At 63.4% G+C, this 57,671-nt stretch carries 38 protein-coding genes, 2 tRNA genes and 1 pseudogene (2 of these 41 cut by a window edge); 21 read left to right on the top strand and 20 right to left on the bottom strand.

Features of this window, described 5'->3' with window-relative positions; all coding sequences use genetic code 11:
• The 4 genes from A5753_RS07615 to A5753_RS07600 form a co-directional block, all read left to right on the top strand.
• On the top strand, nt 1–234 hold the end of the coding sequence (locus A5753_RS07615) for a carboxymuconolactone decarboxylase family protein (protein WP_067125236.1). It extends 624 nt beyond the left edge of the window; the window shows 234 of its 858 coding nt (coding positions 625–858); its start codon lies off the left edge, out of view; it ends in the stop codon at nt 232–234.
• Nucleotides 235–626: 392 nt separating this feature from the next.
• Nucleotides 627–1,052 (top strand): hypothetical protein, encoded by a 426-nt coding sequence (locus A5753_RS07610; RefSeq protein ID WP_067125233.1) that lies wholly within the window; start codon nt 627–629, stop codon nt 1,050–1,052.
• Nucleotides 1,053–1,394: 342 nt separating this feature from the next.
• Complete coding sequence (locus tag A5753_RS07605) at nt 1,395–1,808, top strand: hypothetical protein (RefSeq protein ID WP_067125231.1); 414 nt, start codon at nt 1,395–1,397, stop codon at nt 1,806–1,808.
• Between the two features lie 146 nt (nt 1,809–1,954).
• Nucleotides 1,955–2,028: transfer RNA gene (locus tag A5753_RS07600), tRNA-Ile, on the top strand.
• A 225-nt stretch (nt 2,029–2,253) separates the two neighbouring features.
• Here the strand turns inward: A5753_RS07600 and A5753_RS07595 are convergent.
• Both A5753_RS07595 and A5753_RS07590 read right to left on the bottom strand, forming a co-directional pair.
• Nucleotides 2,254–2,763, bottom strand: a complete 510-nt coding sequence (locus A5753_RS07595; protein ID WP_067125227.1) for a DUF302 domain-containing protein — start codon at nt 2,761–2,763, stop codon at nt 2,254–2,256.
• Nucleotides 2,750–3,727 (bottom strand): nitrilase-related carbon-nitrogen hydrolase, encoded by a 978-nt coding sequence (locus tag A5753_RS07590; RefSeq protein WP_067125224.1) that lies wholly within the window; start codon nt 3,725–3,727, stop codon nt 2,750–2,752. The genes A5753_RS07595 and A5753_RS07590 overlap by 14 nt, the downstream gene beginning before the upstream one ends.
• 170 nt (nt 3,728–3,897) lie before the next feature.
• Between A5753_RS07590 and A5753_RS25040 the strand changes: the two genes are divergently transcribed.
• The 3 genes from A5753_RS25040 to A5753_RS07580 are packed head-to-tail and all read left to right on the top strand — an operon-like array spanning nt 3,898 to nt 5,166.
• Complete coding sequence (locus A5753_RS25040) at nt 3,898–4,020, top strand: hypothetical protein (RefSeq protein WP_255361353.1); 123 nt, start codon at nt 3,898–3,900, stop codon at nt 4,018–4,020.
• Nucleotides 4,020–4,619: an NAD(P)-dependent oxidoreductase gene (locus A5753_RS07585; RefSeq protein WP_067125222.1), complete on the top strand. Its 600-nt coding sequence runs from the start codon at nt 4,020–4,022 to the stop codon at nt 4,617–4,619. Before A5753_RS25040 ends, A5753_RS07585 begins: the two co-directional genes overlap by 1 nt.
• A gap of 4 nt (nt 4,620–4,623) precedes the next feature.
• Nucleotides 4,624–5,166 carry a TIGR00730 family Rossman fold protein gene (locus A5753_RS07580; protein ID WP_067125219.1) on the top strand — a complete coding sequence of 181 codons (543 nt, stop codon included), beginning with the start codon at nt 4,624–4,626 and terminating at the stop codon, nt 5,164–5,166.
• Nucleotides 5,167–5,232: 66 nt separating this feature from the next.
• On the opposite strand, the gene A5753_RS25165 is transcribed toward A5753_RS07580, so the two are convergent.
• The 5 genes from A5753_RS25165 to cax form a co-directional block, all read right to left on the bottom strand.
• Nucleotides 5,233–5,946: an HNH endonuclease signature motif containing protein gene (locus tag A5753_RS25165; RefSeq protein ID WP_082971209.1), complete on the bottom strand. Its 714-nt coding sequence runs from the start codon at nt 5,944–5,946 to the stop codon at nt 5,233–5,235.
• The gene (locus A5753_RS25160) at nt 5,906–6,511 is read right to left on the bottom strand and encodes an NUMOD4 domain-containing protein (protein ID WP_082971208.1); all 606 of its coding nucleotides are present in this window, start codon (nt 6,509–6,511) and stop codon (nt 5,906–5,908) included. The genes A5753_RS25165 and A5753_RS25160 overlap by 41 nt, the downstream gene beginning before the upstream one ends.
• A 107-nt stretch (nt 6,512–6,618) precedes the next feature.
• Complete coding sequence (locus A5753_RS24535) at nt 6,619–7,260, bottom strand: hypothetical protein (protein ID WP_197694617.1); 642 nt, start codon at nt 7,258–7,260, stop codon at nt 6,619–6,621.
• Nucleotides 7,257–7,502 carry a DUF4258 domain-containing protein gene (locus tag A5753_RS07570; RefSeq protein ID WP_067125216.1) on the bottom strand — a complete coding sequence of 82 codons (246 nt, stop codon included), beginning with the start codon at nt 7,500–7,502 and terminating at the stop codon, nt 7,257–7,259. Before A5753_RS07570 ends, A5753_RS24535 begins: the two co-directional genes overlap by 4 nt.
• Before the next feature lie 383 nt (nt 7,503–7,885).
• On the bottom strand, nt 7,886–9,043 hold the full coding sequence (cax, locus tag A5753_RS07565; RefSeq protein WP_082971207.1) for a calcium/proton exchanger: 1,158 nt from the start codon (nt 9,041–9,043) through the stop codon (nt 7,886–7,888).
• Nucleotides 9,044–9,412: 369 nt separating this feature from the next.
• On the opposite strand from cax, the gene A5753_RS07560 reads away from it, so the two are divergent.
• Nucleotides 9,413–9,661 carry an FHA domain-containing protein gene (locus A5753_RS07560; protein WP_067125213.1) on the top strand — a complete coding sequence of 83 codons (249 nt, stop codon included), beginning with the start codon at nt 9,413–9,415 and terminating at the stop codon, nt 9,659–9,661.
• A gap of 90 nt (nt 9,662–9,751) precedes the next feature.
• Here A5753_RS07560 and A5753_RS07555 read toward each other — a convergent pair whose 3' ends face one another.
• Entirely contained in the window at nt 9,752–10,528 is a 777-nt protein-coding gene (locus A5753_RS07555; RefSeq protein ID WP_231990026.1) for a phthiotriol/phenolphthiotriol dimycocerosates methyltransferase, read from the bottom strand.
• Between the two features lie 350 nt (nt 10,529–10,878).
• Here A5753_RS07555 and A5753_RS07550 point away from each other — a divergent pair, with 350 nt between their 5' ends.
• Nucleotides 10,879–11,721 carry a sterol desaturase family protein gene (locus tag A5753_RS07550; protein WP_197694616.1) on the top strand — a complete coding sequence of 281 codons (843 nt, stop codon included), beginning with the start codon at nt 10,879–10,881 and terminating at the stop codon, nt 11,719–11,721.
• A 184-nt stretch (nt 11,722–11,905) separates the two neighbouring features.
• On the opposite strand, the pseudogene A5753_RS07545 reads toward A5753_RS07550, so the two are convergent.
• A pseudogene (locus A5753_RS07545) lies at nt 11,906–12,661 on the bottom strand (alpha/beta fold hydrolase); the annotation flags it as partial.
• Between the two features lie 98 nt (nt 12,662–12,759).
• Between A5753_RS07545 and A5753_RS07540 the strand changes: the two are divergent.
• Complete coding sequence (locus A5753_RS07540; RefSeq protein WP_067125205.1) at nt 12,760–15,297, top strand: excinuclease ABC subunit UvrA; 2,538 nt, start codon at nt 12,760–12,762, stop codon at nt 15,295–15,297.
• A gap of 54 nt (nt 15,298–15,351) precedes the next feature.
• On the opposite strand, the gene A5753_RS07535 is transcribed toward A5753_RS07540, so the two are convergent.
• The 7 genes from A5753_RS07535 to A5753_RS07505 all read right to left on the bottom strand — a co-directional run bounded on the left by A5753_RS07535 (nt 15,352) and on the right by A5753_RS07505 (nt 33,155).
• Nucleotides 15,352–16,143, bottom strand: coding sequence for a DUF1206 domain-containing protein (locus A5753_RS07535; RefSeq protein ID WP_067125348.1), 792 nt, complete (start codon nt 16,141–16,143; stop codon nt 15,352–15,354).
• A 243-nt stretch (nt 16,144–16,386) separates the two neighbouring features.
• Nucleotides 16,387–17,019 (bottom strand): TetR/AcrR family transcriptional regulator, encoded by a 633-nt coding sequence (locus tag A5753_RS07530; RefSeq protein ID WP_082971205.1) that lies wholly within the window; start codon nt 17,017–17,019, stop codon nt 16,387–16,389.
• Between the two features lie 110 nt (nt 17,020–17,129).
• Nucleotides 17,130–17,795, bottom strand: a complete 666-nt coding sequence (locus A5753_RS07525; protein ID WP_067125199.1) for a carboxymuconolactone decarboxylase family protein — start codon at nt 17,793–17,795, stop codon at nt 17,130–17,132.
• Entirely contained in the window at nt 17,792–18,730 is a 939-nt protein-coding gene (locus tag A5753_RS07520) for an SDR family oxidoreductase (RefSeq protein WP_067125337.1), read from the bottom strand. Before A5753_RS07520 ends, A5753_RS07525 begins: the two co-directional genes overlap by 4 nt.
• A 92-nt stretch (nt 18,731–18,822) precedes the next feature.
• Nucleotides 18,823–19,947, bottom strand: a complete 1,125-nt coding sequence (locus A5753_RS07515; protein ID WP_067125196.1) for a 1,4-beta-xylanase — start codon at nt 19,945–19,947, stop codon at nt 18,823–18,825.
• Nucleotides 19,948–19,992: 45 nt separating this feature from the next.
• Nucleotides 19,993–32,361, bottom strand: a complete 12,369-nt coding sequence (locus A5753_RS07510; protein ID WP_082971204.1) for a BTAD domain-containing putative transcriptional regulator — start codon at nt 32,359–32,361, stop codon at nt 19,993–19,995.
• Nucleotides 32,362–32,525: 164 nt separating this feature from the next.
• Nucleotides 32,526–33,155: a TylF/MycF/NovP-related O-methyltransferase gene (locus A5753_RS07505; protein ID WP_197694615.1), complete on the bottom strand. Its 630-nt coding sequence runs from the start codon at nt 33,153–33,155 to the stop codon at nt 32,526–32,528.
• A gap of 661 nt (nt 33,156–33,816) precedes the next feature.
• Here A5753_RS07505 and A5753_RS07500 point away from each other — a divergent pair.
• The 8 genes from A5753_RS07500 to A5753_RS07465 are packed head-to-tail and all read left to right on the top strand — an operon-like array spanning nt 33,817 to nt 40,700.
• A complete protein-coding gene (locus A5753_RS07500; protein ID WP_067125186.1) occupies nt 33,817–35,259 on the top strand; it encodes a hypothetical protein in 1,443 nt (480 codons plus the stop codon).
• Nucleotides 35,260–35,309: 50 nt separating this feature from the next.
• Entirely contained in the window at nt 35,310–36,311 is a 1,002-nt protein-coding gene (locus tag A5753_RS07495) for a MoxR family ATPase (protein WP_067125183.1), read from the top strand.
• An 18-nt stretch (nt 36,312–36,329) separates the two neighbouring features.
• Nucleotides 36,330–37,196 (top strand): DUF58 domain-containing protein, encoded by an 867-nt coding sequence (locus tag A5753_RS07490; protein ID WP_067125180.1) that lies wholly within the window; start codon nt 36,330–36,332, stop codon nt 37,194–37,196.
• Nucleotides 37,186–37,659: a hypothetical protein gene (locus A5753_RS07485; protein WP_067125177.1), complete on the top strand. Its 474-nt coding sequence runs from the start codon at nt 37,186–37,188 to the stop codon at nt 37,657–37,659. The genes A5753_RS07490 and A5753_RS07485 overlap by 11 nt, the downstream gene beginning before the upstream one ends.
• Nucleotides 37,650–38,627: a hypothetical protein gene (locus A5753_RS07480; protein WP_067125174.1), complete on the top strand. Its 978-nt coding sequence runs from the start codon at nt 37,650–37,652 to the stop codon at nt 38,625–38,627. Before A5753_RS07485 ends, A5753_RS07480 begins: the two co-directional genes overlap by 10 nt.
• Nucleotides 38,624–39,544, top strand: coding sequence for a VWA domain-containing protein (locus tag A5753_RS07475; protein WP_067125171.1), 921 nt, complete (start codon nt 38,624–38,626; stop codon nt 39,542–39,544). The genes A5753_RS07480 and A5753_RS07475 overlap by 4 nt, the downstream gene beginning before the upstream one ends.
• Nucleotides 39,541–40,281, top strand: a complete 741-nt coding sequence (locus tag A5753_RS07470) for a hypothetical protein (RefSeq protein WP_067125169.1) — start codon at nt 39,541–39,543, stop codon at nt 40,279–40,281. Before A5753_RS07475 ends, A5753_RS07470 begins: the two co-directional genes overlap by 4 nt.
• Nucleotides 40,282–40,313: 32 nt before the next feature.
• Nucleotides 40,314–40,700, top strand: coding sequence for a YchJ family protein (locus A5753_RS07465; RefSeq protein ID WP_067125335.1), 387 nt, complete (start codon nt 40,314–40,316; stop codon nt 40,698–40,700).
• A 123-nt stretch (nt 40,701–40,823) separates the two neighbouring features.
• Here A5753_RS07465 and A5753_RS07460 read toward each other — a convergent pair.
• Nucleotides 40,824–40,897: transfer RNA gene (locus tag A5753_RS07460), tRNA-Cys, on the bottom strand.
• Nucleotides 40,898–41,232: 335 nt separating this feature from the next.
• Here A5753_RS07460 and A5753_RS07455 point away from each other — a divergent pair.
• Nucleotides 41,233–42,510 carry a fatty acid desaturase gene (locus A5753_RS07455; protein WP_067125167.1) on the top strand — a complete coding sequence of 426 codons (1,278 nt, stop codon included), beginning with the start codon at nt 41,233–41,235 and terminating at the stop codon, nt 42,508–42,510.
• Between the two features lie 157 nt (nt 42,511–42,667).
• Here the strand turns inward: A5753_RS07455 and A5753_RS07450 are convergent, their stop codons facing one another.
• On the bottom strand, nt 42,668–44,074 hold the full coding sequence (locus A5753_RS07450; protein ID WP_067125162.1) for an aldehyde dehydrogenase family protein: 1,407 nt from the start codon (nt 44,072–44,074) through the stop codon (nt 42,668–42,670).
• A gap of 215 nt (nt 44,075–44,289) precedes the next feature.
• Between A5753_RS07450 and A5753_RS07445 the strand changes: the two genes are divergently transcribed.
• Nucleotides 44,290–45,210: a YgcG family protein gene (locus A5753_RS07445; protein WP_067125146.1), complete on the top strand. Its 921-nt coding sequence runs from the start codon at nt 44,290–44,292 to the stop codon at nt 45,208–45,210.
• On the opposite strand, the gene A5753_RS07440 is transcribed toward A5753_RS07445, so the two are convergent.
• Both A5753_RS07440 and A5753_RS07435 read right to left on the bottom strand, forming a co-directional pair.
• The gene (locus A5753_RS07440; RefSeq protein WP_067125133.1) at nt 45,200–45,901 is read right to left on the bottom strand and encodes a Type 1 glutamine amidotransferase-like domain-containing protein; all 702 of its coding nucleotides are present in this window, start codon (nt 45,899–45,901) and stop codon (nt 45,200–45,202) included. The two genes, A5753_RS07445 and A5753_RS07440, sit on opposite strands and share 11 nt — an antisense overlap.
• A complete protein-coding gene (locus tag A5753_RS07435) occupies nt 45,898–56,526 on the bottom strand; it encodes a BTAD domain-containing putative transcriptional regulator (RefSeq protein WP_231990028.1) in 10,629 nt (3,542 codons plus the stop codon). The genes A5753_RS07440 and A5753_RS07435 overlap by 4 nt, the downstream gene beginning before the upstream one ends.
• Before the next feature lie 328 nt (nt 56,527–56,854).
• Here A5753_RS07435 and A5753_RS07430 point away from each other — a divergent pair, with 328 nt between their 5' ends.
• Nucleotides 56,855–57,671, top strand: the beginning of a protein-coding gene (locus tag A5753_RS07430; RefSeq protein WP_067125121.1) for a SpoIIE family protein phosphatase. Its footprint extends 1,754 nt past the window's final position; 817 of the gene's 2,571 nt are visible here — the first part of the coding sequence; the start codon lies at nt 56,855–56,857; its stop codon lies off the right edge, out of view.

Here is a 57,671-nt window from a genome sequence, read left to right as displayed (position 1 = left end):
GCAGCGCTGCGCTATGCCGATGCGTTAATTTGGACCCCTGCGCACCTCGTCGCCGACGATGTCGCCGAGGTGCGCTCCCGGTTCTCCGAGGCCGAGGCCGTGGAGCTCACCTTCGACATCATGCGGAATGCCAGCAACAAAGTAGCGGTGTCGTTGGGTGCTGACGCGCCGCGCGTCGAGAACGGCACAGAGCGGTACTTGCTCGACGCCGACGGCCAGACGGTGTTCAGCTGACGTTTTCGGACGCGAGTTCGGCGGAGCCGAGCCCTGAGGCTCTTAGCTGTCGGCGCCGTGATCCCGAGCAGCACCCGTCTGTGGCGCTTCCTGCGCGGCTTGGCGGCCAGGCCCGCCGGTCGGCCCTGCCGGGCCGAGGGCACGAAATGTTAACCATCCATACACTGACGCGCAAGTGTCCGTTTCCGCTGTGTGCGGGGGCCATTCGCTACTTTTAGCCCGGTCGCCGACACTGAAACGACACCGAAAAGTGACGGTAACCAGATGGCAGCGTGGCCCGAGCAGGATGGCCACGGATCGTGCGTCATTGGCCGGCGGTCCGGAGGGCTTTCTTTTTCAGCTTGGCGTTGCGTTGGAAGCGACTGCGTTCTCGCGCAGAGGGAGGTTCGGATATGACAGACAGCCGTACACGTTCTCGTCTTCGAGTGTCATCGGTGTGGGCTGCCGGCGTCGCGCTGGGCGCCTCGATGCTCGGCGGCGCCGTGCTGTCGGCTCCGTTAGCGTCGGCCACCTGCAATTTGAGTCCGGCCGACGATCAGTACATCAAACTGCTCGCGCAGAACAAGATGGTCCACAACGCCGACTACAGCGATTGCCATGAGGCCGCCGAGGGTCGCTGGTTCGCCGATCAGGTACGAGCCAACCCCAATCCGTTCGGCGAGGGCCAGGAGCTGATCAACATGATCACCAGCACCACCCCTATGAGTCAGGCGCAGGCGGAGTGGGAGGTCGAGTCGGCCATCTATGTCTACGCGCCCGAAATAATCCCCAAGATCAAAGACCAAGCCGCAAAAGCAAACTGGCCGACCGAGTCTTAGGCAGCTAGCGCCTCTGTGGCGCAACGGGGTTCGTACTCCCGTACGTAAGCGGTCGTGAGGGCTTTGCCCTCCGGCCGCTTTCGCTTGTCTGGCATCAGCTAACTCAAAACTGCCGTGATGCGCCCTTGATCGACGGCATCAGCAAGCCGTGTCGCACTGCTGCTGTTGGGCGGCCCTGTTACCGAATCAGGCCCGGATTGTTTGTTGCACAGTAATTTTAGTTAACTGCCGTTCACGCGTTGTTCGTAAGAATGCTCGTTTGCCGCGCTCATCGCTGGTGGTACTCGATCATTATCACGAGCGCTAGTAGCAAATTCCACGATATGGGGGTCCGCAGAAGTGATGACGACACGATCACGCGTGCAGGTGCTGACGGTGGGTGCCGCCGGTCTTGCGGTGGGGGCCGCGATGTTCGGCGGTGCTGTCATGTCAGCGCCGCAGGCTTCGGCGGCTTGTAATTTGAGTCCGGCCGACGATCAGTACATCAAACTGTTGGCGCAGAACAAGATGGTGCACAACGCCGACTACAGCGATTGCCATGAGGCCGCCGAGGGTCGTTGGTTCGCCGATCAGGTACGAGCAAACCCCAATCCGTTCGGCGAGGGCCAGGAGCTGATCAACATGATCACCAGCACCACCCCGATGAGTCAGGCGCAGGCGGAGTGGGAGGTCGAGTCGGCGATCTACGTCTACGCGCCTGAGCTGATTCCCAAGATCAAGGCTCAAGCCGGGCAGGGAGGGCCGGCTCCCTCATAGCCGCGCGGGCATCGGGGTGTTGTCGGCGGGCGGCTTTGGAAATGGGTCGCTCCGCCGAGCGCATCAATACTCGTCGACACGGCTACGCCGCCCGACGGACACTGGTTTCAGTCTTCCGCTACGGTTTCGTACGGAAGTACTCCGTCGGGGCGGTAGCTCAGTTGGTTAGAGCCGCGGACTCATAATCCGTTGGTCGCGGGTTCGAGCCCCGCCCGCCCCACCGTATTCCCCTGGTCAGCGCCTCGTAGAGGCATCCCCGTGCAATCGAGAGCCCGTTTTTCGCGGCGTCGTCGCGGCGTGGGGCGCAGAGCGTGTGCCGCTAGCAAACTGGGCACCGCCGCCGCCGGGGTACACGCCGGGGCGCGGCGACCGTGTGACTGGATAAATGCTCTCTGTTCGGCGGCCGCTGCACAATCTTCGTCAACCGCAGCCGAGGTTAGCTGCGTTACGAGGTCGCCGTGACCTTGGTGGCCAACGCCGCCAACTTGGCGTCGAGTTCAAGGGCGGCTTCGCGAAGCGGCTCATTCGGTTCGACGACCATCAGCGACGACGGCACCACATAGGTCAGGCCGCTTCGGCCGTCGGGTTCCTCGGTAATCAGAAGTTCAACGGGCGCAAAGAGTCCCGCTGTGACATCGTGTCGCAGCATCGTGATCGCAATCAGGGGGTTGCCCAACACGACGCGCAACGCCTTCCTGTCAATCCCGGCTTTCTTGATCCACCCACCATGGTTCAGCGTGGCAAATAGCATGAAACCGCTTGCTCCGGTGCGAGATTCCACCTCCCGCTCATAGGATTCCCAGGTGTCGAACCGCACGGCGATGTCGTCGATAGGAACGGGCTCCTCGCCGATGTCGGCGAGCACTGCGGCAACGAGGTCGTCGTAACTCTTCGCGCTGTCGAACCGCAGGCGCACGCCGCCGAACGGGATCGCAAGTGGATCAGACGTGGACATGGTCGGCCTCGGTTTTCGTATCGGCGTTGTGGGGCTCGACTCGCTCGTGGACGTTAGCAGCCGGTGTGCGGTCGATCAACAGACTGAGCAGTTCGGGCCTGCTGTAGTGGCCGATGGCATCCATCTTCGACTTACGCTGGTCGATCAACGAGAAGTCGAGATCGGCGATCACAACGCCCTCGCCGGAACGCAAGGGCGTGGCTAGCAATTCGCCAAGAGGTGACACGATCGCGGTGAAGCTGCCCCCCGATATCGGGCCGATCGGCGCCCCAGTGTCGGCCATGATCTGCGCCTGCTGATCGGCATCCAGCCAGCCGGTGGAGTTGACAACGAAACTGCCCGATTCGAGTGCGTGATTGCGGACGCTCAACTCGGTCTGCTCCGCGAAAAGCGGACCGCCGAACGAGCCCGGCCACATCGCTGCGTGAATCTGCTCACCGTCAGCGATGACGGCATACCGTGCCAGCGGGTAGTAATGCTCCCAGCACGCCAACTGGCCGATCCGCCCAACGGCGCTGTCGACGGCCGCAAGGCCGGAGGCATCCCCCCGTCCCCACACCATCCGTTCGTGGAAGGTGGGCAGTATCTTTCGACGGCGCTGGATGAGGGTGCCATCGGCATCGAAGAGGAGTTGCGTGTTGTAGAGCGTGCCGCCATCGCGTTCATTCACACCGATGGACACCACGATTCCCGCTTGCCTGGCCGCATCGGCGATGACGTCGACTGTGGGCGAGGGTATGGTCACGGCCTGATCGATCAGCCTCAGTTGCTCAGGGGCCAGCTCGAAAGGTCTTTGGACAAAGGAGAAGTAGGGATAGTACGGCACGATCGTCTCGGGGAAGACAGCGAATCCTACGTCCTGGCGCCCGAGTTCGGCGATCTTGTCGACAACCTTCTGAGTGGTGCCATCACGGCTGTATAGCACCGGGCTCATCTGTACTGCAGCCGCTCTTACCGTAGTCATTTCATTCACCCTTCATGCGCAGGTACTCGACTAGAACAAGGTGACGGGAAGGCAATCGATTCCTGAGTATCGTAGACTGTACTCAGCATCACAAAAGCGTCGTTGGCACCGCTGTGGGGCCGCACAAAAGGAGAACCACTATGCAAATCGAGGAGACTACTGTCAGCCCCATGGCATTCACCGCTGCGGCGGTCGCCGTAGCACGGTCGGCGGCGCCCGCGCCCATTCCGCCATCGATGATCTGCGAGGTCTATCCGCACGGATTTGTGCCGTATCTGCTCGAAGAGCGCTGATGTCGACCTCACGCCGCATCTTTTTCGCCGGCGCCTCCGGGGTCATCGGCCAGCGACTGGTGCCGTTGCTGCGGGACGCCGGTCACACCGTCGGTGCGATGACGCGCTCGCCGGAGAAGGCCGGCCGGTTGGCCGCCACCGGTGCGCAACCGATCGTATGTGATGTATTCGACCGCCAGGCGCTCACAGCCGCCGTTCAGGCGTTCGCGCCCGACCTCATACTTCACGAGCTGACAGATCTTCCCGACGATCTGAAAGACTTACCCGAGGATTCGAAAGTCAATGCGCGAATACGCGTCGAAGGCACCCGTAATCTGATCGAGGCATCAAAAGGCTTGGACTACATCAAGATCGTGGCCCAGAGCGTTGCATGGACCATGCAATCCGGCGCGGAAGCCGCCGCTGTCGCAGCACTCGAAGAAGCGGTGCTCGCCGTGGACGGTGTCGTCATCCGGTACGGCTTCCTCTACGGTCCTGGCACCTACTTCGAACAGTCGCGTCCCAACGCACCACGCGTGCACATCGATACGGCCGCCTCTCGGACTCTCGAAGCGATCGACGCACCTCCGGGCATCGTGACCGTCGTTGACAGCGAATGACCGGATGAACATCTGCGTCTTCCTGTCCGCCGCCGACCTCGCCGAGCGCTACACGCGGCCCGCCCGAGAATTCGCCGAGCTCATCGGCAACGGCGGACACGGTTTGGTGTGGGGTGGATCCGACACCGGTCTGATGAAGGTCGTCGCCGACGGCGTTCGTGAGACCGGCGGGCATCTCGTCGGCATCTCGGTCGAGTTGCTGCGGGAGTTCGCGAGGAAGGACGCCGACGAGATGGTGTTCGCGAAGGACCTCGCCGAGCGCAAAGCGTTGCTGCTCGAGCGCGCGGACGCGATCGTCGTGATGGCAGGCGGCCTCGGCACACTCGACGAGGCGACGGACGTCCTGGAGCGGAGGAAGCACAAGCTGCACGACAAGCCGGTCGTGCTGCTGAACACGGCCGGGTTTTACGACGGCTTGACGATTCAGCTTCAGCGAATGGACGAGGAACGTTTCCTTCCGGTGCCCATCATCGATCTGGTCTTCATCGCCGACGACGGCGCCGAAGCCCTCGCCTACTTGGAAGGTCTGATCCGCGAAGCTAATTGAACGATCTCGGGCGCCGCGCTGAGTCTTTTTCTTGCCCATAAGTTAACCCATCAGGTCGAGTCGCACTCAAACTGCTTGGTTTTGTGCTGGCGATGCTGTAACCGGTATTGCTCGCGGCAAGTCTTGCATCGACGGACACGATCGCGGCCCTCGAATATCGTATTTTCGGGCGTGAGCGGGTGCCCCCTTGTAGCAATGAGTTCTCACACCGCCCGGAAAATAGCGCTGCCCCTGCGCTTCTCGTTTCTGGCGGTAACGTGCAAGGTTCTGCTCCGTACGACAAATTGCACACCGCCGTTGGCGCCCTTCATAGATGGTGTTTTCTGGCGTGCGCTCGTGACCGTTTGCGCAGTGCGTTCTCGTTCCTCGCTTAACCGGACCCTTGGGCTTGTATACCCGCCCTGCAGCTTCCACTCGGCGTTGCCACAATGCCCGCTTTTGGGCTCGTATCCGATCACCATGGACGGCGCGTCGCTTGGCATGCAAAGCCCTGTCGCACCGAATACACCTGCGGTGCCCTTTGGCGGTCAATCTGGTGTTCTCAGGCGTGAATTCGTGACCGTGTACGCAGTGTGTTCGATTTGAGGAATGGTGACGACCATGGCTCACAACATCGCGCAGGTTGTTGGCCTGAGTATCCCAACGCAAATTGTTCAGCCGGTTATTTGCTGGATCACCGTCGAGGTGGCAGCCGAACGTGCCCGAGGGGGCTGGTCCGACAAACGCCTCCAGCACCAGCCTATGGACGCGTCGAGTCTCCTTGCGCCCGTTGACATTCAACGTTACGACGAGATAGCCGCCGGTAGTGCTTTACTCTTGCGCTCAGCACGCGGCCAGCGGGGGAGCGCACGCGGCCCTGGTCGGATACTTCGAATCGTCCAAAACCCACAACAGGCTTCCAGCGTTCACCTTCCAGCAGCACCACTTCGCGAGGTTGGCACCGGTCGCGATGGACCAGGAAGCGAGAGTGCGTCCCGTGCCTAATGGCGTCCAAAAGGTTGTTCGATTGGGTGTCCCAGCGAAGGTTTGTCAGCCGGTTGTTCGACGGATCACCGTCGTTGTGGCAACCCACGTGTCCAGCCGGGCGGGGGCCAACGAAGGCCTCAAGCATAACCGTGTGAACGGTTTTCGTGGTGGCCCGACCATCTTTGACTAGGTGGACGACGGGGTAGCCCTGTTTAAGTTTCGGCAGGCTCTTAATGCGTCCCGTCATGAACTGCCGCCGCCCGCTGCGACCGGCTACCCATCGGTCGAGTGACCGCACGCGTCCTTGGTCGGAGACTTCGTAAAGCCCTTCAAAGCCGCGAACGGGTCGCCATTGTTCGCGCTCACTTCCTTCATCCATTCCGGAACCACCATATGGCTAGCCGCTGACAACTGGGGGCGTCATCGGCGGCAGGTTGGCGGCCGAGTTCGCTCAGCGTGTAACAGCTCAAGACGTCACCGCCAGGCTTAACCTCCCCCGGCTGTTAGTCGGCGGCCCTCGGACTCACTGAATCGCTGCTGTGCGGCCTGGCGACTAACGCCGAGCACCATGCCGATCAGTCCCCATGTTTCGTTGTGCTCGCGTGCTTCGGCGACAGCTGCGCGTAGGCGAGCCTCTGCGCCGTCCAGCTCGTCGGCGGCCTCGCGGATCCGGCGCAGATATTGGGCGTCGTCGAGCGTGACGTCGGCGGGGTCGAGCTGGTCGAGCCAGCGTTCGGCCGCCTCGGTTTCCTCGGCCTCGGCGGCAGCGTCGGGTTCCGCGCGTAGGCGCGCCTCCTTAGCCACTACTTCGATGCTGTCGGGCTCGCTGGGGTGCTCACGCGAGTTGAAAGCGACGACGCTGGGGTGCTCACGCGAGCGGAAAGTGGCGACCACCTTTTCGACTAGATCGGAAATCTCTGCCGCGGTGCTGTGGGCGGCAGCGGTCTGCGCGCGAACTAGAGCGTCGACCGATTGAGGCGGCAGCTCGAAATCGAGACGCGGCCAGGACGAGTTTTGTATGACGTCGAGCAGGTGGGCGATGGACGCTTGCACTTGCTCGCGCGCTTCACGTTCCGCCTGTTCTAGGCTGTCGAATTCTTTGGTTTTGCGGAATTGTCGTTTGCTCATAGCAGGTTCCATAGTTTCGGCTGTAGCAGGTTGACGTGAATTATTCGGTCAGGGTCGGCGATCGGGACGACGACAATTTCGAGTAGCCGCCCGGTCGTGTCGGGGCCGATCAGCAGGAGCCGGCCGTCATACTGGCCGGTTTGCGGCCAGCGGCGAATGAAGTTGCGCAGGACGTGCCAGACATCATCGTCGGTGAGGTTGTGCTCGGCGTAGTGCTTGCGCGCCGAGTCGGTGATCCTCACGCTGTCAAGTTTACATTGACAAGCCGGGGTTGGCGATGAATCGTCGTCGCAGCACAGCCACATCTGTGGGTCGGCGACGCGGGCGGGCCGCCCAAGCACCGGACACCCGCGTAGCGAACGTGCTGCGGTCGGCGTTTATTCGGCGGGTATGGCCGGTTTAGCTACCTCTCAACGGTTATCGCTAGCTATCTCTAGATAGCCAACGTTGTGTAGGACAACGGTTTTAGCAATTAACGAGACTTTGCGATAACGACCGTACGCAAATCCGTTGATCGCGGGTTCGAGCCCCGCTCGCCCCACCGGCCAAATGTATTACTTCGGGTGATGGTTGTCGTTTCGCCTTCGGGTGATTGGAGGGCACACCATCAGACCGTTGGGGCCGCTCATCCCCACCAGAACGACGTGGCGATCGCCACATAGAGCGCGATGAGCACTGCTCCCTCGAACCAGGTCGACTCGCCGTCGAAGGTCACCAGCACCGCGACCAGCGCCGACATAATCATCGACGCCAACAGCAGTGGCGAGAACACCAGATCGAAACCGGGCTGGCCAAGCCATACCGCCGCCAGGCAGACGATCGGGGCGATGGTGAGTGCGATCTGGACGGGCGACTGGAGGACCACCTGCACCGCGTAGTCCATCTGGTTCTTGGCCGCCAGCTGAATGCCGACGAAATTCTCCACCGCGTTGCCGGCGACGGCCACGATCACCAGACCGGCGAAAACCTCGTTGATGCCCGCTGCATGCATCGCTGGCTCTAGGGCGGCGACGAACCATTCCGACACGAATGCCGCACCAATACCGGCGACGGCCAGCATGCCGATGGCCATCGCCAACGGCCACTCGCCGTGTGCTGTTGCGGCACTGGCGGCTTCGGCCGAATCGGGGCTGGCCACAATGGGAGAGGTCGCTCTGGAGGGTTTATGACCAGCTTGCAGCGCTGAGTCGGGGGCCCGGTTCCCGAGTGTGACGGGCAGCGAGAGTGCGAACAGCGCGAGCATGACGATGGAGACGACGACCGACAGCGCCCGTTCGTGCTGTTGCGCCGGGGTGTGTATTGCAGCGGTCAGCGATGGGACGGCCAGGATGAACACCGCGAGGGTGAACATCAGTCCGAGGGTGCGTCCGTCGTCGGCGGCGAAGCGCTGGCGGCCATGCTTGATCCCGCCGGCCACGAATGCCAGCCCGAGCACCAGCAGGGCGTTGGAGAGAATCGAGCCGACGATGGTGGCCTTCACCACGCCGTAAAGGCCCGCCTTGAGTGCGAACAGGATGACGAACAACTCGGGCAGGTTTCCCAGCGCCGTCTGCAGTATCCCAGTCGCGTTGGGCCCGAGCCGGTCTCCGACCGCCTCCACAGAACGGCCGACCAGAGATGCCAGTGTGCCCAACGCGAGTGCGGAGATCGTGAACGCCAGCAGTGCAGTTGCGTGGGCGAAGTTGAGAACCCCGGCTGCCGAGGACCCGATCACGGTGATGGTGATCATGATGCGGTCGCGCCGGGTCAGCAGCGGGAGCCGTTCGGTATGAGTGTTCGTCACGCGCCTCTCCTGCTCTGATCGCGCTGAAGTTTTCCACAACCGAATGGTTCGCGCCCAAAACACGCTGGTGTCGCTGCGGCGATCTCGACTTACTGACGAACACGGGGGCCAATGGCGGGACGCAGCCGTAATCCTGATCGCGCCGTCACGCTCATGCTGGTAGGCGCTATCCACCTCTGGGTTATGGGCTAGCCGGCTGACATTGGGTTGTGCTCGCACAGTCCTATAAGCGCACGCCAGCGTCCATCGATCGTCTCGACGGTTGCGTCTAAGTGCAGCCATTCGCAGCGTGCTTCATCAGCGGATGTTTCGCCAAGAGCCACTGGACGTCGAACAAGCTGTTGATGCTTGACATTTCGCCTTCGGGTGATGGCTGACAGTGTTTCGGCTGATGGTTTGCATACCTGCGCGACGTCAAAGCAAGGCGTTATCCGCTGCGAGGAACTGCCACCAGGATCGGCCGCCCTCGCTGAGAATGACATCGTTCTCGACGATGACACCCTCAGTCGCTACCACGCGGTGATCGTGGACACCGAAAACACTTCTGTGATCACCGATCTCCGGTCAGCCAGTGGCGTCGATGTCGGCAGCAGCGGATTCGCGGCAGCGCGACGCTGACCGAGGGCGACCGCATTTGCATCTGGGCCACGAATTCAGGTTCGAAATCGCGCGATAGTCGACCGGTGGTCTGCCGCGGGTGCGGCCTGCCTAGGTGCCGAAGTCGTACATTCGGTAAGACAAGTCTCCATTTTTCAGTCCCTTGTGGCAGGCCCTCGCCCATACCGTGTCGACGAGGAATGCCGGACTGTAACCATTCAGCTCCTTCAGGCGCGGCAAACTTCTCTCAAGTCCCAGGGCAACCTGTTCACTGATGACCTTTTGCGAAATGGGCCGCATGGGGCAGTCATCGAGCTCCTGCTCCCATTGGGCGATGCGGTCGCTGCGGCGAATATCGGCGTACAGAAAATGTCCCGCTGGGCGTAGCACGCGCGCCACTTCCGCGAGGAATCGCGCGAACGATGGGTAGCAAAACCCGGCTTCGATATTCACGACTGCGTCGAAGGACTGGTCGGGAAATGGTAGGTCTCCAGCGTCGCCTTGCACGAAATCCAGGCCGGGGACGACGTGGCGTTTGCGGCAGAAGTCGACGCCGGCCGGGTTCAAGTCCAGCCCTGTGTAGGAGGCCGGACCGAGGGTGCGCATGACGTAGGAGGCGCCGCCACCGTGTCCGCAACTGACTTCCAGCACGCGTTTGCCAGTGAGATCGACTTGGGTCGCCGCACGATGATAGAGCTGAATGAAGAACCGGTTGGGTTCGTCGGACGCCTGCAACGGCAGGGCCATCGGCGGATCCTCCTCGTAACCTGAACCGAGGAAGAACAGATCGTCATTGCTGAAGTGACTAAGCCAGCGAAACCAGTAGTTCGCTAGAAAGCCAAAAGAGTTTCGGGATCGGGCTGGCCCCGGTCGTTCTTTGAGGCGCACGGGCAAAGTATGCCACTGTGCGCTGGGTAATTCGGCAAGTCGGCGGACCAGGTTCCAACCGCCTCAAGCAACCGCCAAGCAGCCCGATCCAGGGCCACCAGATGACGATTTGGAGCCCTATGCTCTGCGTAATCACCGCGCCAAAGCCGAACTGCTCCCGCGCCCTCATCACCTCGTTGAGAAAAACGGCGTGGAAAGTGCCAGCAAACCCGTAAACTCCGCGCATGCGGACCGCCGCATCGTGGATTCTTTGGCCGTTGCTCGTTGCCGCCAGCTGCGCGATCACGGCGGCGGGGCTGCGCCACGGTGTCAACGGGTCCCTTATCCTCGCAGGCGTCTACTTCGCTTTGATGCTGGCGTTGGGCGGCCTCGAGCGGGTGCTGCCGTTCGAGCGAAAATGGGCCCGCTCCGATGGTCAAGTCACTCACGACGTGGTCTTCACGCTGATCGGCACCAGTTTGCCCGGCACGCTTGCCGACAGCCTCGTGCTGGCTTGCAGCGTCGGAGTGGCGCAGTGGCTCGCTCGCCACGTCGGAGGCTCGTTGTGGCCGCAGGACTGGCCTGCGGTGGCGCAGATCGCATTGGTGGTGCTGGTCGGCGACTTCGGCGCGTACTGGGGCCACCGCTCATTCCACAATGTCACCTGGCTGTGGCCGTATCACGCCGTCCACCACAGCGTGCCGCGTTTGTGGTATCTCAACACCGGGCGCATTCATCCCGTCGACTCGGCGGTGATGATGGTGTTCTCCATGCTGCCGTTGTACTTGCTCGGCGCTCCCGAGCACATGGTGGTGTGGCTGTTCTCGTTCACCACCTTCGTCGGCCTGCTGTCACATTGCAACGTCAACCTGTGCTGCGGCCCTCTCGACTGGTTGTTTTGCACGCCCGGGGTTCACCGCTGGCATCACTCGCGTGTGCTCTCCGAGAGCAACAACAACTACGGCGAGATCACCATGGTTTGGGATGTGCTGTTTCGCACGCACTATCGTCAGCAAAGGCGGCCGCCGTGTGACATCGGAACCAGCACACCGATACCGGCGGACATCCTCGGTCAGTTCACGGCGCCCCTGCGGCTGAGCTGGCTGGCAGCGACGGACCGCCCAGCACCATCCGTACGCACACGAAAAGCACTGCGTTACAGCACTTTTCATGATAGCCCGCTCGCACCGGCAAGGCTATCGGGGCGGCAATAGCAGCTCAGCGCCGGTTTCGATCAGCGTTTCGGTACCGGATCCCCCGTGGCTCTTCGCATTTCGACGTCCGCCGACGCCGCCGGGATGCTCATCGCAAGCGGCGGAAGCCGGTCAAGTCAAGGCAGCTTCTCGCGGCGGTCCGGCTCAATCCGGGTGTTCTGCCGGATCAGCGATCGTGCCTGATGTAGGTGTTTGGCCGCCCTTCGTTGGCGATGTCGCGTGCGTGCGGGAACGGCACAATCATGTCTTTTTCGGCGTGCACAACCATCGTGGGCATGCCCTCGTCGCGCATCGTATGCAGCATCGGCGTGTAATCGCCGGACTCGATAATGGCTCTGATCGTCCGGACGGCCGCGAGGGGATAACGCAGGTTCGGCACCGCCACCGCCGCCAGCACGCGAAAGTATCCGACCTGCTCGCTGGCTGAGAGCTGCGTCGGGTCGCCCAGTGTGTCACGGACGGCGGTATAGGCCGCCCCCAACGCTTTGGTGGGCGACTTCACCAGTTTTGGGATGGTCGTGTCGAACCGACCTCCCGCCGCCGGGTCGAACAGCACGGCGGCGAGTACTCGCTCGGGCGCGCGCGCGGCCAGCTGGATCGTCATTCGCCCACCCATCGAATGGCCGACAAACACCGCTTGCCCGATGCCGAGGGCATCCAGCGTGCGCAATACCGAATCGGCGCGATCGCTGAAGCCGCAGGCATCGCCGGGCAGTCGCCCGGTGTCGCCGTGCCCGGCGGCATCGACGGCGACGACCAGGAATCCCATACCGGCGATGCGGCTGAGCATTCGTAGATATGCCTTACGACTCAGCAGGAGCCCGTGCATGAAGAGCAACGGCACTCCGCGGCCGCCGACTGAAAGCCCGATCCGGCGTCCGTCATCGAGTTCCACAATGTGATGACTCAGCCGGATGCGGCTTGGCGATGTCTGCGTCATTGCCACGGCGGAATTCCCGGCCCGCCAGGCGTTGAAACGACGTTGCAAGCAAGCATCGCGCTTGCAGCCGCTGCGGCAGGGGTACTCGGCTGAACAACATGACGCAAATGGCCGATCGAAACACGGACGACATCGACCCTTGTGTGCGCGTTTACGGGGCGCGGGTCCACAATCTGCGGGGTGTCGACGTCGTAGCGCCGCGCGACGCGCTGGTCGTGTTCACCGGTATCTCTGGATCCGGCAAATCGTCGTTGGCGTTCGGGACCATCTATGCCGAGGCCCAGCGCCGCTACTTCGAATCGGTCGCTCCGTACGCCCGTCGCCTGCTGTTGCCAACCGGCGCGCCAAAGGTAGATGACATCACTGGGCTACCGCCTGCCGTGGCGCTGCAGCAGCGCCGTGGTTCGGCGACGTCGCGATCGACGGTCGGCACCGTCACCACCCTCTCGAACTTGCTGAGGATGCTGTTCTCCCGCGCCGGGACCTACCCACGGGGCGCCACGGAAAGACTGGACTCCGATGCGTTTTCGCCAAACACCGCGGTTGGGGCGTGCCCCGAATGCCATGGGCTGGGACGGATCCATCGGGTGACCGAAGAGACGCTGGTACCCGACCCCTCGCTGACCATCCGCGAAGGCGCTGTGGCCGCATGGCCGGGAGCATGGCAGGGCCAAAACCTCCGCGACATCCTCGTCACGCTGGGGTACGACATCGACAAGCCATGGCGAAAACTGCCTAAGCGTCAACGCAATTGGATTCTGTTCACCGATGAGCAGCCGACAGTCGAAATCGATCCGGGCCAGCACCCCGTGCAAGCCGACTATTACTACAACGGCACGTTCTCCAGCGCCGAGCGCCACGTGCGCCACACACTGGCCAACTCCCATAGCGCGATGATGCGTCGCCGCGTCCTGCAATTCGTCGACAGCGTCGAATGCCCAGTGTGCGGCGGTTCCGGGCTGCGGCCGGAGGCGCTGAAGGTGACGTTCGCCGGACGCACGATCGCCGACTACACGGTGATGCCACTGGCCGAGCTTGCTGACGCGTTGCGCCCGACGGCTTCTCGGACCGATGTCGCCGCAGCTTACGAGTCAACGCAATCCGGTGAGCTGACGGAAGTGGCGACGATGATCGCCGCCGACCTCGTCGCACGCCTGCAGGTACTCATCGATCTTGGCCTCGGCTATCTGACACTTAGTCGCCGCACGCCGACGGTGTCGCCCGGCGAACTGCAGCGGTTGCGTCTGGCGACTCAGCTGCGCGCCGGCTTGTTCGGCGTGCTTTATGTGCTCGACGAGCCGTCGGCTGGACTGCACCCCGCCGACGCTGAACCGCTACTAGAGGTGCTCGACCGCCTTCGGCGCGCGGGCAATTCATTGTTCGTGGTGGAGCACGACATGGACGTGGTACGCCGTGCCGACTGGATCGTCGACGTCGGACCTGGGGCGGGGGAGCTTGGCGGAAGCGTGCTCTACAGCGGGCCCGTGCCAGGACTCGCCGACGTCAAGGGGTCGGTCACTCGCCGGTATCTATTCGGCGGGCCAAAGCCGCCGTCTCGCCAGGCCCGCACTCAGTGCGGGTGGCTGCGACTGCGCGGGATCTGCTTTCACAATTTGAGAGACCTCGACGTGGATTTGCCACTTGGTGTGTACACCGCGGTCACCGGAGTGTCCGGTTCAGGCAAGTCGACGCTTGTCGTCAAGGTCCTCGGCGATGTCGTGAAAAGCCATCTCGGCACGGGACGGGCAGTCGAGCCGGCCGAATCGGACGACGACGAAACCGACGGAGGGATCGTCGATCTCGACCACGACGCGAGTCTCGGTGTGACGGCGGAGGGGGGCGAAAACATCAACCGTTTGGTCTCGGTCGACCAGCGCCCGATCGGCCGCACGCCGCGCTCGACGCTGGCGACCTATACCGGCCTGTTCGACGCCGTCCGCCGCGAATTCGCCGCGACCCCGAAGGCGCGTCGCCGCGGTTGGACAGCGGGTAGGTTTTCCTTCAATGTGGCAGAAGGTCGCTGCCCCACCTGTCAGGGTGAGGGGTTCGTCTCAGTCGAATTGTTGTTCTTGCCGGGCACATACGCGACCTGCCCGGCATGTCGAGGAGCGCGTTACTCCGACGAGACGCTCGAGGTGCGCTATCGCGACCGTACGATCGCCGATGTGCTGGCGATGACCGTCGATGAGGCCTCGGAGTTTTTTGCCGATGTCGGCAACGCAGCGCGGAGCCTGGCCACGCTGCAAGAGGTCGGACTCGGATATCTCCGTCTCGGACAGCCTGCGACCGAGCTGTCGGGTGGCGAGGCGCAGCGGATCAAGCTCGCGTCCGAGCTGCAGCGGCCCCGACGAGGGCACACCCTCTACGTCCTCGACGAGCCAACCACCGGACTTCACCCCGCCGATGTGGATCTGCTTGATCGTCAACTGCACCGCCTGGTGGACGCCGGCAATACCGTGGTGGTGGCCGAACACGACATGCGGATGGCCGCGGGTGCGGACTGGGTGATCGACCTGGGACCGGGAGCCGGCAGCGACGGCGGTCGGGTCGTTGCGGCGGGGCCGCCGAAAAAGGTGGCACAGGTGAAACACAGTCGTACGGCGCCGTATCTGGCGAAAGCGGTTGTCGCTGTTTGATACTCGATGAGGAACTTACCGTTTTGATTGAAGACCGCGCTTGCTGAGTCCGAGTCACATCCGTGAGTAGCGGCTCAGGGCGAAGCTGTACAGGCCGTAAGCGGCAAATCCGCTTCCCGCCAGAAGGATCAACGCCGTGCCGAACGGGGCTTCCCGCAACGTTTTCACCGCGCCATCGAGGCCTGTCGCCTTCGATGGGTCGGCTCGGATGGAGGCGACGATCACCAAGAGACCGGCCCCGGCCAAGACCACACCTTCGGCGACGTACCCACAAAAGCCCAATGCAGTCATCGCCCGCCCAGGCGAAACGGTGAGATCGTTGCAGAACTTCCGCGATGCTCCTTTGAAGGCGAAGTAACTGCCGATTGCGATGATTACGAGGCCGACCGCAACGAGGACCACTTTGCCCTGCGTGGATTGCATCAACCGCGCGCTAAGCCCGGCGTTTTGCGCGGCGCTAGATCTGCGCCTACCCAGCGCGAACTGTATGGCGGTGATTGCGACAGCCGCATAGACAATGGCGAGTCCGAAAGCTTTGAGCCGGTTCACCTTTCGAAGGTCTTGAGGGTCACGCCGGTGTTCTGCCGGGTGGAGGCCGACAACGGTCTCGGCAAGCCGCCACAGCGTCAGGGGAATTAGCGCCACCGCGACTGCCCACAGCGCGGCGAAACCGCCAGTGGTGTCGGCGATAGTCTTCAAGGCGCCGGTTTGGTCAGCATCGGCGTGGCCCCCGAAGGCTATGCGGACGACGAGGTAAGCGATCAGCAGGTGCAGCAGCCCACTGATGAGATACCCGACGCGCGCCGCGATCTGTGGAGCCCGCTCAGACGTAGCGCGTCGCACCATATCCTTCGGACCGATCGCCCCACCCTTTTCGCTGGCGCTCCCCGGCAGTTTGGTCCGGGCGTTATCCGCGCCGCTCATCAGCGTGTCCTTATCTTTGTTTGCAAGTGATGCGCCGAGTTGCGACTACCCCTTTTCGTGCTGAGCCACGCGCGCCGCGCTGGCCCTTACGCGGCTGGTTGCGCCAAAACAATACGTTGCCGGTCCAAGCTCTCGCCCGCGGGCGCGCGTGGCGCTAGCAGCAGGTCATCCCCGTGTACGTCGGGACGTCTGTGCTTTCGCCCTTCTCGTCCGGGCGCCTACCACCGGTGCGTCGAGGTCGCCGGTCAGATAGTGCTGAATTACGGGCCCCAACGTGTCGGCTAGCGTCTCACCATCCAATTCGGTGACCGCCGGCAGCTCGAGGACGTACCGGCAATAGGCCACCCCGAGCACTTGCGTGCTCACCATCGCAGCGCGTCGGCGGGCCTGAGCCCCCCGGCCGGCTAAGTCCTGCACGAACTTCAGCAGTTGCCGCTCAAAGATCAATCGGAATTGCTCTGCCGCGGCGCTGTTCGTCCCAGCGGAACGCAGCAGCAAGGTTATGAACTCATCAGATAGCGCGCCTTCCCACCGTGCGATGACATGGTGGGCGAGAAGATTCCCGATCTGCTTGCGCGGCAGTGCTGCGGGGTCCGGCAGGTGCAGATCCACGTCTACGGCGGCTGCAAACAAACCTTCCTTGTTCCCGTAGTACCGCATGACCATTGATGGGTCGATGCCCGCCGCTGCCGCCACAGCCCGGATGGTCGTCGCTTCGTAGCCGCGACTGGCCAGCATTTGCCTTGCAGCGGTGAGTATTGCGTTCCTACTCTTTTCGGATCGCTGAGTGAATGCCATGCGAACAAGTGTAGGCCAACATCGTTGGCATTAGGGGCAAGGCGGTGCGAGTGGGTGAGCTACTTCGAACAGGGCCGCTACTGCGCTTGAGGCGCCGTCACATTTGGTCGTTACGTTGTTGCGGACGCCAAAATGTCACGCAACGCGCTGAAGGCGCGCCATGCCTTGGTGATACCGAATTCGGCTACCTGCAATATGACGGCGCGGATCTGCTCTTCGCCGGCGCCGTTGTCCAGCGCGAGACCGATGTGTAGCCGCAACGACTCGTCGAGGGTGCCATTGAGCACATCTGCCGCAATGGTCGCCAAAGCCCTTTCTCGCACGGTTAATCCCGGGCGCCCCCAGCGCGCCGCGAACTGCTCGACGTAGAAGGCCGCGAAACGGTCGTCAAGGTGAGCAATCCGGGCGGCTGTGGTTTCGTCGAGTTCGAACGGCGGATCCGTGGTCGGCTCGTCAGCAGCGCTCTCTTGGGAACTCTCGATGTCGGCCAACACCATCAAGGCCTCGGCGGCTGTCGGGTATCCGACGTACGGAGCCAAGTGACGGACCGCCTCCCGCAGTGCGGCCAAGCTAACTCCTTGCGACACGGCCATGTTGGCATGGGTTTGTAGCGGAAACCCAAGACAGCGTGAGCACAAATCTGCAGCGAGAAAAACGAATGCCTTTTCACGCATCGTCAATTCCGACAGGCCCCATGCATGCCGGCCCACCGCAACCGCCATCGTGGCGAACTCGGCATCGAGCTCGGCGATCGCATCTTGGTTGGTCAGTCTCATCTTGCGGCTCCTGTTGCTGGTTGGGCGGCAACACCGAATTTCTTCGGCAAGCCGAACAGCCGAATGCGCATCGCGTCGAAAAGTCGGTCGGGGGCCCAGCCGGCCAAGAAGGAGAGCAGCCGACCGTCCTTGCCGACCACATAGCGGGTCCGTGGGCGTTTTGTCCGTATCGCGCGCAGCACTGCTTTGGCTACGACATCGGGATCGCTGCCCGACTTCTCTCGCTCCAAAGCACGACTGGTCATCGCTTGGTAGGTATCGCCATACAGTTCGAGATGGCCCCAGCTCATCTCGGACATCACCCTCTCAGCATCGTCCTTGACCTTCTGAACCGCGTTGGTGTGGATTGATGCCGGCTCGATGAGGATTACGTGGATTCCCCACGGGCGCAACTCCATCCGCAATGATTCGGTGATCGAGGCCAACGCCCACTTTGACGAGGCCAGGGGCGCTCCGAAGGGCAAACTGAGCCGATCACCGATCGACCCGATGTTGACAATGCGCCCTGTGCCTGCGCGTACCAATGGGAGAAATGCCTGAGTCACCGCGACTTGCCCGAAGACGTTCACTTCATAGATACGACGTAGATCATCCAGAGGGATTGCTTCCATCGGCCACGTCATTCCGATCCCGGCATTGTTGACTAACGCCGCGATCCCATCGTCGCCAACCGCACTGGCTACTTCCGCTGCGGCAGCTCCGATGGACGCCTGGTCAGTGACGTCGATGATCAGAGGTACCACTTGTCCGCCGGTGCGGCTGGCCTCCTGGACCAACGCCGGCCCGTCCTGCCGGCGCCGGACCCCGGCGAAGACGCGGTAACCCTGTACCGCCAGTCGGAGCGCGCATGCCCTGCCGATCCCACTGGACGTTCCGGTCACCACCGCCGCCGGGCGCCGACCCTGAATGAGTGCTGGCCGTGTGCCGTGTTGCATACTCATGTCAACAACTGTAGACCAACAAGCGTTGGCCATCAACCGTTGGCTAGAATTCGGTCAAGTTTCAGGTTTTCGCCCGCCATGGGTGACTAGGGCTTGCTCAGCGTGCCGATGGTTTGAATCTCGGAGGCTTGGTAAGGCCGTCCATCGGGCTGAACCAGGTCTTGAAACCAGAGCTGCGGAGCCGTCGTGTACGGGTGGTCCCACGAGTCCCACGGAAAGTAGGTTTGGGTCTTACCGGCCACGAGCCCCCAGTTGATCGCACCAATGTTGTGCCGCTTGGCAATTGGTAGAACTCCGTCCACGGTGCTGCCCATCGTCCGAGCCAGATACTCGGTGCAGAGGATGGGGCGTCCCAAGGGGGAGAGTTCGGCGATGCGGGCCTCGAAGCCTGCCGGCTTGTCGTAGGAGTGGAAGGTGATCACGTCGGAGTTGTTCAGTTGAATGTTCGCGATTTCGCTCCGCCTCGAAAGATCTCCCCACACTCCGTCCCACACGCCACTGGTCAACGGTTGACTCGGATCGACCGAACGTGCCCACCCGAACACCAGCGAGAGCAGGTCGGCCACGCGTTCGGGCTTGTCTTTCCTTTCGACCTTCCGATATTCACGCGCGGGATTGTCGGGCTCATTCCACAGGTCCCAACCCAAAACGCGATCATCCGTGCGGAATTGGTGCAAGACGCCAGTGACATAGTCTCGGAGAGTGCGACGGTAGTCGAGGTCGTCGAGGTGTTCTGCGCCGGGGCTTTGCACCCAACCAGAGTTGTGGACCCCAGGGGTCGGCACACGCTGCCGTCCCGGCTTGGGAAACGGATCCCAACATGAGTCGAAGAAGACAAACAGTGGTTTGATGCTGCGGCGGGCGGCGATGGCCACAAACTCCGCCAGACGTTTTTGAAAGCCTGGCGCGTCCTGGGCCCAGAGCTGATCGTGGAGGAAGACCCGCACAGCGTTGAGCCCATGCGTCTGGGCCCAGCCCAGCTCGGCGTCGATGCGCCGGGGATCGAAAGTGTCGGCCTGGAACATTTCGAGTTGGTTGATGGCGTTCGAGGTGACGTAGTTGGCGCCGACGAGCCACCCCTGCGCCTGGTACCAGCGGTTGGCTCGGTCGAGCGACCACGGGCTCTGGTCTGCGGCGGCGCGGGGGACCGGAGTCAGCGTAGCGCCCGCCGCCAGCACAACCGGGAGCGTTAGGACCGTCCGACGCCTCACGCACTGACGATAGGAGATCCGTTTCGGCGCTGTTGTGAAAACTGCTTAAGTCTGTGTCAGCGGCAGCCGATCGAGTTCGTCGAATCGTGCCAACGCGGCTTCAAGATCTGTCTCGTCGAAAAGCTCGCAACTGCTCAGCAAGTCGCGGTCGAACGTGAGAAGGCAGATCTCGCGCCACTCGGCTTCAAAGCCGTCCTTTGAGGTTCCAGTCACCACCACGGTGGTCACCGCCCCGAGGTTGGTCAGGCGGTGCACAGTCTCGTTGCGAAGCTTGGCGTCCGGGACGACGTTCCACGTGGTAAGAAGGTAGGGCACCAACTCGCCGGATGCATGCGCTCTGGCTCGTCGATGATCGATGTTCACCCAGTCCGCTGTGTTCGGGAAAAGCTCATGTCGGTTCCACGCGGCGTTGGCCTGCATCACTAGTGACCAGGTGCGTGACTGTACAGCCGCTTCGCCGGCGAGATACCGTGCGTCGAGTTGCTGGAAGGCGGCGTCGATGTGGTCGGGGTCGAAGCTGATGGTCTCCTGCATCAGATTGTCTTCACCAATTTCCATGACAGACAGAGCGTCCCAGATGACCGGCTGGTCGGACTCATTGATGTCGCGAACGCGGTGGCGTGTCAGTGAAAGACGAGATCCTCTCAGCGCGATGACCTCCATGCTCGATCGCCAGTTGCTGGGCGCCTGGAACAGCCGTTGAACGTCCTTCCACAGCGCTAGTCCAACATGTATGCCACGCAGACCCTTTCGCCGCTCGTCCAACCGAGCGTCCTCAGCCATGAGGGCCAGGAATCCGCTCATGTCCCGGCGGTTGTGTGCATCGACCAGGCGCGCACAGGTGCGGGTCGAGGCGTTTTCGAGCGGCGGAACTGGTCGATCAAGCTCGTCAAATCTTGCGAGCGCGGAGTCAATGTCGGCTTCGTCGAAAGACTCGCAGCGACTGATCAAGCCGGCCTTGAACGTCAAAATGCAGACATCCCGCGACTCGGCGTCGAATCCATCGTGCGAGGTTCCCCTCAGGGCGTGTGTCACGACTGCTCCATGTTCACTGAGCCGGTGTACAGCCTCAATGAGCAATTTGATATCCGTGGTGAGTTCCAACAGTGCACCCAGCGATGCGGCCAGATCAACCGCCTCGCTCCTGACGTGCCGCCGATGATCGATGTACACCGAATCCGGTGTCATCGCAGGGGATTCGTGGCGGTTGAAAACAGCGTAAGCTCCAGATGTCACCATCCATGTGTGTGCGTGGGCGGCTGCCTCCCCGGCAACATACCGCGAATCAAGTTCCTCGAACGCAGCGTCGAGATCGTCCAGGTCGAACGTCACAACCACCGAGATCCGCTTGTTGTCGTCGATCTCCACGACCTGTAAGACGTCATGGAACTGGAAGGCCTCGGGTCGCACGTCGTTGCTCGGGCGGACTAAGCGTAGGACGAGGCGCTTTCCGCGGGTGGCGATGACGGTCGACGAAATTCTCTCGGCGCCGATATCGGAGACGGCTTGCATGTTAGCGATTGCGGCGTCGCGACCTCGTCGGACGCCGGCATTGGTCACACGTCGACGATCGTCATCGAGTACGTCGTCAATCATGGTTTCGGCCATGGCTTCCCAGTTGCGGGCGGCGTAGCACCGTTCGAAGCACTCGATCACTTGGCTTGCTGCGTTTTCGAGCCGTGGTGCTTGCGGGCGGAGCTCATCAAACCGAGCAAGCGCAGCGTCGAGGTCTGCCTCGTCGAACATCTCGAACCGGCAGACCGTGTCGCCATCGAAAGCGAAAAGGGCGACCTCGCGCAACTCGAATTCGAAGCCGTCCCGTGAGGTTCCATTGACTACCTCGGTGATTACCGCCCCATGGCTGCTCAACCGGTGCACGGCCTCGATGTGACCCTTAACGTCCGGGGCGACTTCATAGGTTGCGCGAGTGTAGGCGATCATGTCGCCCGGTGCGAATGCTCGACCGCGCCGGTGATCGATCTTGACCCAATCCTCCGTCGTCGGCAGGAATTCGTGTCGGTTGTAAGCGGCTTGGACCTGCGTCATGGCTGTCCATGTGTGCGCGTGTGCGGCGGCTTCGACGGCGAGGTAACGCGCCTCGAGTTCCTCGAACGCGGCATCGGCATCCTCGGGATCGAACACGAAGAGTCCCGTAATCAATTTTTCGCTGTCGATCTCGACGAGGAAGAGCACTTCGGTGTGGAACATCTCGGGTGCAGGGTCGCTGGTTGACCATCGCCAGCGACTGAGCGCGAGGCGCTCCCCGCGGAGGGCGATAAAACCTAAAGTCTCGACCCTGAAGTCGCTAATTGCCCGCATGTTCCGGATCACGAGATCGCGACCCCGCCAGGAGCCGCCACTGATCACTCGACGGCGATCGTTGTAGAAAACGTCATCGGCGAAAATGTCTGCGATTGCGGCCCAGTCACCAAGAGTGAAGCAATCATAGAAGCGCTCATTGACCCGGGCGGCCGTGTTTTCCAGTCGTGGTGCCTGTGGGTGCAGTTCGTCGAACCTCGCGATCGCGGCGTCCAGGTCTGCCTCGTCGAAGACTTCGACGCGGCTAAGGAGGTCGCCTTCAAATGTGACCATTTCGATGAAGCGCAATTCGGCGTCGAGGCCCCCTTGCATGGTCGCGTTCACCGCCTGGGTGACGACGGCTCCGAGTTCGTCCAACCGGTGTATTGCCTCGACGTACACGCCGAAAGCAGAAGTGATGTCCCACAATGCATGTAGGGATGCGGCGAGATCAACACCTTCGATCGACACAAGCTGTCGATGATCGATGTAAACCGAATCCGGAGTGGTCGCTGGCACTTCTTGCCGATTTACCCCGGCGGTGATCCGCGCAACAAGCGACCATATTTCTGCCAGGGTGCCCGCCTCACTGGCGATGTAGCGAGTGTCAAGCTCAGCGACGGCTGCGTCGAAATCGTCAGCGTCGAATACAGTGCGTGCCACTAGTCGGTTTTCGGCGTTGATCTCCGAGACGCATAGCGCGATGGAGCCCGACCAGCTGTCTTCGATGAAATAACGGCCGAGGACGAGGCGCTCTCCACGGATCGCAATCACCGTGGACGTCATGTTCGTGACCCCGACATCGGCGACGGCCCGCATGTTTGCGATCTCGGCATCTCGCCCGTGGCGGACACCGGCGTTCACTAGGCGACGGCGATCATCCAACAAAATATCTTCGGTGAACAGTTTTGCGATGGCGTCCCAGTCGCGGGCCGAGAAGCTGGCCAAGAAGCGTTGTTCTACTTGGCTTGCCGCGTTTTCGAGTTGTCGCGGATGTGGTTGCAGTTCGTCAAAACGAGCGAGTGCCGCATCGAGGTCCGCTTCATCGAAGACCTCGATGCGGTTGATCCGATCGCTTTCGACAATCACAACGAAAAGCATTCGCCACTCGGCCTGGAAACCGTCCGACGAGTTCCCGTGCGCAGCATAGGTGGCGACCGCTCCGAATGTGCTGAGGCGATATACCTTCTCGATGCGGACCGCGAGGTCTGGCGTGATGTCCCAAATGGCGCGCAAACGTGCTTGCGGATCACTTGCGTCGATTACGGGGAGCTGCCGGTGGTCGACCTGGACCCAGTCAGTTACCGCGAGCTCGTGCCGATTGAATGCGGCGCATTCTCGTGCGATAACCGACCACGACTGGGCGTACGGTGCCGCTTCACCAGTGACGTAACGGGTCTCGAGCTCCTCGAAGGTGGCGTCGATGTCATCGGGGTCGAACAGCAGACGGGCGGCGACCCGGTTGTCGGCGTTGAGTTCGACCAGGCAGAGCGCCTCGTTGCGGAACGACTCGGGATCTTGATCTTCCACCGGCAGAAGAACACGACACAGGGTCAGGAGCTTAGCGCGTGTCGCCACGGTGGTAACCGCGATGTACTTAACTCCGACGTCCGCGATCGCCCGCATATCCGCGATTTCGGCGTCTCGACCGTGACGGATACCGGCATTCACCACTGAACGGCGATCCTCTGAACAAATGTCTTCGGCCACTAGCTCCCCTAGGGCAATCCAGTCACGGGCAGCGAAGTGCGTGAAGACCCGCTCAATCACTTGGCTTGCCGCGTTCTGCAACCGAGGTTGATGTGAATGCAACTCCTCAAAGCGGGCGAGCGCCGCATCGAGGTCAGCCTCGTCAAAGATTTCGCAGCGGTCGATCCGGTCTCCTTCGACGGTGAGAATTTGGATCTGTCGCCACTCGGCGTCAAAGCCTTCTGAAGAAGTTCCATGTTGCGCATGGGTGATGACCGCTCCGAGCTTGTTGAGCTGATGCACCGCCTCGACATGGATGCTGAGGTCTGGAGTGAGGTCCCAAATGGCACGGATGGACGCGAGCATGGTGCTGGACGCGAACGGTGTACCTCGCCGATGGTCGACGGTGACCCAGTCCGCCCCAGGGAGTTCGCGCCGGTTGAACGCGGCATAAATACCTGCTATGACCGACCATGTGTGGGCGTGCGCAGCCGCTTCGCCGGCGAGGTAGCGGGCGTCGAGTTCGGCGATGGCCGCGTCGAAATTGTCCAGGTCGAACGAGACTGAAGCGACGATCCGCTCGTCAGCGTCGATCTCGACCATATTTAGGGCATCGTTCTGAATAGTCCCGGGGTCAGGGCCCGCCGCGCGAACACGCACGAGGGCGAGGCGCCCGCCGCGGGTTGCGACGACCCCCAACATCGTTAGCGTGAAGCCGACTTGGGCGATCGCGCGCACATCTTCGATCCCGGCATCTCGACCATGTCGGACTCCGGCGTTCACTACCCGCCGGCGGTCTTCGCTAGCAAAGTTATCCGCCACATTTGCGGCCATAGCGTCCCAGTCGCGCGTGGCGAACCACGCGTAGATGCGCTCGTAAGCTTGGCTTGCCGCGTTTTTCAGGCGCGATTCCGGCGGGCTGAGCTGGTCGAACCTCGCGAGTGCGCCTTGGAGGCCCGCCTCTTCGAAGACCTCGCACCGGCTAAGGCGGTTACCTTCGACCGTCAGAATGTCGATCATCCGCCATTCGGCGTTGAAGCCCTCTGGCGAAAGCCCTTTTACCGCATGGGTGACGACGGCTCCATAATTGGACAGCCGATGCACGGCCTCTATGTAGATCCTGCTGTCAGGAGTCTGATTCCACACTCCGCGAAGGTATGTGGGGAGATCCGCCGCTTCGATGGTTAAAACCGGTCGATGGTCGACGTACACGGAATTCGGCGTCGCTGCGGGAAGTTCATGCTGATTGAACGCTGCACAGGTTCTTGCCATCACCGACCATGTCGGCGCGTGGGCGGCCGCCTCCCCGGCGAGGTAGCGCGCGTCGAGTTCCTCTATTGCGGAGTCGAAGTCGTCGAGGTCGAATGCAACCCCGGCGACGAGCCGCTCGTCAGCGTTGATTTCGTTGACGATGAGTATCTCCGTGACGAATGCCTCCGGTCCTTGATCACGGCTTGAAAGACCGAGGCGCACGAGGGCGAGGCTCTCACCGCGCGTCGCGATGACGGTCGACGTCCGGTTCGTGAGCCAAAGTTCGGTGCGCGCCCGCATGTCTTCGAGGTGGGCGTCTCGACCATGCCGGACTCCGGAGCCGACCACCCGACGCCGATCGTCGCTGGAATAGTTGTCGGCCAATACCTCCGCCATATCCTGCCAGTCGCCCGCCGCGTAGTACGCCGAGAAGCGATCGGCCACTCTGCTTGCCGCGTTTTTGAGTCGGTGCGCCTGCGGGTGCAATTCCTCAAAGCGGGCGAGCGCGGCGTCGATGTCCGTCTCGTCGAAAAGCTCGCAATGGTTGATCAGATCTTTGTCGACGGTCAGAAGGTTGATGTCCTGCCACTCGGCATCGACGCCCTCTTGCGACGTCGCCTGAGACTCGTGGGTGACGACCGCTCCCAGGTCGTCTAGGCGATGCACCGCCACAATGTGCGTGCTGGCGCGTTGTGTTGCTTCCCACGTCGCACGTAGGTACGGTTTCATGCCACCGGGCTCGATGGTCACGAGCCGCCGCCTGTCGATCTCCACCCAGTCCGGTGTCGTCGCGGGCAGTTCGTGTCTGTTGATCGCGGCGTAGGCCCCTGCAATTACTGACCATGTGCCCGCGTGGGTGGCAGCTTCGCCGGCGAGGTACCGACGATCGAGTTCCTCTAGGGCGGCTTCGAAGTCATCAAGTTCGAACACCACGAGTGCCACAATCCGGCCGTCGTTATCGATCTCGACGAGATGAAGGACTTCAATCCGGATCGCCTCGGGGTCGCGGCCGGTAGCCTGAGTCCGCGAAATGATGAGCCGCTCGCCCCGTGTCGCAATGATGGCCGGTGCCAAGTTCGTGAAACCGACCTTCGCGGCCGCCTTCGAGTCTTGGATCTCGGCATCTCTTCCATATCGCGTTCCGGCGTTGGCGGTACGGCGGCGATCGTCAATGCAAACGTCGTCGGCCAAGATCTCGGCCATCATGTCCCAGTCGCGGCTCGCGAAGCAACTCAAGAAGCGCTCGTATACCTGGCTCGCGGCGTTTTCCAGCCGCGCTGCCTGCAGGCTCAGCTGATCGAACTTGGCCAGTGCGGCGTCGAGATCTGCCTCGTCGAATAGCTCTGCTCGGCTGATCATTTCGCGGTCGACCATCATGATCTCGACGGCCCGCCACTCGGCGTCGAAGCCCTCGTGCGAGGTTCCATATCCCGCCCAAGTGAAGACCGCGCCGAGGTCGGTCACCCGATGTGTTGTTTCGATGTAGATATTGAGGGTTTGGTCGAGTTCCCATCCGGCGCGGATGTAATCGATACCTTCGCCGGGAGCAAACGATGCGGCTCGGCGGCGGTCGAGACTCACCACATCCGGTGTCGCCGCTGCGATCTCGTGGCGATTGTGCGCAGGGAGAACATCGGCGATCACCGACCAAGTGCGCGCATGGGCGGCTGCTTCCCCGGCGAGGTAGCGCGCGTCGAGGTCGGCGATGGCGGCCTCGAAGTCGTCGAGGTCGAATATGATCACTCCCGCGATCCGTTCGTCCGAATCGATCTGGACGATTTGCAGGACATCGTTTTGGATCGCAGCGGGATCGCGTCCGGCAGCGCGAACACACGCCAGCGCCAGACGGTCGCCGCGGGTCGCCCTGACATCTACGACCCTTATGGTGAAGCCGATGTCGGCCGCCGCCCGCATTTCCTCGATTCCAGCGTCGCGACCGTGTCGGAGTCCGCCGTTCACCACTCGACGGCGATCATCGATCAACTCATTCTCGGCCACCAGCGCGGTAATTGCCTCCCAATCGCGGACTTCAAAGTGCTGCCACAGGCGCTCGTAGATTCGGGTTGCTAAGTTTTCGAGCCTCGGCACCGGTCGGCTGAGTTCGTCGAACGTCGCAATCGCGACGTCGAGGTCCGCATCGTCGAACAGCTCGCAACGGTCGATGCTGTCGCCTTCGATCATCAGGAGGAAAACCTCGCGCCACTCGGCATCAAAGCCGTGTCGCGAGCTGCCATTCATCGCATTAGTTACTACTGCTCCGCGACTAGTCAGCCGATGCACCGCCTCGATATGGATCCGGGATTGCGGCGCTACATCCCAGGTGGCGTGGATGTATGGAATCATTTCGCCGGGTGCGAACGATCTTGCTTGCCGGTGATCGATGTTCACCCAGTCTGGTGTCGTCGATGGAAGTTCGTGTCGGCTTATGGCGGCGTAGGCATTGGTGATCGCCGACCAGGTGCGCGCGTAGGCTGCCGCTTCGCCGGCGAGGTACCGCGCTTCGAGTTCCGTTAGGGCGGCCTTGAAGTCGTCTAGGTCGAAATGGGTCCTGGCAAGTATGAGTCCGTCGCAGTCGACCTCAATAATTGACAGTGCCTCAACTATCAGCCTGTCGGCACCGGTTGCCTCCGGCCGAGCGTCGTGCCCCTCGAACCGTAAGCGGCTCAGGCACAGGCGATCTCCTCGTAGAGCCAGGGGCGTTGCAATGATACTGGTTGCGCCGAGGGCGGCGATCGCCCGGATACTTGCGACCTCTGTTGCGCGGTCGTTGCTCGTTTGGCGGAATCCTCGGCGGCGGTCGTCGACGTGGATATCTTCGACGAACCGTGCTGTCATCTCATCCCAGGACCGACTAGCGAAGTGCGCTATGGCCCGATCATCGGCTCGACTAGCGGCGTTCTCGAGCCGCCGCGGCTTTGGTTGTTCCTGCTCGAATCGGGCATGGATGGCGTCGAGTTCGATCATTGCGGCGTCAATGTCTTCGACGTCGAACCACATCTGCAACGCGATTCGCCGGTCCTTGTCGAGGCCGTATAGCTGGAGAATTTCATCGCGCGGCGCTCCAGGGCTGACGTCGGCACTGCTTATCGCCAATCGAGCAAGAGCCAGACGCTCGCCTCTCACGGCGACAACGACTTGGTTGAACCGTAGGTGGTCCTTCTCGACAGCGCGCCTGCTCTGCCGTACCCAGTCTGCCGATGGAAGGTCGATCTGCTTGAAGCCGACGATCTTCCGGCGACTCTCGACGAAGGCCTCGGGTGCATAAAGCTCCTGGACCACGTCCCAGGCCTCGCTATGGATGGCAGCTATCACGCGTTGGCCCACTTGTACGCATGCATTGTCGAGCTCGGCAACTGGCGCATCGGGCGGAGCGGGACTCGCCAGGGCGGTCGGCACCATCCGGTCATCAAGGACGAGACGCGCCTTCTCGACGAGTGCGGCGGCCCCCTTTCGCTCCCACAGGCCGACCGCTTGCTCGACGGCGGGCCGCGCTTCCGAGACATCACCAGCGGTGACCAAAACCGTTGCCAGCGCAAGGCATGCGTCGCCATGATCAACCAGCGCGTCGGTGCGCTCGGCCAAACTGACAGCGGCCTCGGCCACCCTCCGCGCCTCGTCGTGATCGTTGGCGCGTGACAGCAGCTGTGCGCGAAGCGTGCGCCAGGCGATCGAGGGCTTCAGCGCGTGGCCAGCGAGACGCTCGCTTTCCGCGCACAACTCGCCGGCCTCGGCGCCTCGGTCGAGCAGGAGGCACGCGCGGCCGAGCAATGCGGCGGTCTCGGCGGTGTCGGCATCGAGGCCCATGCGACGAAAACCATTGTAGGCCTTGCGCAGATGAAGCTCGGCGGCACCAGGGTCGTCGATGACCAGCTCGACGATGCCGGCGAACTGCTCGACTTCTAAGAGTGCATGGCGCAGGCCGAGGTCGGTAACCGTGCGCCGGGCCGAGTCGATCATCCGTCGTGCCGCGGCGCCCCGGCCGCGGAAGGCTTCCAATACCGCCTGGCATCGCGTTGACGTCGCCTCGACGGCGGGCGAATCGGTTGTGATGCGAAGCAGCCGCACCACGTCAAGGCACCGTCCACCCGCCCGCGGAACAGGATTGGGGCCCCAGAGCGCGGCGAGCGGCGCACCGGCCAGCACGGCGTTGACCCGCCGGTGTTCACGCGCGCGTCGCGCCGCGGTAAGAGCTTGGTCCAGGGCGATTTCGCAGTCACCGATTCGTCCGAGCCGTGCCAGGCATGTGGCCCGTACGGTGTGCGCTTTGGCTTCGCCCGCGGCATCGTCCAACCCGGCCAGCTTCTCGGCGGCCGCGTCCAACGCGGCTTCGACCTCGTCGAGCCGCTCCGGGTGAATCAGCATCGAGAGCTCGCCCTCGAAACATGTCGCCCATGCCGCCAGCCGGGCCGAATCGACTGTCGCCGACTGCAATTGCGAGACAGCCCCCGCCGCCGAAATCACATCGCCTGCGGCCAGCAGGGCCTCGCAGCGGGCGACCAATAACTCTGCGGCTTGCTCGTTGCGGTCGGGCAGTTCGTCGTCGAGCTCCTCCAGCGCGTGCAGTGCTCGGTCGTAGAGTTCAGCCGCTCCTTCGTAGCCGAGTCGTGCCATCGCCTGATCTGCGGCACGCCGGCAGTACTCGACGGCCTTGGCCGCGTTTCCCGCCCATGCGCATTCGAAATAGTGGTGTGCCAGTTCAGCCAGCAGCTCGTCGTCTGCCCCCGGCTCGGTCTCCAGCGTTGCGGCGATGCGCTGGTGCAGCCGCATGCGTCGCACCGATGCCAGCTCGGCGAGCAGCGACCGACGCACAATGGCGTGGTTGAACCGGTATCGACCGCCGGGCTCCTCAATGACGATGCCGGCCTTGCACGCTTCGTCGAAAGCGTCAACGAGATCCTGCTCCACCACCCGTTCCACGAGGTCCATGGCGAACCGACTGCCAACGACGGCGGCTGCGGCAAGGGCCTTATTCGTCTCTGCCGAAAGCCGAGAAAGTCGGCGGCTCACGGTTTCCCGAACCCCTTGCGGCAGGGTAGTCGGATCCCAAACGCCGCCACTTTCATCGACATGGCGAAGCGCCTCAATGAGGAAGAAGGGGTTGCCACCGGTGACCGATGCCAGAGCCCGCGCTAGCTCTTCGTCGTCGTAGCCTGCTTCGGTGACATATGCGGTCACGTCCCCCTCGTCGAGGCCGCTGAGCTGAAGGCGATTGGCAGTGCCGGACTCCGCGCCGCGATGAAGATCGGCGAGCATGGCCGCCAACGGATGGGAGCGGTCTAAGTCGGTGCTGCGGTACGTCCCGACGATTTGTACGCGGGCATGGTCACCGAAGCGCAGAAGATGACGTAGCAAGAGCAGCGTGGGTTTGGCCGCCCAGTGCAGGTCGTCGAGAACAACGACGACGGGCGCGCTCGTGGAAGCAACGTCCAGCAGCGCCACGACCGCATCGAAAAGTGCATAGCGTTCGGTGTCCGGGTCGGCGCGCGTCGGCGCAGCCAGATCGGGTAGGACGTCGCTCAGCCCCGGCGCCAATGCGAGTAACGCTTCAACACCGCGCAATTCGCGCAGCCGTGTGGCGCCGATGCACGGCACAAGCGAACGCAGCGCCTCGGCGAAAGGCTGGTACGGCGCACCGAGATCCTCATCGCAACGGCCGTAAAGCACAACCGCTCCTTGCTGATAGGCACGTTGAGACCACTCGCCGGCCAGACGTGTCTTACCCACACCGGGTTCGCCGGCGATCAGAACCGCGTGCATGCCGCCCGCGAGCGCCGTGTCCCACACGGACGCAAGACCTTCGAGTTCATGGGTGCGCCCGACGAATGGACCGGGACCAACAAGTACCGCGGGAAGGCCGGGCCGCTCGACGAGTGCATCGATCGTCTGTTCGGAAGGACCATCATCGGTGGTTTGCAAGCGAAGCTCGAAAACGTGCTCTGGGCGTGCCAAGTTTTTCAGCTGACGCATTCCCAGATCGGCGAATACGACATCGTCGGGCAGTGAGTCGATGACGAGTTCGGCTGTGGCGCCCGAGCAAAGGATCTGGCCACCTACCGCCAGGGACCGCAGGCGCGCTGCACGGTTGACTGCTCGACCGAAGTAGTCGCCGTCGCGAAGCTCTACCTCGCCGGTGTGCAGCGCGATGCGAATGCGCATGGGATCCCGTAACGCCCATGGTTCTTGGGCAATCGCATCCTGTAGCTCCAGCGCTGCGATGGCCGCCGCCGACGGTCGATCGAAGACCGAGAATGTGGCGTCGCCTTCTCCGCGGGTCTTGATCAGCCGTCCTCCGCGGGAGGTCACAATGTGTTCGGCAAGCTCGTCGTGGCGGGCGAGCGCGATCGCCATGGCTTCGGCATCGGCCTCCCACGCGGCGGTCGATCCCTCGATGTCGGTGAGCAGGAAGGTAACGGCACGTGTCACCGTCGTAAGCTGTTGTCCTACAGTAACTTCCAATGATGCGTCCTGCGCAACGATCGCGGCTTCCAGCCGCCGAAGTTCTGGCGCCGGGTCGACCCCCAGCTCGTCGGCCAGCAGTGACCTTGCTCGTTGATAAGCCGCCAGCGCTTCACCTTGCCTACCGGCGCGGTACAGGGCGAGCATCAGCTGGCCCCATCGCCTTTCGCGAATGGGCGCGTCGGACACGGCCGCCTCGAGCTCGCCAATGATCTCCGCGGCTCGGCCGGTCGCCAATAGGGCATCGGCGCGATCCTCGACCAACGCGGAGTGGCCCTCTATCCAGCGGGTCTTCTCGGATACTCCCCGGCGGGTATCGGGCAGCTCCGGGATTCCGCGCCACAGGGTCAGCGCCTCGTCGAAGCGGGCCACCGCTTGGATGCTGTCGCCAGCGGCTGCGGCGTCACGGCCCGTCTTGATCGCCAGCTTGTAGCGCGAAGCATCGGTATCGGATTTATTGAGGACCCAGCCCGTTCCCTTAGTCAAAACGAAGCCGTCATCCAGCGTGCGCCGCAGCGCGGATATGTGCGTCTGGAGCGCCTTGGCGGCGGTGCGCGGCGGATCATCGCCCCACAGGAGCTCGAGCAGCGTATCGGCCGACACGATCGAAGAACCGTGCAGCCCGAGCATGGTCAGGATTGCGCGGGGTTTAGCGCCCGGGATTGCGACCGGGGCGCCGTCCCGCTGCACCTGGAGAGGTCCCAAAACCCCCAGTTCCACCGCATGAAGCCTACTCACGTTCCGATAGTCAGGGAGTGGAATCAACACACGGTCAAGGTCGAGTAAAGGCGTTTGCCGACGGCGAAAGGTGGCCCTTTAGTCGGGCGGGCGCGACTCAGCAGTTGAGGGCAGCGACGGCCGTGCGCTGACCGCTCCGCCGGAGCTCAGATTATCTGGACAACCGCTTGCTCGAAGTACTGGTTGTACGCAAGGTAGACAGGCTTTTTCCCTGTCCATTCCAGGAATTCCTGGAATGCCTTGAATTCATGTTCCGCGGCTTCGGGGTAATTATAAAATTCATCGAAAACTATCACGGTGCCGGGCGCAATATTATCGACCAGCTGGTCGAACATCTCCTTCGCCGACGCATATATATCGCAATCCACATGCAGGAAGGCGATCGGCGTAGTTTTCAGAATCTCGGATTTGAACCGTGGAAGGGTGTCGTGAAACATGCCTTTCACCAGGCTCACATTGTGCAGAACCGGTGGCGTCCACCCTTCGGTGTTGACCCGAAAAGTCCCTTGAGGGACGTTGAGATCGGTGCGAGCCCATTCTTCGGGAAGCCCGTCAAAGGAATCGAATCCCCAGATGCGTTGCTCTGGATTGAGCGCGGCAATGAAATTGATGGTTCGTCCTGTACACACCCCCATCTCCAAATACGCACCTTGCAGGGTCACGGCATCGGAACCGAACTTGAGCACGGCTGCATCGGTGTCCAAAGCTTTTGCGCCGGCGAAGTATTCCGTCACCATTGCCCGAGCGGTCGGCGAATTTCGATAGTCCTTGTCCATCGGGTAGAAGTTGAGAACCTGGCGCCCCTTGTGCCACTCGGCACTCGCGGAGGGCATCTTTACCAGTCGGTCCCAGTCGAATCCGTTGCTATGCGTAAGTTCTGGTGTCATCTAGGGCATCTCTTCGCGTCGAATGGCCATGAGCACAAACCGAACACGCAGGCCGGCAACCAACCGAGCGACATGAGCGACGCGAGCACAGACGGAACTTCCATGCGGTCCGCCTCCTCGCCGGGTGACACAGCATGATTAATCGGCAGCGTAGAGGTCTGGCGCACGATCCACGATGGAACTGCTGGGATCGCGCACTCGGCGTAGGAGGCCACCTGCCCACCTACGCCGGAAGTGTCACCTGCGACTGGCGTGGCGGATGAGTAAAAGCTCGGCGCGCGCCCGCGCCGGCCATCACGGCGACCTCGCGCCCAGTTTCCTGACGCTTCGCCGGCCTTGCGGCGACATTGTACGGAAACACGAAGAATTAAGATTCCGCCGCGACCTCGCGCACAGTACTGTTTATGTGCCAGCGTCTCCGTGAGGGAGAGGGATCGTGGGATCGCAGAAAGTCGTCGGTAGTCGGCCGGATCGGCTTCCATTGGTCGCACGGTCATCAGCGGTGCCCGCAACGATCCTTCAACTAGGCACTCGGTATCCGGGCGTCGCGGTGTTGCTGGCGGTGCCGTTGGCGGTCGCCGGCATCTGGGGGATGATCACGCGCCCGTCCTTAGCCCTGCCGCTGGTGCTGCTGGCCGGCGTGGCTTTGGTCTTATTTGATTACCTAGCCGGCCCGTACAGGGTGGCTGAGCAAAAGGCGCGGGTCGCGGCCGGCACCCAGAAGCGGAACCTTCAGCCGCGCGCCAGCCAGCCCACGACCCAGGCCAAGCCAAAACCGTCGCGACGGGAATTAAAAGCCGAGGCGCGGGCGCAGAAAGAAGTGGCGCGGGCGCAGAAGGAAGCCGCGGCAGCCGAGGCGTTCGCCGACGAAGCCGAGGCTGACGCGCAAGCACAAGTTGCTGCCGCCGAGGCGTTGGCCGCCGAGGCCGAGGCTGACGCGCAGGCACAAGCCGCGGCTGCCGAAGCGTTAGCCGCCGAAGCCGAGGCGGTGGCCCAGGCAGAAGCCGCGGCGGCCCAAGCGCTGGCCGCCGAAGCCGAGGCGGTGGCCGCCGAGGCGCGGGCGCGGGCAGACGCGGCCGCGGCCGAAGCCTTAGCCGCGGAAGCCGAAGCGCTGGCCGCCGAAGCCGAAGCGCTGGCCGCCGAGGCGCGCGCGCAGGAAGAGGCCGCGGCTGCCGAAGCGCTGGCCGCCGAACCCGAAGCGGTGGCCGCCGAGGCGCGGGCGCAGGTAGAAGCCGCCGAAGCCCTGGCGCTGGCCGCCGAGGCGCGGGTCCGAGAGCGGGCGCACGCGGAAGCCGCGGCGGCCGAAGCGCTGGCCGCCGAGGCGCGCAAGCGCGCAGAGGCCGCCGAAGCCGAAGCGCTGGCCGCCGAAGCTCGCAAGCAGGCCAAAGCCGCCGAAGCCCTGGCGCTGGCCGCCGAAGCTCGCAAGCAGGCCAAAGCCGCCGAACCGGAAGCGTTGGCCGCCGAGGCGCGGGCGCAGGCGGAAGCCGAAGAAATCGAAGCGCTGGCCGCCGAGGCGCGGGTGCGAGAGCGGGCCCGCGCAGAGGCCGCCGAAGCCGAAGCCCGGGCCATCGAGGCGCGGAAACAGGCAGAGGCGGCGGAAGCCGAAGCGCTGGCCGCCGCGGCGCGGAAGCGGGCTGAAGCTGCCGAAACTCAGGCCCAGGCCGCGGAAGCGCGGGAACGGGCAAAATTAGCCGAAGCCGAAGCGTTGGCCGCCGAGGCACGGGCGCGCGCTGAAGCCGCCGAAACCAAGGCGCTGGCCGCGGAGGCGCGGGCACGTGAGCAGGCGCGCGCGGAAGCCGCCGACGCCGAAGCGGTGGCCGTCGAGGGGCGGGCGCGCGCGGAAGCCGCCGAAACCCGAGCTCGGGCGGCCGAGATCTGGGCGGGAGCGCAAGCCGCCGAAGCACAAGCGGTGGCTGCCGAGGCGCGGGCGCGCGCAATCCGGCTGCGGCTTGAGGCTGAAGCCAAGGCCAAACGACAACGCAACAAACCGTAGGCGGACAACCGCGGTGTCGTTCTACGGCATCTGGGTATCCCAGCGGGCGTATGTCTACAGCACCAACACAACCGGACCAGCGCGAAATCGATAGCGTCCAAGAAACCGTCAGGGCAATCTCTGAGGCGTTCGCAGCCAAGATCGTCGGGCAGCGCGAGCTACGGGAGTCGCTGCTGATCGGCCTGCTCGCGGGCGGCCACATCCTGCTCGAAAGCGTGCCCGGCCTGGCCAAGACCACCGCCGCGAAGGTGCTCGCCGAGTCGATTCAAGGCCGCTTTCAACGCATTCAATGCACGCCCGACCTGCTGCCCAGCGACATCATCGGCACCCAAATTTACGACTCGGCGACCAATTCCTTCGTCACTCAACTCGGTCCGGTGCACGCCAACATCGTGCTACTCGACGAGATCAACCGATCCAGTGCCAAGACGCAGAGCGCAATGCTCGAGGCGATGGAGGAGCGGCAGACCACGATCGCCGGACAGGTGCACCCCCTTGCGGATCCATTTCTGGTCATTGCCACCCAAAACCCCGTCGACCAGGAAGGCACCTATCCGCTTTCCGAGGCGCAGACCGATCGTTTCCTGCTCAAGGAAATCGTGCGCTACCCCTCCCCGCAGGAGGAGGTTGAAGTCATGGCGCGGATCGACGCCGGCATCTACGACAAGGCGCGGCCGACCGCACCGGTGGTCAGCCTCGACGAAGTTGTGCGCGTGCAGGAGGTGGTGCGCCATGTCCACATGGACCGTGCGCTGATGCTCTACGCCAGCCAACTGGTCGACGTAACGCGCCATCCCGGCCGGGCGTTGCCCAAGCAGATCGCGCGGCTGGTCGAGTACGGCGCCAGTCCACGCGCCACCATCGCGTTCTGCAAGGCGGCCCGGGCCCGGGCGGTGCTGGCCGGGCGGACGCACGTGCTGCCTGAGGACATCGCGAAGCTCGCGCACCGGGTGCTGCGGCACCGGCTCATCCTCGGCTTCGAAGCGGCTAGCGCCGACATCACTTCCGAGGTCGTGGTCGACGCCGCGCTGCGGGCTGTCCGCGTTCCGTGAGGCGCCAGAAGGACAATCGTGGGTAAACACCTGAATCGGGCCAAGGCGCATTTCGGCACCGACACCCGCGGTCTGCTCGAGGGCGGCCGCTATGCGCTATTGCATACGCGCAGCATGGAATTCGACGATCTTCGCCCGTACGTTCCCGGCGACGACGTGCGGGACATCGACTGGAAGGCTTCCGCCCGTTCGGGCGGCGTACTCATCAAACGGTTCGTGTCCGAAAAGCATCACAAAATCCTGCTCGTTGCCGACGCCGGCCGCAACATGTCGGCGTTGACCCCGAGCGGAGAGTGCAAACGCGACGTCGCCGCGCACATCATGGGCGCGGTGGGATTGATCGGATTGCGGCGATCCGATCAGATCGGCATGGTCTACGGCGACCGTCGCGGCTGCGTCAACATTCCACAGCGGCGCGGCGAGTCGCACATCGAGGGCCTGCTGCACCGCTGGTACCAGCACACCACGGTGCGTCCCGGCCGCAGCGACGTCACCGCCCAACTCGATTACGTCGCAACGCATTACCGACATACCATGCTCATCATCGTCGTGTCCGACGAGCCCGATGTCGACGATCGACTAAGCGAAGTGCTCGCCAGGCTGAAGGGGCGCCACGACGTCATGTGGGCGATGGTGTCGGACATGCCTGCGGTGGGTCCCGACAACACCGACGGGTATGACGTCGCCACGGGTCATTTCGTCCTGAACGGGGCCGACCTCGGCCCCCGGGTCGTCACCGCGTACCGCCGCGCCGAGCAGAAGCGTCGCGACCGCCTCAATGCGTTCTTGACCGCTCACGCCATCGCGCACACGACGATCGCCGGCAGCAGGGACATTCGCCGTGAGCTCGTTCGCCTGACCGAGGTGGCCGCCCGTGCCGGATGACCTGCTGCGCCATGTGTTCGGTCCCCAGCCGTACTCGTCATGCTGGCTATGGCTGGCAGTCCTGCTGACTCTGGCCCTGATCGGTTGGTATGTAGGCGTTTTCGTGTGGACGCTGCCGTCATACCGGTTGCGACGCATCCCGGTCGTACGGCGACTGCACGCCTGGCTGATCCGCAACCGGTTCGCCCGCTGCGTGCAGCGCATCTCCGGTGAGCACGACGTTGGGCGGATGCCGGCTCCGGCGGCGTGCGCGGCGATCAGCCGGACAGTGCGCAGCTTTCTGCATCAAGCGACCGGCGCGCGGGCCCAGTACCTGCAGATCGGTGCGATGGCCGTCGGGGAGCTGGCCCAGGCCGCGCCGCTGCTCACCCAGCTCGGTGACGCACAATTCAACGCCGAGTCGCACATCGACGTCGCCGATATGAGCGCCCGGGCACAGGAACTGATCCGCTCGTGGACTTGAAGTGGTGGCCGGTAGCTGCCATCGGCGCGGCCTGCTTGGTCGCGATTGTCGCGCTCGCGGCGTTGCTGCCGATGACCGCCGCTCGGAGGCGGCTGCGGCCATTGGCCAACGTCGCACGGCTAACCCAGTTACCGGAGTACGCGAAAGTCGCGCGGCTGCGCTCGCTCTCAACGATCGTGACGTTGGTGGTGCTGGTGGTCATGTTCGGCGCCGCGTCCTGGGCTGCGGCGCGTCCCGCCGTGGCGAGCAAGGATTTCGACGCTGCTCACCCCGAGGACATCATGCTGTGCGTCGGGCAGCCGGTGGACGACGCGGCGACGACTGAATTGCTCGATTACTTTGCCCGGCAGGTCATTGCGGCCCCCCAGGGGCAACGCATCGGTCTGACATCGGCCAACCGCCGTCTGGTGCCGCTGACGCGCGACCATCAGTACGCTGCCGGGCGGTTCGGCGACTATACCGGCGCCCACCAGGCGCAGTCGGCATCGTTCGCCCCGCCGGTGCCCTACACCGACTACGCCGCCAGTGTGAACGACGTTCTCGCGCTGTGCCTCTCGGGTTTTCCGACCGCCGAGCAGCGCAGCACTGGCCGGCTTTCGGTCACCTATCTCGGTCCGTCGGATCTTCGCGCCGCGGGGGAGCAGCGTGCCGCCTTGTTCACAGATGGGAGTGTCCGGGCCCTGGCGGAGCGGACTGGCGCCCAAGTGAATGTGATCGACACGGCCCCCTCACCCGCGAGCGGTGCCTTGGTCGGGCTCACCGAGCAGACCGGTGGCCGGTACGTCGTGCAGGCCACGAGGTCGGTGACCGCAATACTCAACGAGATTCGCGCCCACACCCCGCCGGCGCGCCGCGCTGACGGCACCAGCATGACAGCGGATTTCCACGATGCGCCGGTAGTGCCACTGGTGATCGCCTTGTTGTCGGCGGCCGTGTTGTCGGTGGCGCTGTTGGTGTTGCGCCGATGACATTTCAGCCCGTGCTGCCCTGGCCGATCTTGGCCGTCGTTGCTGGTGCACTCTTGCTGGCGCGCCTGGTGGCGCTGCGCCAGGTCCTGCTTTCGGCCGGACACCGAAGGCGGGCCGCGTTGCGATGGACGGGGGTGACTCTCGCGGTGTTGCTGCTCACCGCTGCGACGACCCGCCCGGCACTTCTCGATGACGGAAACCGCCAGGGCGAAAGGGCCGCCGCCGGAGCGAATCTGAACGTGTTCCTCGTCGTCGATCAGTCGGCCTACTCAGGCGTCGAGGACTACGGCAATGACGAACCGCGGATCGTGGGCATGCGCGACGACATCACGGCGTTGATCGAGCAGTATCCGGCGGCACGGTACGCCCTTGTCGGCTTCGCCTCGAAGGCTTCGCTGGATTGGCCGCTATCCGAAGACGTTTGGAGTTTGCGCCCAACCGTCGCGGCGCTCGGCGCCCAGCAGCCGAGCCTCGACGCCAACGCAGCGGCGGCGGACAACGTGCTGCGGTATCAGCTGATCGAGGCGACACAGCAATACCCGGGCTCGCGAAACGTGGTTCTTTACTTCGGCTCAGGTGCGCCCGGATCCCGTGCGCCGCAGGGCGACTTCAACCTCATGCGGGGGTCCGTCGCCGGCGGAGCGGTGCTAGGTTATGGGCGCACCGACGCCATCGACGAGGCCGAATTACGCAGAGTAGCGGCACAACTCGACGTTCCATACATTCACCGCGATCTCGGTCAGCCCTTCCAGCCGAACCTGCCCGACACACCGCATAGCCGGGCAGATGCCCTCGAACGGACCGAGCTGTATTGGCTGCCTGCGCTGCTCGCGGCGGGGCTGCTGCTCGCGGAGATTTACCTGTGGGTCCGCGATTTTCGCCGCGGCCGCATCGCGCGACGGGACTTGGCATCATGACGCGCAGGCCGGCGCGATTGCAACTGCGACGACGGCTTCTCGTCTACTCTGCGCCCGTCGTGGTGGTCGCGCTGCTGGTCACAATCAAGTTGTTTTCAGTTGTGTTGGTCGGCAATTCGGCAGGCCACTCCTTTTCCAGGGGCGACGGAAGCGCGGTGCGCGCCGATGCGGCGATCCTCGGAGTCGTCAACGTAGTGGAACCGGCGAGGGCGCCGTTCGCCGCGGGCACAGCCGCAGTGCTCGACGGTCGACTAGAGGATGCCGACGCCTACTTCGCCGATGCGTTAGGACTTAGCGACACCGTCGGTTCCTGTCCGGCGCGCGTCAACCTCGAATTGGTCCGCGAGACCCAGGGCGACCGGGCCGCGGCGGCAGGGGACCACGCACGCGCCGACGAACGCTACGCGAGGGCGTTGGCCGTCGTCGACGCCGCGCCGCCGGGGTGCTTCGCCGGCAACACCGACCCGGACCCGCAGCGGCATCTCATCCGCGACGATGCCGCAAACCGATTGGCAGCGAAGAGGACTGCGTTGAGCGCTGCGCCGCCCGCATCGCCGCCGCCACCACCACCGCCGCCACCGGGCGCGGCACCCCCACCGCCGCCGCTCGCTACCATCACCGGCGACGGCCGGCAGATGCCCCCACGGCGGCTTGATCCCGCGGGCGGCGACCCGCTGGACAAGTTGCAGCAGGTACTACAGGACGCCGCGGGCGCAGCGCCGGGGCAGGCGCCCTAGAGGTCTGTCAAGCTTTTGATGTGAACGACCTTATTGGCCCGCCGTGCCCCTGTGGCAGCGGCAGAAGCTATCGCGCGTGTTGCGGGCCGTTTCACGAGGGCCAGTCACAGGCCCTGACGGCCGAGGAATTGATGCGATCGCGCTACTCGGCTTTCGCCTACGGTCATTCCGACTACCTGTTTCGCACGTGGCATCCGCGCACGCGCCCGGCGGAGGTGACCGCCGACCCGGACATCGCCTGGACCGGCCTACGGGTGATCGCCACACTGGCCGGCGGGCCAGACGATGACTCGGGAGACGTGGAGTTCACGGCTCACTACGAGTCCGGGGGCCGCGCGGGCAGCCTGCATGAGCGCAGTCGCTTCGAGCGCCGCGCCGGTCGATGGTTCTACGTCGACGCGGTCGCGGAAGATCTGTAGCCGCCTTTCGCGTTGAGAGGCAACGAAGGCAACCCCATAGCCGAAACGTGGCACCGCCCATGACCGTAGACTTGCCCGACACAGCCTGGAGCTGCGATCACGCGGCGCTCACCACTTTTGCCTTGGAGCGAGTGACGGGATTTGAACCCGTGTATACGGCTTTGCAGGCCGCTGCCTAGCCCCTCAGCCACACCCGCACATGTCGCAACCATGCCAGCGCGCGCAGGCATAGCCCAGAGTTTCCCTCGGCGCGATCATTTGTTTGGTGACCGACCTCCCGCATTCGTGTACCGAGCCGCCGCTCATCTCATCGCGCCACAGGAACCCGGGGCAAACGAACAAGTTTGATGCGCAAGCAGTTTTACACCACCTAGGGGACATAAGAATCGCGTAAGTCTTTCGCAAAGAAGGAACTGCAGAGTCGTTAGCCTCGTTAGCCAGGCGAGAGAATGGCCTCGCCCGGCGATCGACACATGCCGGTGCATATCAACGCTGAGGTCCTGACGCAGGGGAGACCCACGGGGAGGAAACCATGGCGATTACTGACGTTCCGGCCTTCGCCCACTTAACCGATACCGACATCGAGAGTTTGGCCATTGAGCTGGATGCGATCCGCCAGGACGTCGAGGATTCACTCGGCGAACGCGATGCCCGCTACATCCGCCGCACCATCGCCGTGCAACGTGCCCTCGAGGCAGCGGGCCGACTCATATTGGCCGGCAGCTCGAAACGTTGGACTTGGTGGGCCGGAGTCATCACTCTCAGTTCAGCCAAGATCATCGAGAACATGGAGATCGGTCACAACGTCATGCACGGCCAGTGGAACTGGATGAACGATCCCGAGATCCACTCCACGAACTGGGAGTGGGACATGAACGCTGTTTCCAAACACTGGGTTTCGGCCCACAACGTGAAGCACCACAAGTACACGAACATTCTCGACATGGATGACGATGTGGGCTACTTCATCCTGCGAGTCACCCGTGACCAGCCTTGGAAGCCGTACAATCTAGGCAACCTGCTGTTCAATACGCTCCTCGCGCTGGGTTTTGAGTGGGGAATTGGCTTGCAGACCATCGATTTTGAAAAGATGCTGAAGCCTGGCCCAGAGCGCGACTTCACCATCGAACAGACGCGGGAGTACTCCGTCAAGGTCGGCGGCCAGCTGTTGAAGGATTACGTCGCGCTGCCAGCGCTCACCTCGCTGTCACCGGCGGCGACATACAAGTCGACGCTGAAGGCCAACGTGGTGGCCAACGTCGTCCGTAATGTCTGGGCCAACGCGGTGATCTTCTGTGGGCATTTCCCTGATGGCGCAGAGAAATTCACCAAGACCGACATGATCGGCGAAACCAAAGGCCAGTGGTATCTGCGGCAGATGCTGGGCAGCGCCAACTTCGAATCCGGGCCGGTGCTGCGGTTCATGAGCGGCAATCTGTGTTACCAAATCGAACACCACTTGTTTCCCGATCTGCCGAGCAACCGTCTGCACGAGGTCTCGACACGGGTGCGCGCTTTGTGCGCCAAGTACGACTTGCCTTACACCACAGGTTCGTTTGCGCTGCAGTATGGCAAGACGTGGCGCACCATCGCCAAGCTGTCGTTGCCGAACAGATATTTGCGCGACACCGCCGATGACGCACCCGAAACCCGCAGCGAGCGGATGTTCGCTCAGCTCGAGCCCGGTTTCGCCGGGACGGACCGAGTGACAGGGCGTCGCCGCGGGCTCAAGACAGCGATCGCAGCGGTGCGCGAATGGCGTGGTGTAAACCGTCGTCAACAATCGCGCGAGGTGAGGGCTCAACGATAGACCTTTGCGTCATGTCAACCGCTCGACCGCGGTCTACACTTCGCAAAGATTCCTTCCCGGCCGGGAAATCAATTTATAGTGCGCTACGCCACGAAAAGATCGTCGACCTCGACGTGTACTACAAAGACCCGGCGGCTGTCACCGCACTGCTCGCCGATCAGAGGCCGATGTAGACCGCTTTGGTATTGAAGTAGGCCTCGATACCCTTGCGGCCGCGCTCGCCCCCCCACCCCGACTGCTTGTGACCGCTGATCGGCATCGACGGGTCCGCCGCAAGCGAGGAGTTGACCCAAATCTGCCCTGCGCGAAGCTCATTCACGACACGGTGGGCGCGAGAGAGGTTCTCGGTCCAGATGGAGCCGGCGAGCCCGTAGTGCGTGTCGTTCGCGGCGGCGATCACCTCGTCCTCGTCGTCGAACGGGATCACGCAGCCGACCGGGCCGAAGATCTCCTCCTTGATCAACCGCATGTCCGGCGTGGTGTTGGTGATGATCGTCGCCTCGTAGAAGTAGCCCTTGCGGTCCATCGGCTTGCCGCCGGTGATCACCTGCGCGCCGCCGGCGACGCCGTCGTTGACGATGCCTTCCACGCGTTTGCGTTGCTTGTCGCTGATCAGCGGTCCCAGAACCGAATCGGGGTCATCGCTGCCGCCCATCGGCAGCATCTGCGCGAATCCGGCGAGGCCCTCGACCACCTTGTCGTAGATGCCGCGCTGGACATATATACGCGAGGTACACGAGCAGTTCTGGCCCGAGCCGGCGAGCAGACCCATGCCGGCCCCCATGATCGCCTTGTCGAGGTTGGCGTCGTCGAACATGATCAGCGGTGATTTGCCGCCGAGCTCGAGCGTAAGTCGCTTGAGATTGCCCGCGGCCGCCTTCACGATCAGCCGTCCGACCTCCGTCGACCCGGTGAAGGAGATCTTGTCGACATCCGGATGCGCGGTAAGCGCGGCACCCGTGGTCTCGCCATAGCCGGTGATGACGTTCAGGACACCGTCGGGCAGACCGGCCTCGCGGAAGATCTCTTCCAATTTCAGCGCGGTGAGCGGCGTCTCCTCGGCGGGTTTGAGAACCGCGCTGCACCCCGCAGCGAGCGCGGGCGCGACCTTGAGCATCGCGACGAAAAACGGCCCGTTCCAAGGGATGATGAGGCCGACGACGCCGACCGGCTCGAGCTGGGTGAAGGTGTGGTAGGTCTCCCAGGTGCCGAGCAGGCCGTCGGACACGAGATTGGCCGACTCGCCGTGAATCTTGCCGACCCAGCCGGCGTAGTACTTCAGCATGTCCACCGACACCGGAATGATGTGCCGCGCGGCGGTCGTGTTCATGCCGTTGTCTTGGGCTTCGAGCGCGGCGAGCTCCTCAGTACGTTCCTCGATGATGCGCGCAGCGCGGAAGAGGACGTTTGCGCGGTGTGAAGCGGGGGCTTTGCGCCACACGCCCGACTCGAAGGTCTCGCGGGCCCGGGCCACCGCCGCGTCGACTGCCGCCTGGTCCGAATCGGGGACCTCCGCGATCTGTTCCTCGGTGGACGGATTGAAGACCGCAATGGTGTCACTCAAAGTTCCTCATGGCCCTTCACTCGGGAAATGCTGTCGTCGCGCGACAGAGGTTACGCGCTTAACCATAGGGTGTCCAGTACGCACGGAGATCATTCCGGGATAGCAGGCGCACGGATTCTGCTGGTCACCGGCGTTCGAACGACGGATGCTGAATCCGCCGACTGGGGGTTCAAGCTACGCCCGCGCCTACGCAAATTGACGGCTAGATTACCCGTATGCGGGTTTTTCGCCTGTTCGGCGTCGTCCTCACGATCCTCACAGCGGCGCTGCTTTGGGCAAGCCCCGCCGACGCGCAGCCGCCCTCCAAGCTCACCGATCACATCACTGACAACACCGGGGTGTTGACGGGTTCTGACCGGGCAACCGTCAGCGCCGCCATCGACCGGCTCAACCGCGACCGCCACATTCAGCTGTGGGTGGTCTACGTCGACAACTTCTCCAGGTTCAAACCTGACAACTGGGTCGATCGAACCCGCAGGGCCAGCGGAATGGGCGACCACGACGCACTGCTCGCCGTGGCCACCAACACCACGGCGGACGCGTTCAGCGTGCCGCCGCAGATCCTTGCAGCCGCCGAATCGAACAAACTGCGGACCACCCAGATCGAACCGGTACTGGGCGCTAAAGACTGGAGCGGTGCGGCGATCGCCGCGGCCGACGGGTTGAATAAGTCGACCAGCTCGTCTAAGCCGCCGAGCTCGTCGAAGCCGCTGTGGCCGCTGATCGCGATCGGCGTCGTCGTGGTCGTGCTTATCCTCGCATTCCTGCTCTTGCTGATGCTGTGGCGTGCACGCCGCCGCCGGCGCGCCGCCCGGAGTGGTGGGCCTTTGGACATTGGCGGGGGCGATCATCCTGCGCAGCAGGCGTTGTCCACCGCGGACACGAGGGTGCGTCAAATCTCCGACTACGTAGCCAGATATCGCTCCAACATCGGATCCGAGGCCCAGGCGCGGCTCGACGAGGCGAAACGGCATCTGGCCGCTGCACACGGCACGGAAACGGGGAACGACACCGACGCAATCGCGTATGCCAACAGGGCATCGACATTGGCCGCTCAGGCGCAGGCGCTCGCCAATGCCGATGTCCTCGAGGCGCACCGCACGCCGCGACGACGAGGCAATACGTCTACTCGGTGATCGGTGGGATCAATTCTGACTGCAGCCCGCGAGCGCTGTCGAAGGTCAATCTGTGGGCTGGGCGACGCAGGGCCTCGATGGCGCCATCCCCGTGCGCAATAACACCACCGCCGGTAGGGATTCCGAGCCCCGCTACCGATACCTTCAGCGTCTGAATCGCCCGTGTTAGGCGAGCCCATTCGGCTCGCTCGTCGTGCGCGTCGATGACGAAAGGGACGAGATCGAACACCTCGAGCAGCTCCATCGCCTGGGTGTCCGGCGCCTCGACAATCCCATAGCGCCCGAGCTGTACAGCCCCGGCCGAAATACCCAGTAGCACCGCCCCTTTGGCGTGCCGGCTCAGGATCACGTCTTTCATGCCAGTTGCCTCGAATGTTTTCCAGCCGAGCCACACATCGCCGCCCGCAAGGACGATCAACCGGGCACCGTCGAGGAACGCGCGATCGTCCGGGCCGAACGACGAATCGATCATGCGACGCTCGGTGATCCCCACGGCATCCATTGCCGCTTCGAAGATTTCGTAGAACTCGAGACGATCGCCGTTGGAGACGCCGATATAGGCCGCGGTCAGCGGTGCATTGTGCGCCAACCCATCGAGGGCGTATTCGAGCAGCAGTCTGTCGTCACGTTTCCAAAACAGCGGCTGACTGTCCGCCAGCAGATAGAGAGGTTGAGATGGTGGCGCCGTCACTTTGGCTGATCTTTGCCGGTGAGCTCGTCGAACCTCGCGAACGCGGCGTCGAGGTCCACCGCGTCGAAGACCTCGATGCAGTTGAGCCTGTCGCCACCAACCGTCAAAATGCTGACCTCTCGCCACTCGGCTTCGAAGCCCTCGGGCGACGTTCCACTCGCCGCGTGAGTGACGACGGCGCCTCGCTGGTTCAACCGATGCACCGCTGCGATACGAATGGTCAAGTTGGGCGTCTGTTCCAACGCGCTACGGAGGAATTTGATCAGCTCGCCGGGCGCCATCGCTGCACCTCGCCGGTGATCGATATCGACGAAATCTGTTGTTGTCGGCGGATGTTCGCCCCTACTGAGCGCAGCGTAGCTTTCTACGATCGCCGACCACGTGCGGGCGTGCGCGGCCGCTTCGCCGGCCAGGTAGCGAGTTTCGAGTTCCTCAAAGGCGGCGTCAATGTCTTCAGCGGCGAACGCGACCAGGGCGGTGATTCGTGTGTCCGTGTCGATCTCAACTATTTGCAGGTAATCGACATAGGACTCGTCTTGTTCGTCGTAATTGCGCGAGTAGCAGGCACGGGTCAGCGCGACGCGCGCACCTCGAGTGGCGATGGCGTCTGACGTCGCACTCGCGAATCCCACTGCGGCGACGGCACGTAAGTCTTCGAGCAGAGCATCCCGGCCGTTCCGGGTTCCGCCCCCGACCACGGGGCGGCGATCGTCACTGTCGAGATCCGCAGACACAATCTCGGTCACCGCAGACCAGTCGCGCGCCGCGTAGTACGCCAGCAGATTTTCGTACACACGCGTCGCGGCGTTTGCCAGGTGTCGCACCTGCGGTTGTAATTCGTCAAATCGGGCTAGCGCCGCATCGACGGCCGCCTCGTCGAACATCTCGCAGCGATTGACGAGGTCGCCCTCGAACGTGAAAAGGACCGTCTCTCGCCACTCCGCAGCGAAGCCCTCTTGGGACGTTCCACGCGCCGTATGCGTGATGACTGATCCAGTGCTGGTCAGTCGGTGCACCGTTTCGATGCGCAGTTCGAGGTCCGGCGCGACGTCCCACGTGGCATGGACGTAAGAGACCAGGTTGCCCGCCTCGAATGTTATCCCGCGCCGGTGGTCGACGTTGACGAAGTCTGCGGTGGTTGACGGTATCTCGTGCCGATTCAGCGTCACGTAGGTCTGCACCATAAGCGACCATACGTGCGCCTGAGCGCTCGGCTGACTGGCAGCGTACCGGGCGTCGAGTTCTTCGAACGCAGCGTCCATCTCGTCAACGTCGAACAGGACGGATGCTGAAATCTGTTCATCGGCGTTGTGCTCAATGATCTGCAGGACGTCGAGTTGCTTTGCCGGGTGGTCTGGGCCTGAAGCTGCAAAGCGGGTGATGAATAGCCGCTCGCCCCGGGTGGCAACGATGTCCGCCGCGACGGTTGTCATCAAGCCGATATCGGCGGCCACCTGCAGATCTTCGATTGCGGCATCGCGACCATGTCTGATTCCGGCATTCACGACTCGACGGCGGTCGTCGCAGTAGTAGTCCTCGGCGAAGCCGTGGGCAATTGCGTCCCAATCGCGGGCCCTGAAATGCATCAGAAACCGTTCCTGCAACGCATTGTTCAGCCGTGCAGGCTGAGGGCTGAGTGCATCGAAGCGTGCCAGCGCGGCATCGAGATCTGCCTCGTCGAAAACCTCGATGCGGTTGATCAGGTCACCGTCCAGCGTCAGGAGGGTCACCTCGAGCCACTCGGCGTCAAAGCCCTCCGGCGACGTCCCATGCGTCGACTGGGTGACGACCGCCCCGAGTTCGCTCAGCCCATGCACCGCCGCGACGTAGATCTTGGCTTGCGGCATCACCTGCCACGTGGCATGGATGTACGGAACCAGTTCGCCCGGCGAAAACGCTCGGCCTCTCCGGTGGTCAAGATTCACCCAACCTGACGTCGTCGAGGGAAGCCTGTGTTCGTTGAACGCGGCGAAACTTCGCAACAGAGTCGACCATGTACGCCTGTGGGTGGCCGCTTCCCTTCCCAGGTAACGTGTTTCGAGTTCCTCAAAAGCCTTCTCAAAGTCGTCCTGGTCGAAGATGACCACAGCAGCACATTGGTTCTCGCCGTTGACCTGCACGACGGAAAGTGCCGCCGCTTGGAATGCTGCGGGAAGCGAATCTTGGCTTGCGAAGGTGAATCGGAAGAGCGCAAGGCGCTCTCCGCGGGTCGCAAGTACCGCCGCCCGCGCATCAGACATCCAAACCTCGGCAGTGGCACGCCAGTTTGCCATCTCGACCTCGCGGCCCCGTCTGATTCCAGCGTTTATGCCTCGACGGCGGTCGTCCGAGCAAAAATCGTCATGGATCAAGAGCGCCATGGCATCCCACTCGCGGGCCGCGAAGTGCGCCAAGAATTGTTCGATTGCCCGGGTTGCGTCATTTTCCAGGCGGGATGGCTGCCTGCTGAGCTCTTCGAGCCGCTCGACCGCTGCGTCCGAGTCTGTCTCGTCGAATACCTCGCAACGGGTGAGTCGGTCGCCATCGACAACGAGAAGCATCACCATGCGCCAGTCGACATCCAGGCCGTCGGGCGAGGATCCGTGTGCATAGTTGGTGATCACCGCACCGAAACTGCTGAGTTGATGCACCCTTTCGATATGCACCCTAAAGTCGGGCGTGAGATCGAAGAGCGTGTGAATGGCCGAAGTCATGTCGCTGGAAGCGAATGGTGTTCCTCGCCGATGGTCGATGGTCACCCAGTCCGCCGGGGGAAATTCATGCCGGTTGAATGTCGCGTGCACGCCTGCCACCACCGACCACGTATGTGAATGGGGGGCGGCCTCGCCAGCGACGTATCGGGCATCGAGTTCGTCAAACGCCGCGTCCATGTCGTTCAGGTCGAACACGATTCGCGCAACGGCGCGGCCATCGGCGTCGAGCTCCAGGATGTCGAGACCGACCACGTAGAATCCATCGGATCCTTGGTCTGAGCCTGACATTTGAGCACGACTGAGAACCAGGCGCGCTCCTCGCGTCGCGATCACGTCCGTCATCAGGCCAGTGTCGAGCGCGGCCATCGCCGAAATCTCTGTAACTACAGCGTCTTTACCCTCTCGAAGGCCGGCATTGACTACTCGGCGACGGTCATCGGTGCAGACGTTGTCGGCCAACATGTCGGCCATCGCTTCAAAGTCGCGAGCCGCGTAGCACGCCTTGAATTGCTCATAAAGCCGGCTTGCCGCATTTTCCGGGTGTTGCGCCGGCGCCTGGATTGCCCCGAAGCGGGCGAGGGCAGCCGATAGGTCCGACTCATCGAAGACTTCCAGTCGGTCGATTAGGTCGCCTGCGATCGTCAGCACGCTGACCACTCGCCACTCGGCGTGGAAGCCCTCATCCGAGGTTTCGTGCGTCACAGAGGTGACCACAGCGCCGAAGTCGTTCAGCCGATGGACCGCCTCGACGAAATTGTTTAAGTCATGCGTGGCGTCCCAATTGGTGATGAGCGTAGACGTTTCACCTGGGGCAAACGACACTCCTCGCCGATGATCGATGTTCGTCCAATCGGCTGTCGTCAGCGGGTGCTCACGTCGATTGAGTACGGCGTAGGCCCGGGTGATCACCGACCATGAATGTGAGTATGTGGCTGCTTCGCCTGCGATGTACCGGGCGTTTAGTTCTGCGGTGGCGCCATCGAAATCATCGACGTCGAACACGACTCGGAATGCGATTCGGTCTTCGTTATCGATCTCGACGAGACCAAGCACCTCGCTGTGGAATGCGTTAGGTCCTTGCTCGGGGCCAAAGAAGCGGGTGCGACCGAGGAAGAGGCGCTCACCACGGGTTGCGATTACTTCTGACGTGATGTTCGCGATGCCGACGTCGGCCCAAGCCCGCATATTTTCGAGATCGACATCTCGACCTACTTGGACGCCCGCCCCCACCACGCGACGACGATCGTCACTCGAAAAGTCGTCCGCGATCATCTCGGCCATCGCAGCCCAGTTGCGTGCCGCGAAGTACGCCAGGAATCGGTCGCTGATTTGGCTTGATCTATTTTCCAGTTTTCGCGCGCCCGGATGCAGCTCATCGAACCTCGCGAGGGCGCTGTCAAGGTCCGACTCGTCGAAAAGCTCTGTGCGGCTGATCCGGTCGCTGTCAAATATCAGAACGTCGATCAGCCCCCACTCAGCGTCGAACCCGTCCGGTGAGGTACCGATTGCCATATGGGTGAGCACCGCGCCGATGCTGCTCAGCCGATGCACGGCCGCGGCGTAGATTCGGGACTGCGGCGAAAGCTCCCAAGCAGCATGGAGATAGGCGCCCAGATCACCTGCGCCGATCGGTGCGAGTCGTCGGTTGTCGATGTTCGCCCAATCGGGCGTCGTCGCAGGGATTCTCCGCTCATTCAGCTCCACGAAAGCCTTTGTCACAAGCGACCACGTCTGGAAATGGGCAGCTGCCTCCCCGGCGAGGTAGCGCTCTTCTAGTTCGGCGACGGCGGCGTCGAAATCCTCGACGTCGAACACCACGCGTGCCACGATCCGCTCGTCCGCGTCGATTTCGACAATCTCGAGGGCATCAGTGTGGAACGCCTCGGGACGCTGATCGCGGCCCCACGTCCGAATCCGGCTGAAGACAAGGCGCTGACCGCGGATAGCGATGACATCCGAGGTTGCGTTCGTAACGCCGATCGCCACAAGGGCCCGCGCCTCGGCAATCAGGGCGTCCCGGCCGTGTCGCAATCCCATACCTACGACCCGCCGGCGATCGTCGTGGGAAACCTCTTCGGCCAGTCCTTCAGCGAGAGCTGCCCAGTCGCGTGCTGCGAACCACTCCTGGAACCGCTTGTACACCCGGCTTGCCGCATTTTCCAGTTGCGGCGCCGGTCGGGTCAGCTGCTCGAACTGCACGATCGCGGCATCGAGGTCCGATTCGTCGAAAACCTCAGTGCGGTTGATCATGTCGCCATTGAGCGTGAAAACGGCGATGCCGCGCCACTCCGCACGCAAGCCCTCTTGCGAGGTTTCGTGCGCCGCATAGGTGACCATTGCTCCGGTGTCGCACAGTCGATGCACTCGCTCGACGTAGAGGTTGGTAGTTTGCGCGGAGTCCCACCCCACGCGGGTGTATGCATTCACATCGCCGGGCCCAAAGGCGGTCTCCCGTCGGTGGTCGACGTTGACGCAGTCCGGCGTGGTCAACGGCAATTCGTGCTTATTGAGCGCGGCGTAACTACCCGCAACGGCGGACCACGTGCGCGCGTGGACGGCCGCTTCGCCAATGAGGTATCGAGATTCGAGCTCGGCGATGGCGACTTCGATGTCTTCGGGGTCGTACGAGATGACGGCCGCGATTCGCTTGTCGGCGTCGACCTCGACTACGTGGAGCGCATCGTTTTGGATCGCCTTGGGGTCGCGGCCGGACGCGCGACTTCGTGCGAGGACCAGACGTTCTCCGCGGATCGCAATGGCACCCACCATCGAGATGCTGAATCCGACTTCCGCAGCCGCCTGCAGGTCTCTGATCACTTCATCTCGACCGTGCTGGGTTTCGGCACTGACGATTCGTCGGTGATCGATTCCGACATAGTTGTCTGCGACCGTTTGAGCCGTGGCTTCCCAGTCCTGAGCCGCGAAATGTGACCAGACGTGCTCGAATACGCGCGCGGCCGTGTTTTCCAATCGCGGTCGCGCGAGCTGTTCGAATCTTGCGATCGCGGAGTCGAGTTCGTCCTCGTCGAACATCTCGCAGCGGTTGACCATGTCGCCCTGGACCGTCGAAAGGGCAAGGTGCCGCCATTCGGCGTCGAAGCCCTCATGCGAAACGCCATGCGACGCAGCGCTGCAGACCGCTCCGAGATCGGTCAACCGGTGTACAACTGCGACGTACGGTCGGATCTCTTGCCCGATGTCCCACCTGGCACGGATGTATGCGGGAAGCTCACCGGGCGCAAACGCGGTTGTCTTCCGATGGTCCATTGTCGCGCAATCCGGTGTCAGCGCGGGGAATTCGTGCCGCCTGATCGAGGCGTACGTTGACGTGATCACCGACCACGTGTGCGCGTGCGCCTCCGCTTCGCCAGCGATATACCGGGCATCGAGCTCGGCGATGGCAGCATCGAAGTCGTCGAGGTCGAACGCGGCCATCGCCGCGATCCGGTCGTCGGCGTCGAGCTCGACGATTTGGAGGAAGTCGACGCGGAATGTCTCCGATTCCAAGTTGCTTCGCGCGTAGCGGGCACGGGTGAGGGCCAGGCGCGCCCCACGGATTGCAATGGTCTCCGAACTCGCATCCGTCACCTGTATTTCGGCGGCCGATCGGTAGTCTTCGATCGCAGCATTCGGGCCGCGTCGGATCCCGGAACCTACCACCGAACGACGATCGTCGCCGCAGTAGTCGTCGGTGAGGAGCTCGGTTATCGCGCCCCAGTCGCGGGCTCTGAAATACGCGTGCAGGCGCTCGTATGCGTGCGTCGCGGCATTCTCCAGGTGACGCGTTTGCGAATGCTCGTGCTCGAGTCGCGCGTAGGCCGCGTCGAGTTCGGCCATCGCGGCTTCCATGTCTTCGACGTCGAACCACACCTGTCGCACGACTTGACCATTCTCGTCAATGGCGTATAGCTGGAGCAGCTCGTCGTGCGGCGCTCCGGGGCTCTCGTCGACAGCGCTCGTGATCAATCGAGACAGAGCCAGCCGCTCGCCTCGCGCGGCGATCATGACATAGTCGACACGCGTGGCGTCGGCTTCGAGCTCACGCCTCATCTCACGTCGCGCCGCGTCGGATGGGAAGCCGACGCCGACGATCCTCCGCCGATTTTCGATCGAGACATTCGGGGCGAACAGCCGCTCGAACTCATCCCAGTCCTTGCGATGAACAGCGGCCATCACCCGTTCACCCACTCGCACGCATTCGCTGTCCAGCTCGACAATGGGCACCTTGGGAGGAGCCGGGGTAAGCGGCTCAGCTGGCTCGCCAAGAATCGCGCGTGCCATGTCCGCGAGCGCCGCGGCGCCTTTTCGCTCATACAAATCGACCGCTTGCGCGGCGGCGGCGCGCGCTCCCGCCAAGTCGCCGGCGGCACCTAAAACCATCGCCAGTGTTAGGCATGCGTCGCCGTGATCGACTAGGGCGTCAGTGCGTTCGGCCAGACTGACCGCTTCTTGGGCGACACGTCGAGCCGCGTCGAATTCATTGTCGCGCCTCAGCAGGTGTGCCCGAAGCGTCCGCCAGGCGATTGATGCCTTCAGAGCGTGACCCGCGAGACGCTCACTCTCCGTGCACAATTCGGCCGCCTCAACCTCTCGGTCGAGAGCAAGACATGCGCGGCCTAAAAGGGCGGCGGTCTCGGCGGTGTCGGCATCCAGGCCCATGCGACGAAAGCCGTTGTAGGCCTTGCGCAGATGTGACTCCGCCGCAGCGGCATCATTACCGATGAGTTCGACGATGCCGGCGAACTGCTCAACTTCCAGCAGCGCGTGGCGCAGGCCGAGTTCGGAGAGTGTGCGGCGGGCCGAGTCGATCATCCGCCGAGCCGCGGCCGTGCGGCCCCGAAACGCCTCCAGTACGGCCTGGCATCGTGTCGAGGTGGCCTCGACGGCGGGGGAGTCGGTGGTGATGCGAAGCAGCCGGACCACGTCAAGGCACCTTCCGCCCGCGCGCGGAACCGGATTGGGGCCCCACAGTGCCGCGAGCGGAGCGCCCGCCAACACCGCGTTCACCCGTCGGTGTTCCCGCGCCCGTCGCGCCGCCGTGAGCGCATCGTCCAGGGCAACTTCGCAGTCGCCGATTCGCCCAAGACGGTTTAGGCACCCGGCGCGAACGGTGTGCGCCTTGGCTTCCCCGGCGGCGTCGTCCAGTTCGGCCAGTTTGGCGGCGGCAGCACCCAAGGCGGCTTCAACTTCGTCCAGTCGCTCGGGGTGAGTCCACATCGACAGTTGGCCGTCGAAGCACGTCGCCCACGCCGCTAGCCGCGCCGAATTCACTGCCGCGGCTTGCAATTGAGATACCGCGCCGACGGCGGAGGCCACGTCACCCGCGGCAAGCAGAGCCTCGCAGCGCGCAACCAATAGTTCAACGGTTTGGTCGTCGCGGTCGGGAAGCTCGTCGTCGATGTCCTCGAGCGCGTGCAGGGCGCGGTGGTAGAGGTCAGCGGCGCCCTCGTAAGCGAGGCGCGCCATCGCCTGGTCGGCGGCACGGCGGCAGTACAAGGCCGCCTTGGCTGCATTGCCCGCCCAGGCGCATTCGAAATAGTGATACGCCAGTTCGCCAAGCAGCTCGTCGTCGACGCCAGGCAGCGCCTCGAGTGTCGTGGCGATGCGCTGGTGCAATCGCATGCGCCGCACCGACGCCAGCTCGGCCAGCAGTGACTGTCGGACGATGGCGTGGTTGAAGCGGTAGTACCCGCCGGGCTCTTCGATGACTATGCCGGCTTGGCGTGCTTCGTCGAACGCGTCGATCAGGTCGCTCCCGACCACCTGCTCGACCAGCTCCAGGGCGAACCGGCTGCCGACAACCGCGGCCGCGGCAAGGGCTTTGTTGGTGTCGGTGGCGAGTCGAGAAAGCCTGCGGCTCACCGCTTCCCGCACGCCCTGGGGCAAGGTGCTCTGGTCCCAAACACCGCCGCTCTCATCGACATGGCGCAGGGCCTCGATGAGGAAGAATGGATTGCCGCCTGTGACTGAGGCCAACGCGTGGGCGAGTTCCTCGTCGTCGTAGCCCGCCTCTGCGACGTAGGCCGTCACGTCGTCCTCGTCGAGTCCGCTGAGCGTAAGCCGGTCGGCTGTCCCGTCGCGGTGCAGGTCGGCGAGTGTCGCTGCGAGGGGGTGAGACCGGTCGAGGTCGGTGCTGCGGTAGGTGCCGACGATCTGGACGCGGGCGTGGTCGCCGAATCGCAGCAGATGCCGCAACAGGAGCAGCGTCGGTTTGGCGGCCCAGTGCAAGTCGTCGACGATCATCACGACCGGCGCACTCTTGGAGGCGATTTCCAACAGCGCGACGACGGCATCAAACAATGCGTAGCGCTCGGTGTCGGGATCGGCGCGTGCCGGCGACGTAAGGTCGGGAAGGATATCGGCCAGGCCGGGCACGAGCGACAGCAACGCTTCGACGCCGCGCAACCCTCTCAGCCGGTCAGCACCCACGCACGGCGCAAGCGAACGTAGCGCTTCGGCGAACGGCTGATAGGGGACTCCGAGATCTTCGTCGCAACGGCCGTACAGCACGACTGCCCCTTGCTCGTAGGCCTGCTGAGACCATTCACCCGCCAGACGCGTCTTGCCGACACCGGGTTCGCCGGCAATCAGCACGGCGCGCACGCCGCCGCCGAGCGCGGTCTGCCACGCCGAAAGCAGCCCTTCGAGCTCACGGCCACGCCCGACGAACGGCCCCGGGCCGACGAGTACGGCGGGAAAGTTGGGCCGCTCCATCGGGACGTCGCTGGTCGCCGATTCCGGTTGGTCGGCACCGGTCTCCAGCCGCAACTCGAAAACATGCTCGGGCCGAGCGAGGTTTTTTAGCTGACGCATTCCCAGGTCGGTGAGGATGACGTCGTCGGCCAGCGAGTCGATGACGAGCTCGGCGGTCGCACCCGAGCACAAGATTTGGCCACCCTCGGCAAGGGACCTCAAACGCGCAACCCGGTTGACTGCCCGGCCGAAGTAGTCGCCGTCGCGCAACTCGACCTCGCCGGTATGCAGCGCCATGCGGACACGGATGGGGTCCCGCGACACCCACGGCTCGTGAGCAATCGCATCCTGCAACTCGATCGCCGCCGCGACGCCGGCAGAAGGACGGTCGAAGACCGAAAACGTCGCGTCACCCTCCCCGCGCGTCTTGATGAGCCGACCGCCACGTGACGTGACGACCTGTTCGACCAGCTCATCGTGGCGGGCCAGCGCCACCGCCATGGCATCGGCATCCGCCTCCCACGCGGCCGTCGACCCCTCGATGTCGGTAAGCAGGAATGTCACGGCGCGCGTCACCGACGGAGCGTTTTGTGCGACAGCGATATCCAGCGAGGCGTCCTGTGTGACGATCGCAGCCTCGAGCCGGCGAAGTTCCGGCCCGGGGTCCACCCCCAGGTCGTCGGCAAGCATTGACCGAGCCCGTTGATAAGCGCCGAGGGCCTCACCTTGGCGACCGGCGCGGTATAGGGCGAGCATCAGCTGGCCCCATCGCCTCTCCCGCAGCGGAGCGTCAGCCACCGCGCCCTCGAGATCACCGATGACTTCCGCGGCACGACCGGTAGCCAGCAGTGCGTCGGCCCGGTCCTCGACCAGCGCGGCGTGGCTCTCCACCCATCGCGTCTTCTCGGACGTTCCGCGTCGGCCATCGGGCAGCTCGGGGGTTCCGCGCCAGAGAGCAAGGGCTTCCTCGAAGCGGGCCAGCGCTTGGCTGGTGTCGCCCGCGGCGGCGGCATCGCGTCCCAGCCGGGCCGCCGATTTGTAGCGCGCGGCATCGACCTCGCTCGCGGCGAGAATCCAGCCCGCCCCCTGGGTCACCACAAACCCGTCGCCGAGGGTGCGACGCAACGAAGAGATGTGGGTCTGCAGGGCCTTGGCGGCGGTGCGCGGCGGATCCTGGCCCCAGAGCAGCTCGACGAGGGTGTCGGCCGGCACGACGGAACCGCTGTGCAGTCCGAGCATCGTGAGGATGGCGCGCGGTTTCGCGCCCGGTATGACGATGGATGCTCCGCCTTGCCGGACCTGGAGAGGCCCCAAAACCCCCAGTTCCACCGATGAAAGCGTACTCACGTCAGCAATCTTCGGCGGCACAATTCAATACCTGGTCAAGATCGAGTAAAGGCCCCCTGCCTGCAGTTCGGCGAGCACGCGCAACCTCCCGTGACCTCGGCGGATGTCGGCCAGCTACTGATGCCGGAACTCGTCCATTCGTAGCTAAAACGGATGGTGTGGTGCTGAACCCATCGAGCTACCGACATTCGCGGTCACCCGACCGTTTACGTTGGTAGCTATGGACAGCGACCAGAGCGAGTCGGCCTTCACTTGGCAGGGCCGGCGCGAGCTGGTGAGCCGGATGCATGATCAGCTTGACGAGCTGGTGGCGGCGCGCGACCAGATGGAACAACTTGTGCGGGTCATCGTCGAGATCGGCTCCGATCTGGACCTGGACGTGACGCTGCATCGAGTCCTGCAAGCCGCGATGGAGCTGACCGGTGCCCGCTACGCGGCCCTGGGAATCCGCGCCTCCGACGGGGCGCTCGTTTCATTCGTACATGCGGGAATCGATGTTGACACTGCGCGGCGGCTCGGCGACCTTCCGGTGGGCGATGGTCTGCGCGTCGACGATCTGAGCACCCATCCCCATACCGCCGGGCTGGCCGGACATGAACCGCCGATGCATGCGCTCCTCGGCATCCCGATTACCGTGCGGGCGGCCAACTTCGGCACCCTCTACCTGGCCGACGACCGGCCCGGTCGAACCTTCTCCGACTCGCAGGAAGGCGCCGTACGCGCCATGGCCACGGCGGCGGCTGCCGCCATCGACAACGCCCGACTCTTCGAGCGAGAACGTGAATCGGCGAAATGGACGAAGGCCAGCCGCGAGATCACGACCGCACTGCTGTCCGGCGACCCGCAGACGGGGCCGCTGCAGCTCATCGTGAACCGGGCACTGGAGCTGGCGGGCGCCGAACAGGCCATCCTGCTCGTCCCCAAGGAACCCGAAGTGCCCGTCGAACTGGTCGACACTCTGGTCGTCGCCGCGACTGCGGGCCGGTACTCCTCGGAGGTGATCGGTCGACAAGTTCCCATGGACGGCTCGACCACCG

Source organism: Mycobacterium sp. 852002-51971_SCH5477799-a (genome assembly GCF_001667145.1).
Lineage (GTDB): Bacteria > Actinomycetota > Actinomycetes > Mycobacteriales > Mycobacteriaceae > Mycobacterium.
This window is presented reverse-complemented; position numbering and strand designations above follow the sequence as displayed.

Coding starts and splice junctions, on each gene's coding strand:
- A5753_RS07445 (WP_067125146.1), top strand. CDS start 44,290: ATGCGGGTTTTTCGCCTGTTCGGCGTCGTCCTCACGATCCTCACAGCG.
- A5753_RS07455 (WP_067125167.1), top strand. CDS start 41,233: ATGGCGATTACTGACGTTCCGGCCTTCGCCCACTTAACCGATACCGAC.
- A5753_RS07550 (WP_197694616.1), top strand. CDS start 10,879: ATGCTGGCGTTGGGCGGCCTCGAGCGGGTGCTGCCGTTCGAGCGAAAA.
- A5753_RS07475 (WP_067125171.1), top strand. CDS start 38,624: ATGACATTTCAGCCCGTGCTGCCCTGGCCGATCTTGGCCGTCGTTGCT.
- A5753_RS07605 (WP_067125231.1), top strand. CDS start 1,395: ATGACGACACGATCACGCGTGCAGGTGCTGACGGTGGGTGCCGCCGGT.
- A5753_RS07610 (WP_067125233.1), top strand. CDS start 627: ATGACAGACAGCCGTACACGTTCTCGTCTTCGAGTGTCATCGGTGTGG.
- A5753_RS07530 (WP_082971205.1), bottom strand. CDS start 17,019: ATGGCATTCACTCAGCGATCCGAAAAGAGTAGGAACGCAATACTCACC.
- A5753_RS07580 (WP_067125219.1), top strand. CDS start 4,624: ATGAACATCTGCGTCTTCCTGTCCGCCGCCGACCTCGCCGAGCGCTAC.
- A5753_RS07595 (WP_067125227.1), bottom strand. CDS start 2,763: ATGTCCACGTCTGATCCACTTGCGATCCCGTTCGGCGGCGTGCGCCTG.
- A5753_RS07560 (WP_067125213.1), top strand. CDS start 9,413: ATGGCTGACAGTGTTTCGGCTGATGGTTTGCATACCTGCGCGACGTCA.
- A5753_RS07495 (WP_067125183.1), top strand. CDS start 35,310: ATGTCTACAGCACCAACACAACCGGACCAGCGCGAAATCGATAGCGTC.
- A5753_RS07470 (WP_067125169.1), top strand. CDS start 39,541: ATGACGCGCAGGCCGGCGCGATTGCAACTGCGACGACGGCTTCTCGTC.
- A5753_RS07505 (WP_197694615.1), bottom strand. CDS start 33,155: ATGGACAAGGACTATCGAAATTCGCCGACCGCTCGGGCAATGGTGACG.
- A5753_RS07540 (WP_067125205.1), top strand. CDS start 12,760: ATGACGCAAATGGCCGATCGAAACACGGACGACATCGACCCTTGTGTG.
- A5753_RS24535 (WP_197694617.1), bottom strand. CDS start 7,260: ATGAGCAAACGACAATTCCGCAAAACCAAAGAATTCGACAGCCTAGAA.
- A5753_RS25040 (WP_255361353.1), top strand. CDS start 3,898: ATGGCATTCACCGCTGCGGCGGTCGCCGTAGCACGGTCGGCGGCGCCC.
- A5753_RS07525 (WP_067125199.1), bottom strand. CDS start 17,795: ATGAGACTGACCAACCAAGATGCGATCGCCGAGCTCGATGCCGAGTTC.
- A5753_RS07590 (WP_067125224.1), bottom strand. CDS start 3,727: ATGACTACGGTAAGAGCGGCTGCAGTACAGATGAGCCCGGTGCTATAC.
- A5753_RS25160 (WP_082971208.1), bottom strand. CDS start 6,511: ATGGATGAAGGAAGTGAGCGCGAACAATGGCGACCCGTTCGCGGCTTT.
- A5753_RS07520 (WP_067125337.1), bottom strand. CDS start 18,730: ATGCAACACGGCACACGGCCAGCACTCATTCAGGGTCGGCGCCCGGCG.
- A5753_RS07535 (WP_067125348.1), bottom strand. CDS start 16,143: ATGGTGCGACGCGCTACGTCTGAGCGGGCTCCACAGATCGCGGCGCGC.
- A5753_RS07435 (WP_231990028.1), bottom strand. CDS start 56,526: ATGCTCGGACTGCACAGCGGTTCCGTCGTGCCGGCCGACACCCTCGTC.
- A5753_RS07585 (WP_067125222.1), top strand. CDS start 4,020: ATGTCGACCTCACGCCGCATCTTTTTCGCCGGCGCCTCCGGGGTCATC.